37 protein-coding genes and 3 pseudogenes are annotated in these 48,188 nt (G+C 68.5%); 15 read left to right on the forward strand and 25 right to left on the reverse strand.

What is annotated here, in order from left to right:
• Window positions 1-137 precede the first annotated feature (137 nt).
• Window positions 138-440: pseudogene (locus tag CKO31_RS15995) on the forward strand (IS66 family transposase); the annotation flags it as partial.
• Window positions 441-644: 204 nt separating this feature from the next.
• Here the strand turns inward: CKO31_RS15995 and CKO31_RS16000 are convergent.
• The 13 genes and pseudogenes from CKO31_RS16000 to CKO31_RS16060 all read right to left on the reverse strand — a co-directional run bounded on the left by CKO31_RS16000 (window position 645) and on the right by CKO31_RS16060 (window position 13,377).
• Window positions 645-1,877: an McrC family protein gene (locus CKO31_RS16000; RefSeq protein WP_200239464.1), complete on the reverse strand. Its 1,233-nt coding sequence runs from the start codon at window positions 1,875-1,877 to the stop codon at window positions 645-647.
• Window positions 1,878-1,888: 11 nt separating this feature from the next.
• Window positions 1,889-2,110: a hypothetical protein gene (locus tag CKO31_RS27940; RefSeq protein WP_498370615.1), complete on the reverse strand. Its 222-nt coding sequence runs from the start codon at window positions 2,108-2,110 to the stop codon at window positions 1,889-1,891.
• Window positions 2,111-2,224: 114 nt separating this feature from the next.
• A pseudogene (locus CKO31_RS27410) lies at window positions 2,225-3,265 on the reverse strand (McrB family protein); the annotation flags it as partial.
• A 229-nt stretch (window positions 3,266-3,494) separates the two neighbouring features.
• A complete protein-coding gene (locus CKO31_RS16015) occupies window positions 3,495-3,842 on the reverse strand; it encodes an HVO_A0114 family putative DNA-binding protein (protein WP_200239470.1) in 348 nt (115 codons plus the stop codon).
• A 23-nt stretch (window positions 3,843-3,865) separates the two neighbouring features.
• Complete coding sequence (locus CKO31_RS16020) at window positions 3,866-4,168, reverse strand: type I restriction-modification system subunit M N-terminal domain-containing protein (RefSeq protein WP_200239472.1); 303 nt, start codon at window positions 4,166-4,168, stop codon at window positions 3,866-3,868.
• Window positions 4,165-4,587, reverse strand: coding sequence for a PIN domain-containing protein (locus tag CKO31_RS16025; RefSeq protein WP_200239474.1), 423 nt, complete (start codon window positions 4,585-4,587; stop codon window positions 4,165-4,167). Before CKO31_RS16025 ends, CKO31_RS16020 begins: the two co-directional genes overlap by 4 nt.
• A gap of 24 nt (window positions 4,588-4,611) precedes the next feature.
• Window positions 4,612-4,884 carry a type II toxin-antitoxin system Phd/YefM family antitoxin gene (locus CKO31_RS16030; protein WP_200239476.1) on the reverse strand — a complete coding sequence of 91 codons (273 nt, stop codon included), beginning with the start codon at window positions 4,882-4,884 and terminating at the stop codon, window positions 4,612-4,614.
• 177 nt (window positions 4,885-5,061) lie between these two features.
• Window positions 5,062-7,531: pseudogene (hsdR, locus tag CKO31_RS16035) on the reverse strand (EcoAI/FtnUII family type I restriction enzme subunit R).
• A gap of 189 nt (window positions 7,532-7,720) precedes the next feature.
• Window positions 7,721-7,987, reverse strand: a complete 267-nt coding sequence (locus tag CKO31_RS16040) for a YgiT-type zinc finger protein (RefSeq protein ID WP_200239478.1) — start codon at window positions 7,985-7,987, stop codon at window positions 7,721-7,723.
• Window positions 7,988-8,004: 17 nt separating this feature from the next.
• Entirely contained in the window at window positions 8,005-8,223 is a 219-nt protein-coding gene (locus CKO31_RS16045; protein WP_200239480.1) for a FitA-like ribbon-helix-helix domain-containing protein, read from the reverse strand.
• 83 nt (window positions 8,224-8,306) lie between these two features.
• Entirely contained in the window at window positions 8,307-9,671 is a 1,365-nt protein-coding gene (locus CKO31_RS16050) for an FtsW/RodA/SpoVE family cell cycle protein (RefSeq protein WP_200239482.1), read from the reverse strand.
• A gap of 413 nt (window positions 9,672-10,084) precedes the next feature.
• The gene (locus CKO31_RS16055; RefSeq protein ID WP_200239484.1) at window positions 10,085-11,686 is read right to left on the reverse strand and encodes a peptidoglycan D,D-transpeptidase FtsI family protein; all 1,602 of its coding nucleotides are present in this window, start codon (window positions 11,684-11,686) and stop codon (window positions 10,085-10,087) included.
• Between the two features lie 251 nt (window positions 11,687-11,937).
• Window positions 11,938-13,377, reverse strand: a complete 1,440-nt coding sequence (locus tag CKO31_RS16060) for a carotenoid oxygenase family protein (protein WP_200239486.1) — start codon at window positions 13,375-13,377, stop codon at window positions 11,938-11,940.
• Between the two features lie 340 nt (window positions 13,378-13,717).
• Here CKO31_RS16060 and CKO31_RS16065 point away from each other — a divergent pair, with 340 nt between their 5' ends.
• From CKO31_RS16065 to CKO31_RS16075, 3 genes are all read left to right on the forward strand, one after another.
• Window positions 13,718-14,149 (forward strand): YajD family HNH nuclease, encoded by a 432-nt coding sequence (locus tag CKO31_RS16065; RefSeq protein ID WP_200239489.1) that lies wholly within the window; start codon window positions 13,718-13,720, stop codon window positions 14,147-14,149.
• Window positions 14,150-14,447: 298 nt separating this feature from the next.
• Complete coding sequence (locus CKO31_RS16070) at window positions 14,448-15,950, forward strand: carotenoid oxygenase family protein (protein WP_200239491.1); 1,503 nt, start codon at window positions 14,448-14,450, stop codon at window positions 15,948-15,950.
• Between the two features lie 236 nt (window positions 15,951-16,186).
• Window positions 16,187-16,444: a hypothetical protein gene (locus CKO31_RS16075; RefSeq protein WP_200239493.1), complete on the forward strand. Its 258-nt coding sequence runs from the start codon at window positions 16,187-16,189 to the stop codon at window positions 16,442-16,444.
• 45 nt (window positions 16,445-16,489) lie between these two features.
• On the opposite strand, the gene CKO31_RS16080 is transcribed toward CKO31_RS16075, so the two are convergent.
• The 5 genes from CKO31_RS16080 to CKO31_RS16100 form a co-directional block, all read right to left on the reverse strand.
• On the reverse strand, window positions 16,490-17,110 hold the full coding sequence (locus tag CKO31_RS16080) for a GNAT family N-acetyltransferase (protein WP_200239495.1): 621 nt from the start codon (window positions 17,108-17,110) through the stop codon (window positions 16,490-16,492).
• Window positions 17,111-17,204: 94 nt separating this feature from the next.
• Window positions 17,205-18,314 (reverse strand): hypothetical protein, encoded by a 1,110-nt coding sequence (locus CKO31_RS16085; RefSeq protein ID WP_200239498.1) that lies wholly within the window; start codon window positions 18,312-18,314, stop codon window positions 17,205-17,207.
• A 26-nt stretch (window positions 18,315-18,340) separates the two neighbouring features.
• Window positions 18,341-18,733: a cupin domain-containing protein gene (locus tag CKO31_RS16090; protein WP_200239500.1), complete on the reverse strand. Its 393-nt coding sequence runs from the start codon at window positions 18,731-18,733 to the stop codon at window positions 18,341-18,343.
• 116 nt (window positions 18,734-18,849) lie between these two features.
• Complete coding sequence (gene rpsT / locus CKO31_RS16095; protein ID WP_200239502.1) at window positions 18,850-19,113, reverse strand: 30S ribosomal protein S20; 264 nt, start codon at window positions 19,111-19,113, stop codon at window positions 18,850-18,852.
• Window positions 19,114-19,403: 290 nt separating this feature from the next.
• Window positions 19,404-20,954 carry an ATP-binding protein gene (locus CKO31_RS16100; protein ID WP_200239504.1) on the reverse strand — a complete coding sequence of 517 codons (1,551 nt, stop codon included), beginning with the start codon at window positions 20,952-20,954 and terminating at the stop codon, window positions 19,404-19,406.
• 218 nt (window positions 20,955-21,172) lie between these two features.
• On the opposite strand from CKO31_RS16100, the gene CKO31_RS16105 reads away from it, so the two are divergent.
• The 4 genes from CKO31_RS16105 to CKO31_RS16120 all read left to right on the forward strand — a co-directional run bounded on the left by CKO31_RS16105 (window position 21,173) and on the right by CKO31_RS16120 (window position 24,435).
• On the forward strand, window positions 21,173-22,645 hold the full coding sequence (locus tag CKO31_RS16105) for a cytochrome ubiquinol oxidase subunit I (protein WP_200239506.1): 1,473 nt from the start codon (window positions 21,173-21,175) through the stop codon (window positions 22,643-22,645).
• A gap of 35 nt (window positions 22,646-22,680) precedes the next feature.
• Window positions 22,681-23,682, forward strand: coding sequence for a cytochrome d ubiquinol oxidase subunit II (gene cydB / locus CKO31_RS16110; RefSeq protein WP_200239508.1), 1,002 nt, complete (start codon window positions 22,681-22,683; stop codon window positions 23,680-23,682).
• 52 nt (window positions 23,683-23,734) lie between these two features.
• Window positions 23,735-23,911, forward strand: a complete 177-nt coding sequence (locus tag CKO31_RS16115) for a hypothetical protein (RefSeq protein WP_200239510.1) — start codon at window positions 23,735-23,737, stop codon at window positions 23,909-23,911.
• Window positions 23,912-24,048: 137 nt separating this feature from the next.
• The gene (locus CKO31_RS16120; RefSeq protein WP_200239512.1) at window positions 24,049-24,435 is read left to right on the forward strand and encodes a hypothetical protein; all 387 of its coding nucleotides are present in this window, start codon (window positions 24,049-24,051) and stop codon (window positions 24,433-24,435) included.
• Window positions 24,436-24,544: 109 nt separating this feature from the next.
• Here CKO31_RS16120 and CKO31_RS16125 read toward each other — a convergent pair whose 3' ends face one another.
• From CKO31_RS16125 to CKO31_RS16155, 7 genes are all read right to left on the reverse strand, one after another.
• Complete coding sequence (locus CKO31_RS16125) at window positions 24,545-26,476, reverse strand: propionyl-CoA synthetase (protein ID WP_200239539.1); 1,932 nt, start codon at window positions 26,474-26,476, stop codon at window positions 24,545-24,547.
• Between the two features lie 182 nt (window positions 26,477-26,658).
• A complete protein-coding gene (locus CKO31_RS16130) occupies window positions 26,659-28,827 on the reverse strand; it encodes a GAF domain-containing protein (protein ID WP_200239514.1) in 2,169 nt (722 codons plus the stop codon).
• Between the two features lie 290 nt (window positions 28,828-29,117).
• Entirely contained in the window at window positions 29,118-30,533 is a 1,416-nt protein-coding gene (gene ppsR / locus CKO31_RS16135; RefSeq protein WP_200239517.1) for a transcriptional regulator PpsR, read from the reverse strand.
• A 230-nt stretch (window positions 30,534-30,763) separates the two neighbouring features.
• Window positions 30,764-31,417 carry a DUF6064 family protein gene (locus CKO31_RS16140; RefSeq protein WP_200239519.1) on the reverse strand — a complete coding sequence of 218 codons (654 nt, stop codon included), beginning with the start codon at window positions 31,415-31,417 and terminating at the stop codon, window positions 30,764-30,766.
• Window positions 31,418-31,452: 35 nt separating this feature from the next.
• Window positions 31,453-32,400, reverse strand: coding sequence for an aldo/keto reductase (locus CKO31_RS16145; RefSeq protein WP_200239521.1), 948 nt, complete (start codon window positions 32,398-32,400; stop codon window positions 31,453-31,455).
• A gap of 159 nt (window positions 32,401-32,559) precedes the next feature.
• On the reverse strand, window positions 32,560-35,391 hold the full coding sequence (gene rapA / locus CKO31_RS16150; protein WP_200239523.1) for an RNA polymerase-associated protein RapA: 2,832 nt from the start codon (window positions 35,389-35,391) through the stop codon (window positions 32,560-32,562).
• A 120-nt stretch (window positions 35,392-35,511) separates the two neighbouring features.
• The gene (locus CKO31_RS16155) at window positions 35,512-36,123 is read right to left on the reverse strand and encodes a c-type cytochrome (RefSeq protein WP_200239525.1); all 612 of its coding nucleotides are present in this window, start codon (window positions 36,121-36,123) and stop codon (window positions 35,512-35,514) included.
• 575 nt (window positions 36,124-36,698) lie between these two features.
• Between CKO31_RS16155 and CKO31_RS16160 the strand changes: the two genes are divergently transcribed.
• The 7 genes from CKO31_RS16160 to CKO31_RS16190 all read left to right on the forward strand — a co-directional run bounded on the left by CKO31_RS16160 (window position 36,699) and on the right by CKO31_RS16190 (window position 48,061).
• Window positions 36,699-37,289: an SOUL family heme-binding protein gene (locus CKO31_RS16160; RefSeq protein ID WP_200239527.1), complete on the forward strand. Its 591-nt coding sequence runs from the start codon at window positions 36,699-36,701 to the stop codon at window positions 37,287-37,289.
• Between the two features lie 106 nt (window positions 37,290-37,395).
• Window positions 37,396-38,376: an alpha/beta fold hydrolase gene (locus tag CKO31_RS16165; protein WP_242475423.1), complete on the forward strand. Its 981-nt coding sequence runs from the start codon at window positions 37,396-37,398 to the stop codon at window positions 38,374-38,376.
• Between the two features lie 325 nt (window positions 38,377-38,701).
• A complete protein-coding gene (locus CKO31_RS16170; RefSeq protein ID WP_306341752.1) occupies window positions 38,702-40,111 on the forward strand; it encodes an isochorismate synthase in 1,410 nt (469 codons plus the stop codon).
• A gap of 51 nt (window positions 40,112-40,162) precedes the next feature.
• Window positions 40,163-41,896: a 2-succinyl-5-enolpyruvyl-6-hydroxy-3-cyclohexene-1-carboxylic-acid synthase gene (gene menD / locus CKO31_RS16175; protein WP_200239529.1), complete on the forward strand. Its 1,734-nt coding sequence runs from the start codon at window positions 40,163-40,165 to the stop codon at window positions 41,894-41,896.
• Between the two features lie 252 nt (window positions 41,897-42,148).
• Entirely contained in the window at window positions 42,149-42,934 is a 786-nt protein-coding gene (locus CKO31_RS16180) for a hypothetical protein (RefSeq protein ID WP_200239531.1), read from the forward strand.
• A gap of 327 nt (window positions 42,935-43,261) precedes the next feature.
• Window positions 43,262-45,283 carry a sodium-translocating pyrophosphatase gene (locus CKO31_RS16185; RefSeq protein ID WP_200239534.1) on the forward strand — a complete coding sequence of 674 codons (2,022 nt, stop codon included), beginning with the start codon at window positions 43,262-43,264 and terminating at the stop codon, window positions 45,281-45,283.
• 213 nt (window positions 45,284-45,496) lie between these two features.
• Complete coding sequence (locus CKO31_RS16190; protein WP_200239536.1) at window positions 45,497-48,061, forward strand: type IA DNA topoisomerase; 2,565 nt, start codon at window positions 45,497-45,499, stop codon at window positions 48,059-48,061.
• The last annotated feature ends 127 nt before the right edge of the window (window positions 48,062-48,188 follow it).

A 48,188-nucleotide genomic window follows, 5' to 3' on the forward strand; every position in this document is an offset into this window, starting at 1 on the left:
GTCGACGACGACATGCCCTTCTGAGCCTGCTCCTCGCAGCGAGCCTCGCAGCCAGTACCCCGTGCCCCTCGGGCGGGCGTCGCGGAACTGTTCACCGTTTATGCGCAGGTTCGCTCAGCCGCTAACAGTCCGCTCATGAACCGATGCGGGCGCTGGCGCGCGAGCTGCTCAACGACTGGAATACCTTCTGGGTCGTGCTCGACTACCCCGACTTCCCGCTCACCAACAACGAAGCGGAAAGAGCGCTGCGGCACTGGGTCATCGCACGACGCATCGGCATGGGTACCCGCACACCGCAGGGGACCCGTGCCTTCGCATTGCTTGCCAGCGTCATCGAGACCTGTCGCAAGCGTTCCGCTTCGCCTTGGTCCTATCTCGCCGACGCTGTCCGTGAACGACGCAAAGGCCTGGCGGCGCCGCCGCTACCGGCCGCTGCCTGAGCGCCCTTGGGGCATTTCATGCCCTGAAGTCATGGGGGGCTAAACGGTTACCCCTCGGGGGCTCTTGCCTTCGCGTTTTATTTCTCAAATCCGATAGTTGCGCCAGTCAAACACCAACCGCTACTAGCCATGTCCCAACGCCGCGATGCGCTCAGCATACTCCATAGTGCCCTTCCGCCGACTGTGATCCCCTTGAATCATTGCTTATGAACGCGACACGGTAGTAGCGATTGCCCGAATCTCATATGCAAGCACGTCCATCTTTGAAAGGATACGCTCAGGATTGCTTTCCAAGTCGATAACCCTCACCAAGATTCTTCGTGCCCGGCCGTCGATTGGGATTTCCACGGTCCTGTCCGATGGCTCTTCCGTACTCTTCGGATATATAAGCATACCCGTGTCGAGTTCGGTGCCGACCAAGTACGCAAGCATCTGATAGATGTCGGCGTTCGGCATGGAAGACGGCGCAAGCTTCTTGTACTTTACATCCCCAACGAAACGGAGCCGGCTTGCTTGTTTCCACAGCAGGTCGGGCTCTAGACTGACGCGCCGCCTGCTGTCGAGATAAAGATCCGCTCCGCTCGCAAAGCTCCTCGCCGACCCGAAACTGTTCCGGCTGAGCCCAAGCGCCTCGCGCAGTGCGGTGCGAACGAACTCCTCGAACACCCGGTTCATATCGAACAGGAATCCGCGCATCCGAACAAATCCTGCCTCTTGGTCGTCGAGCTCGAACGAGCTGCGGGACAGAATCAAGCGCGCCAGCTCGATTGCTCGCCTATAACGGGCACTCCTCGGACGATACGCGACTTCGGGGACATAATGTGTTGCGAATCTGACGGCAGAAACGTTCAGCAGTTCCTGGGCGCAACGAGACAGAATCTTCGCTGAACTGTGATCGACATCAAGAGATGCGCGGAGCATCCGTATCGCTTCCTTCAATAGCTGGTTCTCAATGATATCAGCGGTATATTCCTCATAGGTGCAGGCAACCTCAGGTCGTTGCCTAAGGGTATTGACCCACTGCTCAACCATGCGAATCCTGCCACGTACTGTGCGCTCGTTCTCTTCTTTTCGCTGATAGTCCTCCAAGAGCCCCGAGCGCATCTGTCTTTCCAACTCCAGACCAAAGGCATGTGCCAGCGCATTGATCAGGCCCGGCGCCTTTGGCAGCTCGACCTCCCGGTCCCGCCAGTGCTTTGGATCGAAGGCATAGGACCAAAGGAATAGGACTCTGGCGATGGGCAGCTTCGGCATGACACGCAGTTCGCCGAAGGTGAGTCGAACACTGCCGACATGGCAGCCCGGATTGACCGCATAGGCTCCGGGATCGACACCCGGCTCAATAACGACGCCGGGGATCAACTGCTTGATCTCGCTGATCTGATCGCAGGACAACCCATGCACTTGCGTTGCTCCCTGTTCCTTCAGGCTGTGCACATCTGTCGAGCTCATCCCGTGGTCGCTGCCAGCCCCTTGAGTCTGTCCAGGGCAAACTGCGCGAGTCGCCTCTCGTCGCCTGGATAGCGCTCTTCAAGCATGGGAATGATCGAGTAGTTCCAAGTCAATCGCACTTGTTCCTCGTCGACACCGGGCGACATGAAGTGGCTGGGTCCGATCAATGCATCCCGGAACCCGTGCTCCGCCAGCTTGGTATTCGCGGTGTCCAACACCTGCGGCAGCCATTCCGCGATGTCGGACCGACCGTGCTCATGAAGATAGCGTGACAGCAGCCCTTTGATGGGGGCTCTGTCCGGGTAGAGTGGGAAAAAGTGGAACCGTCGACGAAGCGCCGCATCGATCTGCGCAATGCCGCGATCCGCGGTGTTCATTGTTCCCAACAAAATCAGGTTTTTGGCGAGTCGAAACGGTTCGCCGTTTTGGTCATACTGGAGTTGAACGGCGTTTTCGCGGTACTCCAGACTGAAGAAAAGCTCACCAAAAACGCGCGGGAGATTTGCTCGGTTGATCTCGTCGATGAGCAGCACAACCTTCCGCTCGGGACATTTCTACGCTTGCTCCTGCGCCTGCAAAAGGTGCCCTGGGATCAGGTCGAAACCCGTATTGCCCTTGTCCGCTGGGCAAGGACGCCACCCCTGAACAAAGTCTTCATAGGCATAAGACGCATGGAACTGGACGAAGACCGGCTCCTCGCCGTCTGCAAGGTGTCGCGCCAGCGCTCGCGCAACATAAGTCTTGCCCGTCCCAGGCGGTCCGTAGAAGATGAGTTGAGGCTTGTCGTCGAGGAGTTTGGCCACGTGATCCATCCTCTCAGGTGGATCCCAAAAGAGGCGGTGGGCAAGCTTCTGCATATCAGTCAAAGGCATTGTCCTCCCCGCGTCAAGTTGGGTTAGATTCCCGTCTCGGTGGGACTCGAAGAAGTCCCTTGCACATGCTTTGTATTGGTCGTTTTGAAACCCAATTTGCCACTCTGTATTTTCGGGTATGGGCGGATGCTTAAGAAAGACTGCATGATCCGTTACGAAGTTAAAGGGTGGGGTGGATGGCCTAGTTTGCTCTGGCTGGGTTTGCCATTTTTCGAACTGCCGCCAAGCCCGGGTAAACTGTGAGATCGGATTCCACCTTCCTTTGCGTCTGTCTACGCCGTAAATGTCCAGTAATGGCTCGAAGGAAGCCTGGATGTCTGTTGAGCGTGAAAACTCTTCAGTTTGGGTGCTCAGATGGCGACAAATCAAAAAAAACGTGAATTCGAGAAACTCCCGGCTGGCCGTGGAGGCTCCCGCATACTGTTGAAGCCAGTCATTTCCTTCAGTCTCTAATCTTTCTTGTTGCTTTAAGAGTAGCTGCAACAACTGCTCACACGACATTGCTCAAATCCCCAAGGTTTTCGTATGTTCGGCCCCGTCGGCCTCGTTCTGTTTGCAGAGAATGAGTGGTGGATTTTGAATTCCCGGACGGGACCTTTATCGTGTTGGGTGCGCCGAGAACCCAAAGGGTGAGAGCCTGTGTCAAGAACCGCACGGCCCTGAGGAGGACGTCAACAGCTCTCCTTTGGAACAAAAATTAATGGCAGCCCAGTACCCCGGCCACCTGGTCTCAGGCGTCGGAGCGCCAACACAGTTCCAAAAGCACCCCAGTGTAAGGGAAGTGCAAATCGCAGCTCTCTGTCTTGTCGATCAGCCCGATTGCGCGTAAGCGCTCTGTGTCGGCTCGCACCTCGGCTCGGTCGCGTTGCATGCACCGAGCAAGCTCAGCAATGCTCATAGCGCCGGCACGGGAGAGGGCCTTTAGGATGGCAAAGCGGTTGCCTGAGAGTGTGTTGAGCAAGGCCTCATCGCTGTCGAAGAGGTAGCGCGGGGGTAGGGGCTGATTCGATTCAATCGCCGCGATGGCTTGGGCGAGGGCTTCCTGTTCGCTAGCGACCTCAATGGTCAGCGTCTGCATGAGCGGTACTTCGACGGCGAATATCACGGTCTAAATCGATGAGGAAAGACGGTGTCGTTGACGTGGGCAATGATATCGCCCGCGGGGGTCTGCGGCTTACGGTCCTTGTGGGCGGCCCAGTTGCGCCAGCGGCACTCTTCCGGCAGCGCGGAGCGGTAGCCGCGGCCCCGGTCTCGGGCGTCTTCTTCCCAGCCGTCCTCGGCCTGGTCGAAGACCTTGAGAAACAACATCCAGGAGAGCTGGCCGATGCGCTGGGCGTCGCCGTCGACGCCGTCGTCCTTGCGCATGATGTCCTGGATGGACTTGATAGTGGTGCTTAGGTTCATTGTGCCGTGGGGGGTTGGTCGAGGGGCAGGACAATAAGTCCGGGGACGCGGCGGAAGTCCTCCGCGTCCGTGGTCAACAGGGCTCGCCCACCGGCGAGGGCGGTGGCGGCGATGTAGGCATCGTTCGCGCCAAGGGTGAGTCCCTGCTGCCGCATCGCGGCGACCAGTTCGGCGTGCGCTCGCGCGACCTCCAGCGTGATGTCCAGGATCGGCAGGGCGGCGAGCATGGCCTCAACCGACGCCGAGCGACGAATGCGGCGGTGCTCCGGGATGGCACGATGCACGCCGACCAGCAACTCCGATGCGGTGACAACGCTGATCGCCGCATCGCCGAACCGGCTCCAGGGAGAGAAGTCCAGCGTTGCCTTGCCGCCGCGCTCAGCACGAATCAGGACCCCGGTATCGAGGAGCAAGCCCATGCGTCCCTTCCGATTGCCGGCGGATCAGTCGTCCCAGGGGTCGCCGTCCGGCACAAGGGTGGCTTGCGCGTCTGCAATATCGCGCTCGAAGGACTCGGCGTCATCCCCTAGGCTCGGGATGCCGTCGAAGATGCTGTTCAGCTCGGAGACCTCGACCCGCTTGGGCGGCCCCGCCGGGACCAGTCGTGCGATACGGCGCCCGCCCCGGGTCAACTCGAAGCTGGCGCCCTGGTAGGCGACGCGGTTCAGTAGGTCGGAGAAATGGCGGGCGGCTTGAGTGGCGTTGATTTCTTCCACGGTGCACCTCGCGGTGACGGCATCCAATAATCTGACAATCAGATTATGGTTCTTCTGCGTACTACTGTACAGGCGGTACGCTGGAACCTATCCATGCGCGCGCGGGATGAATGCTGGAGCTGGTCGCGAAGCTCGCTTGCTGTCATGGGGCTTTGGCTTGGGTTGCGCTTGTCTTGGTCAGGCGGACTCTTTGTAAAGTTGCCGCTCCAGCTCGGTCAAGGCTTCGGAGAACTCCTCCGGCCCGCCGAACACGTCGCGTCGGATCCGGCGCTTGCCGCCGAGCTTGTCGAAGGGCGGCAGCTCCAGCACCTGTGGGTCCTCGATGCCGCCGATGCCGTGGTCGGCGTACTTCTCCAGCAGCGCGTCCATCACCGCCTGGGCCTGGTCGCCGTACTTGCCGAAGTAGTTGCGCTTGCGCACCTGCTCCGCCCGCTCCCGACGACTGAGCGGGGGTTGGTCGAAGGCGACGTGGGCGATGAGATGAGGTCGAAGGCGTCTAGCGCCTCGCCGTTGGGCACGGCCTGGGCGAGCGCCGCCAGCGGAAGACCCTGGTCGCGCAGCGCCTCGATGATGGCCTGCTTGCGCTCGGAGGCCGTCCAGCGACGCAGAAAGTCGTCCAGGGAGCTGAACTGGCGGCGCAGCGTCTGGCGGATCTGGTCCTTGAGCAAGACGCGGTAGTCCTCTGTGACCAGCCTGCCGTGGGCGTCCAGGTACTGGGAGCGCTCGATGGCCGTGCGAACCTCGACATCGTCGATGGTGTAGCGGGCGCGACCCGCTGTCGGGTCCCGCGTGCCGCCGGGAGGATCATCCGGTTGCTGATCGTCGCCGCTGTCTGTCGGCGGGGCATCCTCGTCCGCTACGCGGTCGGGTCGCTCGTTCTCGCCGGACTGATCCCCTCGGGCGGCAGGACGGACTCGTCCGGGGCCGGCTCGTGCACGGTCACGGGCTCGCCGTCGAACTCCGGGTCCTGGAACAGCCGCGTGGCGCCCTTGAAGTCCATGATGGTGAAGTAGAGCTTGTTGTAGTCCTCCCGGATGCGGGTGCCGCGGCCCAGGATCTGCTTGAACTGGGTCATGGAGTTGATGGTCTGGTCCAGGACGATGAGCTTGCAGGTCTTGGCATCGACGCCGGTGGAGAGCAGGCGGGACGTGGTGGCGATGACCGGATAGGGCTCGTCGTTGTCGATGAAGTAGGCGAGCTGGGCCTTGCCGTCCTTGTCGTCGCCGGTGATGCGCACGACGTAGCGGCGGTTAGCGGCGGCCTCCGGGATCAGGTTGACCAGGGCCTGGCGCATGCGCTCCGCGTGTGGCTGGTCGTCGCAGAAGACGATGGTCTTGGCCATGGGGTCCGTGGCCTCGAGGTATTCCCAGACCCGGGCGGCCACCAGTTGGGTGCGCTTGGTCAGGACCATGGTCCGGTCGAAGTCCTTGGTGTTGTACTGGCGCTGCTCGACGACCTGGCCGTCTTTGTCGACCTTGTTGCGCTCCGGCGTATAGCCCAGGGCGTCGACATCGCTCACCACCCGGATGACCTTGTACGGGGCGAGGAAGCCGTCCTCGATGCCCTGCTTTAGGGAGTAGGTGTAGATGGGATTGCCGAAGTACTTGAGGTTGTACTCCGGGTCGGCGATGGTCGCTTGGCCGCGGGCGGGCCGCTTCTCCTTGGGCGTTGCCGTCAGGCCCAGGTGGATCGCCCCATGGTAGTAATCCAGCACCTCGCGCCAGGCGGAATCCTCGTTGGCGCTGCCACGGTGGCACTCGTCGATGACCACCAGGTCGAAGAAGTCCGCCGGGAACTGGCGGTAGATCTGCTTCCACTCCTCTGCGCCCGTCACCGCCTGATACAGGCAGAGATAGATCTCGTAGTTCTTCTTGGCCTCGCGGTTGGTGATCTTGTGCATCACTTCGCCGAAGGGCGCGAAGTCCTGCTGAATGGTCTGGTCGATGAGGATGTTGCGGTCGGCCAGGAACACGGCGCGCTTGACACGCTTGGCCTTCCACAAGCGCCAGATGATCTGGAAGGCGGTGTAGGTCTTGCCGGTGCCGGTGGCCATCACCAACAGCATGCGCCGCCGGCCGCGGGCGATGGCCTCGATGGTGCGGTTGATGGCGACGCGCTGGTAGTAGCGGGGCTCTTTGCCGCTGCCGTCGGTGTGATACGGCTGGGCGATCAGTGCGCGTTGGTCTGCTGACTCGATGCCCTTCCAGGGCAGGTAGATGGCCCAGAGCTCGTCGAGGCTGGGGAATTCGTCGAGGCCAAGCTCCCGCTCCACCGGCTCCGTGATGCCGCTTCGGTCATGCAGCAGGAAGCCGTCACCGTTGGAGCTGATGGCGAAGGGCACGTCGAGCCGCTCGGCGTAGTCGAGCGCCTGTGGCATGCCGTGTCCCAACGGGAAGACGTTGCGCTTGACCTCGATGATGGCGAGTGGCAAGCCGTTCTCGGCGTAAAGCACGTAATCTGCCCGCTTCGGACCGCCTTTGGCGCCTGGGTTCCTGACCCGGTAGGCGAGCTTGCCGCGCACGAGGACCCGCCCGTCCGTGAGCCAGACCTCTTCCCGGAACCAGGCCAGTTTCCAGCCTGCGCCGATCAGCGCTGGCGTGACGAGCTTGGTGCAGATATCGCGCTCGCTGAGACTCTTCTTGTCCATGACCCGCTGAACCGCCGCACACGATCCTGGAACGGGAACATACCACGGTTGGTCCGGGAAGCCAGCGGCAATGGCCGGGCAAGCCCCGATCTCGTATTCATGGGTTCCGCGCTGCCGCGCCGAGTGCCGGTAAGCGACGCTCAGTGCGTGGTTGCGGCATCGGGTGGCTTACGGCGACGTTAAGCGCCCTCATGGCAAGCCCAGATCTGCGAACCGAGCGCGTCGCGTTTGCGTGGTGTCGCGGTTGCGGTCGCGGTCACGGAAGGCGGTGTGCGCGGACTCGATCAGCTTCAGCGTCGCGATGTCGAGATACTCCTCCCCGCATTCGGGACAGCGCAGACAGGGCACGTCTTCCACGATCAGGGCATGGCCGCCGAGCCGATGCCGGTAGCGCACCAGCACGGCTTCGAGGCGCTGCGTTGCGCAGTTCGGGCAGTTGAGCGCTGGAGGAGGCATGTGACTTCGCCGACCGATCACGCCCGCCCCTCCTGCCTCGCCTGATCGAGCATGCTCCGTGTCAGGGACTTACGCAGCTCGACGGGCGCGGGCAGCGCTTGGACCGCGCGATTGTCGAGCGCAGCCTCGATGAGGGCAATCAGCTCCTGGTTGAAACTCCAATGATGCCGCCGGGCGCGACGCTTGAGCTGCCGGTGTACCTCGCTCGGGAGGTTCTTGATCAATACGGAGGCCATGTGCGGATCGGTCCGGTGGCGTTTCGATACCGCGATGTTACGGGATGCACGCCGTGTTTGGTCCTGGAGCGGCCGATTGCGGCTCAGGCAACTGCGCGGCGGCGACTCGGGCTTCGGGCCTGGCGCGCCGATGCCTTTTTCTTTTTCACGGGCTTCGGCTCCCCGTCGGAGATGGCCAGCACCAGCCCGAGCGACAGGCAGGTGACCAGCAGGCTGCTGCCGCCCTGGCTGATGAAGGGCAGGGTGACGCCGGTGATGGGGATGGCCTTGGTGACGCCGCCGACGTTGAGCAGGGTCTGCACCGTGAAGACGCCGGCGATGCCCGTGGCCGTGAGCATGCCGAAGGGGGACTTGGCGCGGGAGGCGATGAGGATCAGCCGCCAGCAGAGCAGCGCGAAGAGCACCAGCAGCAGGGCGCTGCCGATAAAGCCCAGCTCCTCGGCCACCACGGCATAGATGAAGTCCGACTCGGCGATGGGCGTATAGCGCGGGCGGGCCTGGCTGAAGCCCTCGCCCCAGAGCCCGCCGGCATACATGCCGGAGAGGCCCTGGAGCACCTGCCAGCCGGCGCCGGTGGGGTCGGCGAAGGGGTCCAACCAGCCGGCGACCCGCCGTTGGCCGTGGCTGAAGAGCTGGAGCACCGCAAAGCCGGCGGCACCGGCGGCGAGCGCACCATAGAACAGGTAGCCGACCCGCTTGGTGCCGGCGGCGAGCATCAGCAGCAGCGCGACCCCCAGGATGAGCACCAGCCCCAGGTCCCGCTGCACCAGCAGCAGGCCGAGCAGCAGGGCCGCGAACAGCGCCAGCGGCCACAGGGGCCGCAGGGGCGGAAACGGGATGGGCCCGCGCCACTTGGCGAGCGCCTTGGCATGGCGGTCGATGAAGGCCGCCGCGAAGACGATGGCCGTGAGCTTCAGCGCCTCCGTCGGCGTCATGAAGCCGGCGCCGTAGACGGCGCCGCGGAAGCGCTGCCCGGTCAGGAGCACGGCGGCGACGATGATCAGCGACAGCACCGCCCAGGGCCAGATGCCCGCCGCCAGCGCCCGGTAGCGCCCCTCCAGCAGCGCCACCGTCACCAGCGCCAGCACCACGACGCCCGCCGGCAGCAGCAGGTGCGCGAGCGCCAGCCCTTCGCCGGCGTAGACGCCCATGCGGAACTGCGCCAAGAGCCCGATGCCGGCGAGGAAGGCCACCAGCGCCAGCAGCAGCTGATCACCGCGGAAGCCGGCGGCGACGAAGACGAGATGGGCGCCGAAGAAGGCCAGCGCGAAGCCCACCGGCGGCACCAGGTCGGTCCAGCGCACGGCGATGCCGTCCTTGGGCAGCGCGCCCAAGACCATCAGGAAGCCGACGCCGATGGCGAAGATCACCCACAGCAGCAGCCGGCGCTCCGGCGCGCGGGCGGCCCAGCGGTCGCTGAGGGTCACGGGACGGGCGGGCTTGGCCATGGGGTACTGAGGGGAGGCTCAGGGGGAATGCTCAGGGGGTGCTCAGGGCCGGTGCCGGCCCGCATGCCGGCTCGTTTCGACGCGGCGCGCTGGATCGCGGGCGTCGGGGGGCGCAGTAACCGCCCTCGTGTGACACCGCTGCGGAGAACGGGCAAGGCTGTTCCGCTCGTCGGGCTGAGGCACGAAGCCCGACACTGCGCCGGCACGCTGGCTGTCGGGCCTCCTGGCGTCGGCCCGACCTACGTCGGGGCACGCGCGTGTGCAGTTGGCCGCGACGCGTGGGAGCGGCATCCCTGCCGCGACCGGCTTGCCGCGGCACTGGCAATCATTGCGGCCGGGAGGCCGCTCCCACAGGGGCGCTGCCCGATCCGAAATCGGGGCCGGCGGGGCCGGTGCTTCGTGTGCGGCGGGCCTCACGGCAGGTGCCCCCGCTCCTGTGCCAGCACCAGCAGGTCCCGCGCGATGGGCGCGGCGGCGGTGGAGCCGTAGCCGCCGTGCTCCACCAGCACGGCGAAGGCCAGCGCCGGGCGGTCCGCCGGTGCGAAGCCGAGGAACCAGCTGTGTGACGCGCCGAAGGGGTTCTCGGCAGTGCCAGTCTTGCCGGCGATGGCGAGGCCCGGGGTCTCGATGCCGCGGCCGGTGCCCGCGGCGACGGCTTGGCGCAGCATGATCTGGAGCTTGCGGGCGGTGGCGGACTGCATGAACCGGCCCACGGCGGCCGGCTCCTCGCCGGCCACGAGCCGCGGGCGCACGGCGACGCCGTCGTTGGCGACGGCGGCGGCGATGAGCGCCATCTGCGCCGGCGTCGCCAGCACCTTGCCCTGGCCGATGGACGCCTGCGCCAGCCCGTAGCGGTCCGAGTCCGCGATGCGCGGGATACGCCCGGTGCGCATGAACTGCCGGCGGGTGTCGCCGGCGCCGATGGTGATGCGGCTGTTGAACAGGAAGCGCTCCGTGGTGGCCCGGAAGGCGTCGTGGCCCAGATAGACGCCGAGCTGGGCGAAAAAGACATTGGACGACTCCACCAGCGCCGTGGTCAGCCCGATGCGGCCGTGCCCTCGCCAGGTGCGCCCGGCGCGCCGGGCCTCGTAGTACTCGTGATCGCGGATCTTGCGGTAGTGCCCGGCGGTGGTCCAGCCGTCCGCGGGGCACTCGATGAGGCCGCTGAAGCCCCGGTCCAGGGCATCGGCGGCGAGCACCACCTTGAACGTCGAGCCCGGCGGATAGAGTCCGGCGGTGGCTCGGTTCAGCAGCCGCGCCTGCGGGTCCGCCCGCAGAAAGAGGTCGGCATCGATGCGGTTCGGGTCGAAAGACGGGGTGCTGGCCAGCACCCGCACCGCGCCGTCCCCGGGGCGCAGCACCACCACGGCGCCCGCCCGCTCGCCCAGGCGCTCCACGGCCAGGCGCTGCAGGGCCGCGTCCAGGGTCAGGGTCAGGTCGTTGCCCTTGGGGCGCTTGCCCTGCGTCAGGATCTGCCGGCCGAGCTCGCCCCAGTCCTTCAGCGAGTCCGGCTTGCCGCCGTTCAGCCGGATGTTGGCAGCGGCCTCGATGCCGGAGGTGCCGAAGCGCGGGTCCGCATAGCCCACCACATGCGCGAAGTCCGGGCCGAAGGGGTAATAGCGCTCGGCCGTGGCGCCGGCGTCGGTCTGCACCACGCGGCTCTCGGCGAGCACGGTGCCGGCGGCATCCAGGATGCGCCCGCGCTCGATCCAATGCGCCGGGTTGAACTGGCGGCGGTCGTGCAGCTGCATGAAGGCGATGAACGCGGGGCGTGCCGTGCCCGAGAGCTGCCAGGTGGCCTGATACGCCAGCACGGCGGCGAAGCCGAGCACCATCAAAACGCCGGCGGCGGCGAAGCCCGCCCGCGGCTTGGCGAGGTGCTTCAAGCCGACCACGGCGCGCAGATCCAGCACCTGCTTCAGCACGAAGGCCGCCGCCAGCAGGAACACCATGTGGAGGCCGATGCGCAGCGGTCCCCAGGGGGCGGACTGGAACAGGGTGTTCAGGATGTCCATGTCGCGGCTGGGTTGACTGGTTGGCCTCTGGCGGCGCGCGGAGAAATCCTCGATGCGCGGGCTTTCGGTATGTCAGGGCTGAGGGCTGAGGGCTGGGGGACTTCGGCCCGCCGGGCTCAGCACCGTCGGCAGCAGGCGTAGCCGTAGGGTGGACAAGCGCAGCGCAGTCCACCGAGCGCGGCGGTGGTTTTCGCGTCGCTCATCGACCCTACCGCGGTACGCAGCAAGTTGGCATTGGCCATTGGCGGGTGTCACGAGGCCGGGCGCCAGCAGCCGTGGAAGCTGAGCGGCACCACATCCGGCAGGGCCAGGATACAGGCCGGTCCCGCTTCCAGGGCATCGGCGGCATAGACCCAGACCTCGCCGGCGTCGGCATTGCCGTCATAGACGACGCTGAGCAGCCAGTGCCGGGAGGGGTCGTCGGCGTCCGCCACCACCACGGGCTCGGAAGGATAGCGGCCGTCGCCGAGATCGGCGAGGGCCAGCCGGTCATGGGCATGATCGAAGCAGGCGAGGGTGTCGTAGCGCTCGGCGGTGGTGTCGGTGCGCGGGCGATGGGCGGCCATGTAGGTGCGCCGCCAAGGACTGCCCGTTTCGCCGTGCAACACCATCGGAAACTCCACCGAGCGCGGGCTCATCTGGGCATGCTCCTCCACCCTCGCCGTCTTCGGGTCCAGCGTCATGCGCCAGAGGGTGGCCTCGGCCGGGGTCGTGGTGCGCCCGGACGCCACTTCCCGCAGGTGCTGATTGGTGCTGAAATCCGGGTAGCGGGCGTGGTCCAGCACCACCCAGCCGCCCTCGGCGTAGGCGCCGTTGCCGAAGTGCCATTGGTAGAAGGGGTCCGTCTCGTCGCGGGCCACCAGCTCCAGGCTGTCGCGGTCGAACACCAGGATCTGGGTGCCGAGCTCCGGGCGCCAGCGCATGGCCCCGCTGTAGGACTTGAGCCCCAACAGCACCGGCAGCACCGAGACGCGCACCGGCGGCACCAGGAGCACCAGGTAGGGCCCGGCCATGACCCAGTCGTGGATCAGCGGCACGTCGTCCAGGTCCACGTGGCCCTTGGCCAGCAGCCGCCCGGCGCGGTCGCAGCGATAGAGCATGAGCCGGGCCTTGGGGCCGGGAATGGCCACGCCGAAATTGTAGATCTCGCCAGTCGCCGGGTCCTGCTTGGGATGCGCCGAGAAGGGCTCGCCGGATTGGAGCTTGCCGCCGGGGCCTGCCAGGTCCGCGAGCCCCCGGGTCGCCAGCGACTCCAGATCCAGCGCATGCGGGCCGCCGCCCTCCCACAGGGCCAGCAACCGGTCGGTGAGCGCGATCACCGAGGTGTTGGCCGCGTTCTTGAGCGGCCGGCGCCAATGGCGCCAGAGCGGGCCGGGCGCGGTCATGCCGTAGTTGCCGTAGAGCAGCTCGTCCTGCTCGGCCTCGTGGCGGAAGCCCTCAGACTGGACATAGCGATAGGTGGCCTCGGCGGCGCCGTCGTCGAAGCGCACCCGCAGCACCGCACCGTCGCCGTCGAACCAATGGCCGACCTGCATACCGCCGCGCTCCAAGCGCGCGGGGCCGTTGCGGTAGAGGGTGCCGCGCAGGCCGGCGGGCACCGCTCCCTGCGTCGCCTGCAGCCTGGTGGTGGCAAACTCCCGGGCCGGGCGCGCGACGGCGCCGGACCAGAGACGGGGTTGATCGGTGGTCATGCTGGGCTCTGCGGTGTCGGGGGGAAGACAGTTTGAAGTGAGAAGTTTGAAGTTTGAAGGTGGGCTGGGCGGGTTGCGCTCGGCGGACCCCGCATGCCCGGCGCTCACCGTACACCAAGCCAATGACATGGACCGGCCGGACTGCACGCCGGCCAAAGGAAGCCCTGGCCTTCCAGCTTCGGCCTCGGCCGAGCAGCCGCGCCTTTCAAACTTCTCACTTCGAACTTCAAACTTCCGCCTTGGCCGCGCCCCTTCACACTTCAAATTTCAAGCTTCACACTTCAAACTTCGACCGTGGCCAGTATTCTTATGCCCCTCGACATCACCGGGGACCAGCCGAATGAGCCAAAACGATCCACCCCGCCACGGCCGCACCGGCCGCACCATCGATTCCGACAAGCTCGACCGCATCGTCGCCTCCGCCCGCCGCGCCAGCGACGAGCGCGCCGCCGGCTACCGCGAGCAGGCGCTGAAGCTCTACCCCTGGGTGTGCGGGCGCTGCGGGCGCGGCTTCGAGCGCAGCAACCTGCGCGAGCTCACCGTCCACCACAAGGACATGGACCACGACAACAACCCGCCCGACGGCAGCAACTGGGAGCTGTTGTGCCTGTACTGCCACGACAACGAGCACCAGAAGTTCGAGGAGCGCATCGCCGCCATCGCCGCCGGCCGCGACCCGGAGGCGAACGGCGGCGGCGGCACGGGGTCCAAGGCCGCTGACGCTACGCATCGGCCCTTCGACGGCCTTGCGGGTCTCCTGAAGAAAGGCTGAGCCAACAGCCGCCGGCGGCGTCTCGCCATCGCCGGCTGCTTTGCAAGCCCCGCTTCGCGTCGCCGCGGGCCGCCCTGCCGGAACAGCAGGCGCAAGGGCTGTCGGGTGGACAAGCGAAGCGCAGTCCACCCAACGCCGAGCAGCGCGTGGTGGACTTCGCTGTCGCTCGTCCACCCAGTCGCCAGACACACCAAAGCCCCGGGGATGCGACGACCGGTGCCTTCCCGCCCGCAGGCAAATCGCTTGCCCACGCCCCCACTGCCGCCGCCGACATTCAGCCCCAAACGAGCGAGCCGTCATGCCCCAGGATTTTCCCAGCCCCATGGATCTCGCCAGCGCCGACATGCTGCGCGTGCTGGCGCAGGCCACCGCCACGGTGGAAACCGAATACACGGACGTGGCACTGTCGGTGGACGGCACGCTGCCGGCGGCCATCGACGGCCTGCTGTTCCGCAACGGTCCCGGGCGCTTCGAGCGCGGTGGTCGGCGCTATCGCCACCCCTTCGACGGCGACGGCCACATCACCAAGCTGGATATCCGGGACGGGCAGGCGCGCTACAGCAACCGCTTCGTGCGCACCCGCGAGTACCTGGAAGAAGCGCGCGCCGGGCGTATGCTGCACCGCGCCTTCGGCACCAATCTGCCGGGCGGACTCTTCGGCAACTTCTTCCAGATGCGCTTCAAGAATGCCGCCAACACCAGTGTGCGCTGGCACGGCGGCCGACTGCTGGCCCTCTGGGAGGGCGGGCCGCCGCATCGGCTGGACCCGGACACCCTCGCCACCCTCGGACCAGAGGACTTCGGCGGGCGCTTGGAGAATCCCTTCGGCGGCCTGTCCCGCCGGCTGGCGCCGCTGCTACCCTTCTCGGCCCATCCGCACCTCGACCACGGCACCGGGGATCTCTACAACTTCGGCCTGGTCTCCGGCTCGCCGAACCGGCTGATGCTCTATCGCATCCACCGGGACGGGCGTATGGACCCGCTGCGCGAGCACGGCCTCAAGCGCTTCAGCTTCGTGCACGATTTCGCCGTCACCCGCAAGTGGCTGTGCTTCCTGCTGCCGCAGGCGGACTTCGACGTGCCCAAGGCGGTATTCGGCCTGAAGACCGCCGTCGGCTCGCTCAAGATCGCAACAGAGCAGCCCATGCAGGCGCTGCTGCTGCCGCGGGAGCCGGGCGCCGGTCGGCCGGTGGTGCTGACGGGCCCGTCCGGCTTCGTCTTCCATGTCGCCCAGGCCTTCGACGAGGACGACGGCCGGCTGGTGCTGGACGTGATCCGCTATGGGCTCTATCCGGACTTCGATGACTTCACGGACCTGTTCCGCGCCCCGCCCGACGGCGCCATGCCGCGCCTGGAGCGACTGGTGCTGGACCCGGACAAGCACAGCTGCGAGCGCCTGAGCCCGGGCGCCGACGTGGACACCCATGCCTTCGAGCTGCCCATCAGCGCGCCGACCCCGCTGGGCGCGCCCCGGCGCATCCTCTACGGCGTCGGCGCGCCGCCCGAGCGTCGGGCGCCCTATCTCACGTCCATCCACCGCCTGGACACGGAGACCGGCCAGCTCACCACCCGCGACTTCGGCCTGGACCTCACCGGCGAGCCCATGCTGGTACCGGGCGACGGCGACGACGAGGGCTGGCTCTTGTCACTGGTGCTCCGCGCCGATCAGGGCCGCACGGACCTGGTGGTGCTGCGCGCCGCGGACCTGGAGATCGTGGCCACCGCAGCGCTGCCGCATGCGGTGCCCATCGGCTTTCATGGGTGTTGGGTGCCGCGTCGGGAGCTCGCGGGCGCCGGCTGACGGCCGTCGGCGGCCCCCGCCGCGCGGATACGCGTCACCTGATCTTGGGTCGACGGGTATTATGCAAGCCCTGAGCGCTGACCGCGACTTCGCAACACCCACAGCGCCGCGCAATGCAACGCCTTCGACCAGGCTTGAAGGCACGGGACCTAACTTGTCAACCTGCGGCGAACGGCGCAAGCTGAAAGCAGTGCACAATACCGCCCGAGGCAAAGCCAGCCGTTCCCCGACGAGCAATGACAGATAACGTCGACAACCTGATCCTCGAGCAGCTCCGCGGATTGCGCAATCAAGTCAGCGGACTACAAGGTGAGATGCGCTCCGAGTTTGCCGATGTGAAGTATCGGATCAACAGACTCGAAACGGCCGTGGCCGGCATGCGGCGCGACGAAGCGGGGCAAGCCGAGGATATCGCTCGGCAGCAGGCATTTCTGGACCGATTGATGGATCGGATTCAGCGCATCGAGCGCCGCCTGGAGCTGAGCGACGAATAGCGCAGGGAGCCGACGCGCCCCATGGTCCTGCCGGCTGGGCGCGGATCATACGCCCTTCAGCCAAAACACCATCGGCTTCGGCGACTCTGCAGTCTCGCCGATCTCCTGCCAGCTGAATGTGGTGCGAAGCTCCGGGTGCCGGGTGTAGCCGCGGTGCTGCCAGAAGCGCTCCAGCGGCTGGTAGCCGGGCGGGCGGCGAGGATCGTCCGCCGCGCGCTCCACGGCGCAGAAGCCGAGCCAGTCGAAGGGGCCGAAGCCGCTCGCCGGGTCCACGGCGAGGTCGCGGGCATGGGCCTCGCGCTCCTCGAAGAAGCGCACGCCGATGCCGCGGCCGCGGTACTCGGGCAAGAGCACGGATTCACCCAGGTAGAACACCCGCGCCGGGTCGTAGCCGCCGGCGGTGAAGGGCGCCTGCACTTCGTCGGTTTCCTCCACCAGCGGCAGGCCCGTGGAGGCGCCGACGATGCGCTCGCCGTCGCGCACCAGCACCACGACGCTGCCGCGGGCCTGCGCGTAGGTGGCGAGGTACTTCGCCTCGTAGTCCGCATCGCCGTCGTAGAGATACGGATACTCGCGAAAGACGCGGATGCGCAGCTGCGCGAGGTCCGGGATGGCGCGCTCGAGCGCCGGACCCGAGACGCGCGTGATCTGGATGTCGTCGGTCATGGGTCGAGTCCAATCATTGTGCGTCTGGAAACAATGGCCGTGCCGGCGGGCGCTGAACCTCCACCAGGCAGGCCCCTCACGACGGAGCGCCGCCTCAGCCGCGGCGCGACAGCCAAGGCCAGAGCAGCTCCACCGTCTCGTCGACACCCGTTGCGGGCACCGGCGCCACCGGCCCCGCCGCCAGCAGCTCGGCGAGCGGCTCCGCGATGCGCCCGGCGGCGAGCTCGGCGGGCGGAACGGTCTGAAACGGCACCTGTTGCGCGAGCCATGCCACCAAGGGCGGCTCCTCCGGCCAGTCGCCGCGCGGCACGGAGAGCACCGGCACGCCGTGGCAGGCGGCCTCTGCAAAGGTGCCGTAGCCGGGCTTGGTGATGACGGCGTCGCAGCCGGCGAGCACGTCCGCCACCGCCGGAGCGCCCTGTCCGGCGGCGGGACCGATCAGCACCGCCCCCGGGCGCTCGGCGAGCTGCGGCACCGGCGTGAGCAGCAGCGTCTTCGGCGGCAGGGGCAGGTCCGCAGGCGGTACCAGGGAGCCGGCGCCGCCGAACTGCATCAGCACCAGCCGGGTGTCCGCATCGATCCCGAGGCGTTTGCGCAATCCGGCCGGGTCCCGCGGGCGGACGTCGGCGATGGGGCCGATATCTTGCGCATTCGGCAGCCATGCCATGGGCATGGACGGTGCCGGGCGCAGGAAGCGCTCGGCATCGGCGTAGCCATCGTGCATGTGCTGCACCAGCGACGCCGGCAGCTTTCTGCCGATGGGGCTTTCGGTCAGGATGTCGAGCCAGCTCAGCGAGCAAAGCCCAACGGCCGGGATGCCGAGCGCGCGGGCGGCGGTCAGCGGCAGCCAGGGGATATCCGCCAGCACCACATCCGGGGCCGACTCCGCGAGCCAGGCGCGCTGGGCGGCGAGATGGGCCTGGTGATCGGCATCGAAGTCGGTGTACGCGGCCAGTCCCGCCTCCCACTCCACCTTGAGCGGTCCGTCCATCGGCAGGGGCACATCCAGCGCGAGGTCCAACAGGGTCGTGCCTGCGGGCATGCGCTCGCGGGCGAGCCCCTGGTCGACCCGGGCGGCGAGCGTGATTCGCACATGCGGGTCGCGGCGGCGCAGACCATGGGCCACCGCAGCGACCTGCGCGACATGGCCGTAGCCGTGCGCCGTGGCGGCGATGAGCAGATGCGCCGGGCCACTGCGGGACATGGAGCGACTCCGGCGGGCGCGGCGGGCTAGCCGGCGGACGAGCCGCTGGACTCGCCGTCGTTTTGGGCCGCGTCGGGCGCTGCTTGGAGATGCACGGCGAGCCAGACGCAGCGCGGCGTCTCGGACGTCGCCAGCACGCGATGCGGGCAGTGGGCCGGGATCAGCAGGTGGTCGCCGGCTGCGAGCTGCACTTCATCCCCGGCGAGGTCAAGGGTCGCCTGCCCCTGCAGCAGCAGGACCCACTCGTCGTGGGCTTGATCGTAGCCCACCGGCTCCGGCCGCGGGCTGCTGACGATGCGCTCGATGTGGACATCGCTGCGCCGGATCAGGGTGTCGAACTGCTCGCCAGTCTCCAGCAGCGGCAGCGCGTCGAAGAGGCTCGCCGGCAGGATGGATGCTCTCTGAGACGAGGCGACCATGGGACCCTGCTCAATCGATGCCGGTCATCGTTGCCCCGACCGACCGCCGGGAGGTACCGATGCGAGCCCGACGCCGGGCTCGGCGTAACCGACGCCCGTTGCCGAACGCAAGCGTGTCAGCCCAGGGCCTTGACGTGCGCGTTGAGCCGGCTCTTGTGGCGAGCGGCCTTGTTGGCGTGGATCAGGCCCTTGTTGGCGGCGCGGTCGATCACCGGCACGGCGGCCTTGTAGGCTTCGGTGGCGGCGGTCTTGTCACCGGCGCGAAGCGCCTTCAAGACCTTTTTCATCGCGGTGCGCAGGGTGCTGCGCTGAGCGGCGTTGCGCTGGCGGTGCTTCTCCGCCTGGCGGGCCCGCTTACGGGCTTGGGCGATATTGGCCATGGATGCTTCCTGAAGCTCCGTGTGTTCTGTCCGGGGTGAGGTCGGGGTGCGGGCCGCCGATGGGCAGCGTTGCCGGCGCGTACGATGGGCCGACGCTCGTCTGCCGAACGCACGCGACTAAACCGCGTAGGATGTCGCAAATGCGCTGCCTTGTCAACGCGCATGCGGCACCCGCGGCGATTCCCGCCGTGTATGCCCGGGGTCGCTCAGCCACTCCAGCGGCGCAACGGGTCTCGGGCCGCTCCAGCGGCCCGGGCCAAGGCATTGCGCGAGTCGGCATTCGGCATAGCTCACGGCATCACCGTCTCCACCTCAAAGCCCACCAGCGTGCGCTCATTGCGGCTGAATTCGATGCCGATGAGGTGCATCGGCAGCCCTTCGGCGCCGTACTTGTCAGCATAGCCCTTTTCTTTGATCTGCCGCAGGGCCGCGCCCTCGGGGGCCAGCTCCACCACTTTGAATTCGAACAGCCAGAGCCGGCCGTCGAAGCGCAGCCGCAGGTCCAGGCGGCCGTGGCTGCTCGCGTCCTCGGTCGCCAGGTCCAGGCCCAGCGCGGCCAGGTGGCTGTAGAAGACGCTGGCGTAGAAGCCCTCGTAACGGGCGATGGGGTTGCCGTCGTGCCATTGATGGGGGATGGCGGCGAACAGACTGGCGATGTGTTGGCGCAGGGCCTCCGCGTCGGCTGCGACCAGCACATCGTAGAGCCGGCTGACGGCGCGCTCGGCCTGGGTGGCATCGCCCATCAGGCCCTTGAGCAGGGCATCGTTGAGCGCCGATTCCACTTCGAGATTGGGATAGCCCAGGCTGTACTCGCGGCGCGCGCCGATCTGGCGCGAGCCGGTGAAGGTCAGATACCCCGTCTGCCACAGCAGTGCCTCGGGGGCAAGATGATCCACGTCGAAGGCCGAGAGCAACGCCTCCGAGGCCCGCACCCCGGCGAGGTCCGGCGCGAAATAGCCGCGCTCGGTGAGCACGTCCACCAGGAAGGTCGGTGTGCCGGTCTCGAACCACCAGGGCCGGAATTCGCGCGCATCGAACAACAGCAGCACATCGAAGGGGTTGTAGACGGCCTCGCCGAGCCAGTTGTAGCCGTTGTACCAGGCGCGGATCTGCTCGCGGTCCAGGCCTTCCAGCTCGGGCGCGAAGACCTGATCGAGATCCGCCTCGGTGTAGCCGCACAGCGCCGAATACCGGGCGTCGACGGTGATGTCCCTGAGGTTGTTCAGCCCGGAGAACAGGCTGACTTTGCTGAACCTGCTCACCCCGGTAAGGAAGGCGAAGCGGATGTGGGCGTCCGAGTCCTTGATCACTGAGTAGAGGTTGCGCAGCCCGTCGCGCATCTGCCGCGCCGTCTGCGGGTCACTGATGTTGTCCAGGATGGGCTTGTCGTACTCGTCCACCAGCACCACCACGCGCTCGCCGAAGTGCGCATGGACCGCACTGATCAGCCCGTGAAAGCGGCCGGCGAGACTCTTGTGCGCGCCGCGCACGCCGAGCCGGGCCTCGTTGTCCGCCAACAGCTCGGCAATTCTCTGGTCCAATTCCCGTCTGTCGCGCAGCACCCCATCGGCGAAGCTCAGCCGAATCACCGGAAAGCGCCGCGACCAGTCCCAGCCGCGCTCGGCCTCGAGCCCCTTGAACAGCGCCGCGTTGCCCTCGAACAGCTCAGCCAGGGTATCCAGGAACAGCGACTTGCCAAAGCGCCGGGGGCGCGAGAGGAAATAGGACTTGCCCTCCGCGATCAGGCGCAGTGCAAAGCCGGTCTTGTCCACATAGTAGTAATCCCCCTCGCGGATCTCCCGGAAGGTCTGGATACCGATGGGCAGGGCGCGTCGGGTCATGGTGGCGAGGTCGTTTTCACCGCAGAGATGGACGTGTCACGCAGGGCTACAGCATAGCGCTCTATCCCGTCGCCGCGGAGCCCGGCGCGGTGCAACCGGCGGCGAACGGCGGCTGACCCGGTCAATTCCGCCACCGGCGCGGTCTTGAGGCGGGCGCATAGCGCCTCAGTGTCGTGACAAGCGGCGACGGCGCCGTCACGACACACCACGGAGCACCCATGGACCTCGACCCGGTGACACTGTCGCGCATGCAGTTCGCGTTCACGGTGTCCTTCCACATCATCTTCCCGGCCTTCACCATCGGGCTGGCCGCCTGGCTGGCGACGCTGGAGGGCCTGCACCTAGCCACGGGCAATGCGCTCTACCGGCGGCTGTTCGCCTTCTGGCTCAAGGTGTTCGCGGTGGCCTTCGGCATGGGCGTGGTGTCCGGCATCGTCATGGCCTTCCAGTTCGGGACCAACTGGAGCGAGCTCGCCACCCGCACCGGGCCCATTCAGGGGCCGCTCTTGGCCTACGAGTCCTTCACTGCCTTTTTGCTGGAGGCGACCTTCTTCGGCGTGCTCATGTTCGGTCGCGACCGCGTGCCGCGCTGGGCCTATTTCGCGTCCACGCTGATGGTGGCCCTGGGGACGACCTTTTCCGCCTTCTGGATCATGGCCAACAACACCTGGATGCAGGTGCCTATGGCCTATGAGCTGACGGCGGCGGGCGACACCGTGCCCACGGACTGGGGCGAGATCCTGCTCAACGACATACTCTGGGTGCGCTTCCCGCACATGCTGCTGGGGGCCTATCTGACCACGGCCTTCTCGGTGGCGGCCACCGGCGCCTGGTACCTGCTGCGCCATCGCCACCGGCAGGCGGCGCGCACCATGCTGGCCATGGGGCTCGGGCTCGCCGCGGTGCTGACGCCGGCGCAGATCGTGGTCGGCCACTTCAACGGCGAGTACACCGCCGAGCACCAGCCCGCCAAGTTCACGGCCATGGAAGGACGCTGGCAGACCGAGCAGCCGGCGCGGCTGCTGCTGCTCGCCTGGCCGGACGTGGCAGCGGAGCGCAATGCCTGGGAGCTCGGCATCCCGTATCTCGGCAGCTTCGTGACTCAGGGCAGCTTCAGTGCCGCGGAGCCCGGCATCGTCACGGTGCCCGCGGACGAGCGCCCGCCGTTTCTGATCCCCTTCTACGGCTTCCGGGTCATGGTGGGGCTGGGGCTGGTCATGCTGGCGCTGTCCTGGGGCGGTGTCCGGCTCATGGCCAAGGGCCGCTTCCGCGACCCGGAGCGCCTGCCGCGCTGGTTCCTGTGGGCGGTCTTCCTGCACTTCCCGAGCGGGTTCATCGCGGTGTTGGCGGGCTGGTTTACAGCCGAGGTGGGCCGCCAGCCCTGGGTGGTGCAGGGGCTGCTGCGCACCGCCGATGCGGTGACGCCGAGCCTCTCCGGCGAGGCGGTGCTGGTGTCGCTGGTGGCCTATGTCACGGTGTATGCGCTGATCTTCTCCGCCGGCACCTTCTACATCTACCGTCTGCTGCGCGCCGGGCTCGATGAGACGGACCCGGACCCCGCTGATCCCCCGGCGGCGACGCTCGGGCCGACGCGGGAGCCGAGGGTCACGCCGAGCCGCCCCCTGGGCGCCGCCGGCAGCGGCGTCCGACCCGATGCGGCGCCTTCGGCACCGCGGCAAGACCCGGCCTAACCGCCCATCCGGCCTGCCACTGCGGAGACGACGCTATGCCCATGGACCTCGCGCATTTCTGGGGCGCCGTACTGGCGCTCTCCATCCTGATCTACGTGTTGCTGGACGGCTTCGACCTCGGCGTCGGCATCCTCTTCGGCCTGAACCGCGACGAGAGCCAGCGACGGGATATGATGGGCTCCATCGCCCCCGTCTGGGACGGCAACGAGACCTGGCTGATCGTCGTCGGCACCGTGCTCTTCGGCGCCTTCCCGGTGGTCTACTCGGTGTTCCTGTCCGCCTTCTATCTGCCGGTGGCGCTGCTGTTGGTGGCGCTGATCCTGCGCGGCGTGGCCTTCGAGTTCCGCTACAAGACTCAGCGCGCACGCTGGATCTGGGACTTCGGCTTCATCGCCGGCTCGGCGGTGGCGGCCTTCGTGCAGGGAGCGGCCATCGGCGCCATGGTGGCCGGGATCACCGTCGAGGGCCGCGACTTCGCCGGCGGGCCCTTCGACTGGATTGCCCCTTTCCCGCTGCTCTGCGGCATCGGGTTGGTGCTGGGTTATGCGCTGCTCGGCGCCGCCTGGCTGGTGCTGAAGACCGAAGGCGCGCTGCGCGACTGGGCCTACGGCTGGCTGCCGCGGCTCATGACCGGCGTCATCGCCTTCGTAGCCCTGGCGCTGGCGGGGACCCTGGTGGGCGATTTCCGCGTCGTCGACCGCTGGCTCGCGCAGCCCTGGCTCTTCCTGCTGCCGCTGGTGGCGAGCCTCGCAGCCTGGCAGCTCTATCGCGTCGCCGCCGAGCGGCGCTCGGAGTGGCAGCCCTACGCCCTGGCCTCGCTGTTATTCCTGACGGCCTACCTGATGCTCGCCGGGAGCTTCTGGCCCTGGCTGGTACCCTATCACCTGACGCTCGCAGAGGCCGCCGCGCCCGAGTCGTCACTGGCGTTCCTATTCTGGGGCGCCGGCGTCGTGGTGCTGCCGGTAATCCTGATCTACACCGGCGTCGTCTACTGGGTGTTCCGCGGCAAGGTGGACCCGGGACAGCAATATCATTGAGCTGGAGACGGAAGTCGTCGAAGGGCTCGTCGCCATCGCCGACTCCGTCAAGGTGCTGGCGGACAACGGCGGGCGCATGGAAGTCTGCACGGTGGCGACCGAGGGCTTCGACATCGACAACGTCGGCATCCTGCTGCGGATGGAGGTCGTCGACGACGCCCTCATCTCGCTGAGCGGCTTTCAGACCCCGGGGACAACCCGGTGCTTTTTTTTCAGGGCCGAGGGCTGAGGGCTTGAAGCCGAGGGCTGGGGGCTGAGCGCCGGGGCCAGCGTCGCCTTGGCCGCGCCCGGCTGCGAGCGACGCCGACGAGAACGGCGCGTCGGTATGCTGGACGCGTCGCGGAACACGACACGGGGGCAATCGAGATGTCGAGAGAAATGGCCGTGCTGCTGGACAACATCGCGCAAATCGAATTCGACCGCGGCAAGCAGCTGCCGGGCTACCAGGGGGCCTACCTGGAGAAGATGGACAGGCGCATGGACGAGGATGGCATCGACCTGGACGGGGAGCATGTGACGGCGCCCACGCAGGCCCAGAAGGCGCAGTTCGTGGCCGCCAATCTGGCGCATGCCATCGTCTCCGACAACGAGAGCCAGGCGGCCGCCTTCACCACCTACCTGGCCGTGCGCCTGCCGGAGCTGAAGCAGGTCAAGATCCGCCGAGAAGGCGAGGACGGCTTCGCCATCGAGCTCGACTTCGAAGAAGACTACATCAAGCAGCAGCCGGTGCAGTTCATGCCGTTCAAATCGTAACGGCCGCACCGCGCCGAGCCTCGGGTCCTGATTGTCCAGCCTGGCCGCGAACCAAGCCACCAGGCTCCCTGGCGGCCATCGTCGCGCTTGCAGCCAACGATCCGCTCGGTCAATCGCTAGCGCCGTACCCGGCCGCAGCCAAGGTCCCCTGGATCTCCTCCAGGATGGCCGGGTCGTCGATGGTGGCCGGCATGCGGTAGTCGGTGCCCTCGGCGATGTGCTTCATGGTGCCGCGCAGGATCTTGCCGGAGCGGGTCTTGGGCAATCTCGGCACCACCAGTACGCTCTTGAAGGCGGCGACGGGGCCGATCTCCTCTCGCACCTTGGCCACCAGCTCGGCGGCAATCTCGGCCTCGGCTCGGTCCACGTCGCACTTGATCACCACCAGCCCCAGGGGCAGCTCGCCCTTGAGCGGATCGGCGACGCCGATGACGGCGCACTCGGCGACGTCCGGGTGACTGGCCAGCACCGCCTCCATGCCGCCGGTGGAGAGCCGATGGCCCGCGACATTGATGATGTCGTCAATGCGGCTCATGACAAAGACATAGCCGTCGTCGTCCAGGAAGCCTGCATCGCCGCTGAGATAGAATCCGGGCTCTGCCGACAGGTAAGAGGCCCGGTAGCGCTCGTCGTTGCCCCAAAGCGTCGGCAGACAGCCCGGGGGCAGCGGCAGCTTGATCATGATCCGCCCGATGCTGCCGGCGGCCACGGGTAGGCCATCGTCTCCCAGCACCTGCACGTCATAGCCCGGCACGGGCTTGGTGGGGGAGCCGGATTTGATGGGCAATTGCTCGAGCCCTAAGCAATTGGCCGCAATGGCCCAGCCGGTCTCGGTCTGCCACCAATGGTCCACCACCGGCACACCGAGGATCTCCCCGGCCCAGTCCAGGGTGTTCGGGTCGCAGCGCTCGCCGGCCAGAAACAGCGCCCGCAAGGTCGAGGTGTCGTAGCGCCCCAGGTGCTCCGCATGCGGATCATCGCGCTTGATGGCGCGGAAGGCGGTGGGGGCCGTGAACAACACCGCGACCTTGTGCTGCTCGATGACACGCCAGAAGGCCCCGGCATCCGGCGTGCCCACGGGCTTGCCCTCGTACAACACCGTCGTGCAGCCGTGCAGCAGCGGCGCATAGACGATGTAGGAATGCCCGACGACCCAACCTACGTCGGACGCCGACCAGAACACCTCGCCGGGCTCGACGCCATAGACATGGCGCATGGACCAGGTCATGGCCACCGCATGGCCGCCGTTGTCGCGCACCACGCCCTTCGGCTGGCCGGTGGTGCCGGAGGTGTAGAGGATGTACAGCGGGTCGGTGGCGGCTACAGGTACGCAGTCGGCAGGCTCGGCGGCGGCTGCGATCTGCGCCCAATCCAGGTCGCGGCCGGGGATCAGATCGGCCGGCAGCTGCTCGCGCTGGAAGATGACGCAGCGCTCGGGCTTATGCGCGGCCTGCGCGATGGCGTCGTCCAACAGCGGCTTGTAGGGCACCACCCGGTTCGGCTCGATGCCGCAGGAGCCGGCGACGATGACCTTGGGCTTCGCATCGTCGATGCGCGTCGCCAGCTCCCGCGCCGAGAAGCCGCCGAACACCACCGAGTGCACGGCGCCGATGCGCGCGCAGGCGAGCATGGCGATGGCCGCCTCCGGCACCATGGGCATGTAGACGATGACCCGGTCGCCCTTGTCGACGCCGAGCTCGCGCAGTGCACCCGCAAGACGCGCGACCCGCCCCTGCAGCTCGGCATAGGTGATGCTGGTGACGCTACCGGTCACGGGGCTGTCGTGGATGATCGCCGGCTGCTCGCCCCGGCCGCCGGCTACGTGCCTGTCCACCGCGTTGTAGCAGGTATTGAGCTCGGCCCCCGCGAACCAGCGATAGAAAGGCGGATTGCTGTCGTCGAGCACGCGCGTCCAGGGCTTGTGCCAGTCGATGGCCGCCGCCGCCTCGCCCCAAAAGGCTTCCGGCTCGGCCAGCGAGCGCGCGTGTGCCGCCTGCCAAGCGCCTTCGCGCAGGTCCGCCCGGGCTTCAGGATTGCCCATCATGGCCCCTCCTCTCTCAGTGGTTGTCGCTGTTATGGCGCACCTCGCGGGGAGGTCGCCCCTGGTTATGAGCGGACGTTAACCCAGGCTCGGGCCTGCGACAAATACCGCTGCCCGACGGCGGACGACCGGTTGGCGGGTGTCGAGCACGCGATCGCACAGCCCGGCGGCGACTGGCGCTGTCACCCTTGGTGTGGCCCAATGTGGTTGGCGTACCACTTCAGATGCTCCAGCAGCTCGGTGGTGCGCGACACCGATGACTGCACGCTCTCCAGCATCTCCGGCACGCGGGCCATATCCAAATTCTCGGTGATCTCCAGCGCCGCGAGCTGCGCATTGCCCAAGAGACTGTTGAGCAGGTCGCGGTACCTGAGGTCCTGCGCCGTATCCAGCGGCAGGCTCAGCATGCGGTGGCGCCCGAGCACTTCCACCTGGAAGCGCTGGCGCGCCTCATCCGCCGCCTTGCGCTCGCGCAGGTCGTTGAAGAGAAACACAAAGCCCAACAGCTGATTGGGTGTGGAGAGCACGGGGTCGGCGCGGATCCGAAAGGGGCGACGATCCTCGTCGGCGGTATCCAGCAGTACCTCCCCGCGCCAGGGACGACCTTGCTCACGCAGCGCCTCGATCTGCCGCCCGGCCTCGGCAGGGTCGGAGAAGAGTCCGAGCATGTCGGTGATGGTCGCCGCCGCCCGATCCTGCGGCACCAGGCCATCGAAGGCCGCGTTGGTCTGGAGGATCTCACCGGCGGCGGTAACAATGACCACCGGCTGATCGCAGTGGCGCACGGCGGCCTTGATCTGCTCCAGCTGCTGCTTGGCGATGAGCACGCGCACCGACCGGAACTGCTGAATGACATCCGCCACCGACTCGCCGATGAGCCGCGCGGTGGATTTGTCGCAGTCGCTCCAGGGATCGCAAGTACCCTCCACCACTTGGTACCACTTGGCGAAGGACTGCCGCGGCGAGAGCTGGCTCGGGTCGTCGCCGATCTCCACGGCCTTGAACGGATTGCCGCCCCAGGTCAGCGTGCGCACCCGCTCGGGACGGAACCAGATCAGATACTCGCCGGGGGCGGCGGAAATCGGGGCGGCGATCAGCCCCGCCGCGACTTCCGTCAGCGCCGCGAATTTCGGATCCTCGCTCGGCAGCGATGCGGTCGCGTGCACCGGCGCCCGGGGCTGCGCGTCGAGCCAGGCGGCGATCTCGCGCAATTGCTGGGTGCCCGGGACTTCGCCCGCGGTCACGGCCTCGCCGTCGCGCAGCAGCGCGATTCCACCCGCTTTCAGCGACTGCATGGCCTGGGTATCGTCGAACAGCGCCCCCTCCCAGTCGCCGTTGGTGGAGACGGCCTCCACCATCCGCTGCTCGAGCCGCCGCACCGAGAGCTCCGCATAGGACTGGGCGAAGCTCTCCAAGGCGGCGATGCGGGTGGAGACGGCCTCGGCGAGCAGCTCGCAGGCCACCCGGGTCTGGTAGGGACTCTGCCGCGCGCTGTAGTGGTGGCAGGCGATCAGTCCCCAAAGCCTCCCGCCAACCAGCAGCGAGGCTACCAGGGTCGCGGACACGCCCATGTTCTTGAGGTACTGGATGTGGATCGGCGACATGCTGCGCAGGCAGCACAGGGACATATCGAGCTCCGCGCCGCTGATGGGCGAGAGGGCGGGCGTCAATGGCACCGGTGCATAGGCGACGTCCACCAGCACCCGCACACGGTTGCGCATATACAGCCGGCGGGCCATTTGCGGGATATCGCTGGCGGGATAGCGGTTGCCCAGATAGGCTTCCAGGTGAGCCTCCCGACGCTCGGCGAGCACCTCGCCGTGACCGTCCTCATCGAAGCGATAGACCATGACCCGGTCATAGCCGGCAAGCTCCTTGAAGATCGCGGCCGCCTCTCCACACAGCGCGTCCAGCGAGTTGCTGGCCGAGATCCTGCTGAGTGCATCGCAGACCGGTCCGGAGAGGTCGCTGGCGGGGCCGGCGATCTCCAGCTCCAGAATGAGACCGCCGCCGGCGGGTCGATGCAGGGTGCCGTCGAGCGCCGCATCCAGCCCGTCTACGCGACAGCGCACGGCCGCCGGGATGGCGTCCAGCCGCTCATGAGCATGGGACCTGACCAGAGGCTCGAGGTCGCCGCCCAGGTCCGCCAGCGACGCGCCGATCACGCCGTCCCGACAGCCCAGAAAGGACCCGGCGTTGGCACTGGACTGGACGACGACGAGATCGGGCTCGCGCAGCAGAAGCAGGGCGCCGTTGGGCTGGATGGAGCCTGCGAGGTGGATCTGCTCGCGCTCGCAATTGGACAGATCGGCCCGGCCAAAGGCCGGATTCGCGGCGGCATGGTCTGACATGGCGGCTGGCGTCTACGGCAAGTGCAGCCCGGGCGATTGACCGAGGCCATTCGTGGTCGTTGTCGTAATCCTGGTCTTAATCGTGTCGATCATCCAGCAGAACGTCGACAACGGCCGCGGACGGTCTCGCCATTTCCAGACTGCGGCACCGGTGGAGGACGGCGTCTAGCCCGAGACCGCGCACGCCTCCGGGTCTAGGTTGTCGCTCGCGGCCGCGACAATGCTCCCGGACATGCGCTGGCTTCGGAACAGGACCGACGGCGTCTGCGCACGGGCACTCGCCCTGCGGCTCAGGCACCCTGCTCCGGCTTATCATCCACTGCCAGCCCGTAGCGGGCGAGCTTCACGTAGAGACTCTGGCGGCTCAGGCCGATGAGCTCGGCGGCAGCACGCCTGTTGCCGCCGGTGAGCTTGAGGGCCGCCTGGATGTACTGCTTCTCCAACACCCGAACCCTATCCTCTACATATTGGCGCAGGCTGGTCTTGCCGATGCGGCCACTCAGCGCATCGACCAGCGCCGCATCCGCCTCGTCGGCGGCCGCCGGTGGATCGGCCTCATTGCCAGCGTCCCGGCGCGTGAGTCGGCGCCCGACGTCGCGGACGAAGACGCCGATGAACTGCGGCGCCTCCAGCGTGCTGCCGCAGGCGGAGACCTCCACTTCGCTCTCGATGCCCAATTCGCCGCGTACCGTGGTCGTGAGAAGTCGCACCGCCCCCAACCGCGCCACATTGGCCAGCAGCACGTGAACGTCCGCCCCCGGGCGCCCGAGCCAGCGGCCCAGTGACTCGCCGATCAGCGCCGACTCCGAGCCGACCTGCACCAAGTCGAGAAAAGACAGGTTGGCGCGCAGTATGCTCCCCGCCGGATCGACGGCGACGAATCCATCCGGCGCTCGCTCCAACAGGCTCTCCACGGGCACGCCCTCGCGGCGCTCAGGCACCACACCGTCGCGACCCGAGGGCCAGAACTGCACCAGAAAGACATCGTTCGGCAAGGCCTCGTTGGGTGCGGCGGCGATGAGCGAGGCACGGACCATCCAGGCCTGCCGTCCCGGCCCGAGGCGCATCAGCATGCCTGGAGCCTTGCCCTGCTCGCGGACCTGGCGCAGCAATCGCTCGAAGCCGCCTCGCTCTTCCGGCGGCAGCCAGTCCGAGAGCTTGCGCGCACCGGCGGAGCGCGCGGCCGATGCCGGCAGCCCCAGGGCCGCCGCCGCAGCCGGGTTACGCTCGCGAATGGACAAATCCTTGGCATCCACCAGCATCACGGCGTCGCGGGACGACGTAAAAAGCAGCCGATAACGAGTCTCGATTTCACGCCGCTTCCAGTAGTCGCGCTCCATCGTCTGCTGCGCGTCTGCGATGCGATTCTGCAGCTCGCTGATGACGTTGAGATTCTTGCCGATGGCAATGAGGCTGCTGCCCGCGCCGAGCCGCACCGTCGTGTATTCGATGGGGACTTCGCGCCCGCTGCTGGGCAAGCGCTGGACCACTTGGCTGAACGCCGAGACCCCGCGGTGCCGAGCATCTTCCACCATACGCCGGAGGTGCTCGCCGTCGGCACTGCGCACCGTCTCCATCCAGGGTGTACCGATCCAGGCATCGGGGTGCTCGCCCTCGAACGCCGGGGACAAGGTCGCCTCCCTGATCACGCCTTGCAGGTCGAGGATCAGCTTGACGTCGGGGGCTGCGGCGTTATCAAGGGCCATAGGCAGATGGATCACCGGTGCTCGACCGGACTCGGACAGTGTTGGGCAAGGTCAAGGTCGGCACCCGCGCTCTGGCCCGCGCTGCATCCGAAAGTCAATCGCAAATACTTTAGTATACAAGGTTTTTGCTCAACCACTGAGGCTTGATGCGCAATTCGGCGGCGCAAGCACGCGGCAGTGACGCAAGGGCGGACTCGCCGAGACCGCATACCATCGGCCGTGATCGGGGCCTAGCGCCCCCCGCGCCACCGCAGCCAGAGCGCAAGGGCCGCGGCGAGCAGCGGCAGGGGCCACAGCGGGTCTGCGAAGACGTGCAGCATGGCCGCGGCCAGCGCGCACCAGAGCAAGGGCACCGGCAGGAGCAGCCAGGCGACGCGCCCCGGCAGCAGGGTCAGCACACCGAGTGTGCCAATGGCCGTGGCGTCCGGTGCACTGCCGAACCAGCCAACGGCGAGCCAGCCGCGCCCGCCGGCCCAAGCCAACACCGGCAGCAGCAGCACCGCCGCCGCGAGCAGCCACCAGCCGGGCGCCCGCCAGGCCGGCGCGGTGGCGGGCCCGGACGCCAGTATCGGCGCGGCGAGCGCCAATAGCAGGCCCTGTGCCGCGAAGGCCCACGCGAGCCAGTCGGCCGCCCACAGCAGCGCACCCAGCTCCCGATGCAAGAAGGCCCAGGCGACCCAGAGCCAGCACAGGCCGAGCAAGGCGAGCGCCGCACGCAGCCGCCCGGGGCGCCCGCCCACCGTGAGCCACAACACCAGCACACCGATGCCGACACCCGCGGCCACCGCCGGCAGCTGCTGGCGATTGTAGGCGGCGATGAGTGCCAGCCAGGTGTCCCGCGCGAAGGGCACCAGATCGGCGAGCCCGTAGCTGAGCCATTCCATGCGCGGTCGCCACCGCCCGCTCCGGCGCGCCGAGCCTAGAGCTTCGCAAAGTCCGCCGCCATGCGCCGGCGCAGCGCCGCATCCGGCAGCGGGCCGCGGGCGGCGGCCATGTTCTCGCGCATGTGATCCACGCGGCTGGTGGCCGGGATGGCGCAGGTGACGGCGGGATGGGAGACGATGAAGGTCAGCAGCGCCTGCGGCCAGGTGTCGCAGCCGATGTCCTTGCCCCAGCCCGGCAGCGGCTTGCCGGCGGCGCGCTCCGGCAGTGCGCCGCGGCGATAGGGCCGGTTGGCGATGACGGCAATGCCCCGCTCTTCTGCCAGCGGCAGCAGGCGTGCTTCGGCCTCGCGGTCGACGATATTGTAGGTGAGCTGGACGAAGTCGATGGGCTCGCCCTGCATCACCCGCTCGAGCTCGCGGTGGCGGCGGCCGTGGGACGTGGTCATACCGATATAGCGCACCTGCCCGTTCGCGCGCATGGCTTTGAGCGTCTCCAAGTGGGCCCGCCAGGCCAGCAGGTTGTGCACCTGGAGCAGGTCGAAGCGCGGCAACTGCCAGAGCCCGCGGGACTGCTCGATCTCGGCGCGACCCGCATCACCGTCGCTGGTCCAGACCTTGGTGGCGGAGAACAGCCCGCGCCGCTCGGCGTCCGCGGGCAGGGTGTTGCCCAGCACCGCCTCGGCGGAGCCATACATGGGGGAGGAGTCGATCATGCCGCCGCCGGCGGCGAAGAAGGCGTCGAGAATGTCCCGGCGCGTGGCCAGTGCCGACGCGTTGTCACCGACGTTGAAGGTGATCCAGGTGCCCATGCCGATGGCGGGCAGCGGCTCGCCAGAGGCCGGAATGGGCTTGGTCAGGGCCGACGCGGCGCTCGGCCCGGCGCCGGCGGTTGCGCCCAAGGCGAGGCCGGGCAAGGCGCCGGCGGCGAGGAGGCCGGATGCGGCGTGGAGCAGTCGGCGGCGGGAGGGATCGAAGCCTGACATGGGCAGGGCTCTGGCTGGGGCGGATTGCGCTAGGACGTTCGACAGGGGCTTGGGGGCTCCTGTTCCGAGCCGCCAGCACCATAAGGGCTGCGACATCGGGCTTCGCCGGCGCTCAGCCCGACCGACGCACCTCTGCCTTCACCCTTCAAACTTCAAACTTCATCCATGGGCAACGAGCCGCAGCGCATCCAGCCGGAGATGGGCGCGGGAGAGCACCTGCCCGAGCCGCTCCCGGCGCAGTTGGAGCTGGCCGATCTCCTCGTCCCGAATGCTGGGGTTGACCTTGGCCAGCGCCATCAGGCGCTCGATCTCGGTGTCGAGCATCTGCTGCATGCGTGCCACCGCCGCTTCGCGCATATCGGTGACGGCAGTCTCGGCGCGCTCTTCGCCCGCGGCGAACATGCGCTCCAGCGCCGGGGTCTTGGCGGTGATCAGCGCCGTGGCGAGCTTGCGGTTGCCGGTGAGGCATTTACCGCTCAGGGTCTCGGTGGCGATGGCCTCGGCATGGTCACGGCCGCGCTCGTCGAGCAGCAGCCGCAGCCCGAGCCGCGGCAGGAAGCGCTGCACCTGCAGCGCCGGCGGCGCCGGGCATTCGGCGACGTAGAGCATCTCCAGCAGCAGGGCCCCGGCGCTGAAGCCCGGATTGCGGGTCAGCATCACGGCGGCGCTGCCGAGATCCGAGCCCGTGAGCTGGTCCATGGCCGCCAGGGTCAGCGGGTGCTCCCAGCTGAGAAAGGCGCGGTCCTCGTGGGCGAGCGCGTCGTTGCGGTCGAAGGTGACGGTCAGGCCGTCCTCCGGCAGCCCCGGGAACTGCTCCTGGAGCATGTGTCGGCCCGGGTGCAGCACCAGGGAGCCGCCGGGTCCGGGCTCCTGGTCCACGCCGAAGGCGTCCCAGAAGGCATTCAGGTACTCGAACAGCGCGCGATCGCGGTCCACGTCCTCCAGGCGCTGTACCAGCTCCGCAGAGACCTCCGGCCGATGGGAGCCGAGCTCCAGCAGGCGGTCGCGGCCGGCGGCCAGCTCAGCGTTGAGCGTCTCGCGCAGCGCAGCGGCATCCTGCACCAGCGCGGTGACGTCCGACCCCGCGGGGTCCGCCCCTGCGCCCAGGGCTCCCTGAAGCCGCTCGCCGAGGCGCTCGTACACCGCCGCCGCGGAGGGGCAGTGCCGGGCCAAGGCATCCAGTCCTTCGGCATACCAGCGGTACAGGATCTCCATGCCGGTGCCGGACAAATAGGGCACGTGGATCTCCACCGCGCTGCTCTGGCCGATGCGGTCGAGCCGGCCGATGCGCTGCTCCAGCAGCTCCGGGTCCAGCGGCAGGTCGAACAGCACCAGGTGGTGGGCGAACTGGAAGTTGCGCCCTTCGCTGCCGATCTCCGAGCACAGCAGCAGTCGCGTGCCCTCCTCGGGGTCTGCGAAGTAGGCCGCCGCGCGGTCGCGCTCGACGATTTCCATGCCCTCGTGGAAGACGGCGGCATGCACGCCGTGGCGCTCGTGCAGGTGGGCGCGCAGCGCCAGCACCGTCTCGGCGCGGGCGGCGATGAGCAGGATCTTCGCCGGCTGCTGTTCCTTCAGCAGCTCCAGGAGCCAGGGCACGCGCGGGTCCTGCTCCGGCCAATCGACACCGGCGCCGACTTCCGGGTGGATGGGCTCCAGGGGCTCGGACTCCGTTTCTGCGGGGGGCGCGGCCGGCGGGGTGCCGTAACCACCCGCGGGGGTCAGTGGGTAGGCGTGCGGGCGGCGCTCCGGAAAGCCGTCCACCGCGGCGCGGGTGTTGCGAAACAGCAGGCGCGAGGTGCCGTGGCGGTCCAGCAGGCGCTCGACGACGGTCTCGGTGTCCAGGTCGCTGGCGTCACCCAAGAGCTCCGTCAGCCGGTCCTGCTGCGCGGCGTCGAGGTCGGCGCCTGCCAGCAGCCGCGCGGCGATGTCGGCGATGGCGGCGTACTCGTCTTCCTCGGCCGCGAAGGCGTCGTAGTCCGAGAAGCGCTCCGGGTCCAACAGGCGCAACCGCCCGAAGTGGCCCATGCGCCCTAGCTGCTCGGGGGTCGCCGTCAGCAGCAGCACCCCCGGCGTTTGGTCGGCCAGGGCCTCTACGATGTCATAGTCGAGTCCGCTGTCCTCCGGCGTCCAGGCCAGGTGGTGGGCCTCGTCGACGATGAGCAGGTCCCAGTCGGCGCCGAGCACCGCGGCGGCGTGCGCCGGCGTCTCTGTCAGAAGATCCAGGGAGCACAGCACGCGCTGCTCGGTCTCGAAGGCGTTGGCGGCGCCGCGGGCGGCGAGCCGCTCGCGGTCGAACAGCGCGAAGTGCAGGTTGAACCGCCGCAGCAGCTCCACCAGCCATTGGTGCAGCAAGGGCTCCGGCACCAGCACCAGCACCCGCTTGGCGCGGCCGTCCAGCAGCATCCGGTGCAGGATCAGTCCCGCCTCGATGGTCTTGCCAAGGCCCACCTCGTCCGCCAGCAGCACCCGGGGCGCAAAGCGCTCGGCGACTTCAGCGGCGATATAGAGCTGGTGCGGTATCGGGGCGATGCGCGCGCCCACCAGGCCGCGCACAGGCTCCGTCGGCCAGACGCCGCGGTGATGCCAGGTGCGCTGGCGCAGCCGAAACCAGGCATCGCGGTCCAGCCGGCCGGCGAGGAGCTTCTGCTGCGGGCGGTTCAGATGCAGGTCCGCAGCCAGCAGCTGCTCCGGCACCTTGTGGGTCGCGCCGTCGACATCCTCGCCATTGTAGACAAGCAGCTGCGACTGCTCTTCCACGGCCACCACCGTGACCTCGAGCCCGTCGATGTCGCGGATGACGTCGCCGACCCCGAACACCGCCCGCCATAGCGGCGCGGTGCGACGGGCATAGAGGCGTTGCTCGCCGGTGGCGGGGAAGCGCATGGTGACGGTGCGCTCGTCACTGGCCTCGACGATGCCGAGGCCGAGCTCCGCCTGGGTCTCGGACAGCCAACGCTGACCGGGTCTGAACTCGGGAGGGGCTTCGGGCATGAGGACTCGCGGTTGCGGTTGGGGACGGGTCCGGGCGACGCCGGACCGGCTGTGCGTTATCTGCCGACGGCGCCGGCTGTGATCACTCAAGAGGCGAGCGGCGACAGCGGCGGCGCGGCATCATTTGCCGATCTCCACGATGTGCGAGATCACCGCCTCTGCCTGCGCCGGCGTGACCTCGCCGCAGCTCCCGTCCGCCGGCATCTTGCGCTCGCCGCGGGCAAAATCGCCGATCTGCTTCTTGAGATACGCCGGATACTGGAGCACCAGCGGCGGCACCTTGCCGCTGTCGTCGCCGGCGGCATCTGGTCCGTGGCACCCGGCGCAGGTCTCGCTGTAGAGCTCGCCGCCGGCGGTCTCGAAGGCGGCCTTGTCGTCGAAGGCCGCCAGGGCCTCCGGCGTCGGCTCATAGGGCCAGAGGCTGAGCCGCGGCGGCGTGAAGTCTGCGACATGGCCGGCCACCAAATCGATGATCTCGGCGTCGAAGCGTTGGTGCTTGAAAATGGGCACCATGGGCTTGTTGACTCGCGCCTGGGACTTGAACGCGTGCAGCTGGCGGTCGATGTAGGGCTGCGGCAGGCCGGCGATGCGTGGATAGGTCCCGCCTTGGCCGCCCTCGCCACGCTTTCCGTGGCAATCCACGCAGTAGGCGTACACCTGCTCGGCGGTGACCTCCGCAGCGTCGGCGGCCGCTGCCAGCGCCGGTGCCGCCAGCAGGGCGCCCGCTATCAATAACAGCCCGAGCCGCGAGCCCTGCTGATTTGCTTGGACGCGCGTGGTTGCGCCTTTTGGGCCAGCTGCGTGCCCGGGTAAGCTCGGGGCGGCGGCCGTCGGGGAGTCGGTCGGTGCATTGCGAGATGACTGCATGGAATTCTGCCCGATAGAACGGTTGCTGGCGGCCGCGATACGGCGCAGGGCGCCGACAGGCGATGCATCCCCATGATAGCGGCCCGGGGCCGCTTCTGCCCGGCGCGTCTATGACCGCGCCACTCAACGCCGGAGTGAAACCGCGTCGGTTGGTTAGCGCGCACGCCAGAGCCAGCCCGCCGCAGGGAGCATGGAGGCAGATGCGGCGATCTCACCCTGGCTTGCCCGGCCACGGCTCGATCCGCCGACCCTGTACCGGCGTCCCGCGCAGCAGCGCCAGCGCCGTTCGTCCCAATGCGGGGCCACAGGCACCAGGGGGCTCCGGGGGGGCACCAGGGGGGGGCACCAAGGCTGACTTGACTTCCGACAACGCCTCCAGCGGCAGCCGGTGTTTCAATGATGGGTCGTGCGCAGCCCAAGTTCCAACCCGAGGCCGAGCTATGCCGCTTTTCAAGCTCAAATACTGGATCCTCGCCGGCATGCTGCTGCCGGTGGTGCTGCTCTTGCTCGCCCTGGTACGCCCGGATGGTCCGGACTACGCCGTCCTGGAGCGCGGCGACGGCTTCGAGCTGCGCGCGTACGACCCGGTGCGGGTGGCGGAAACGGCAGTGGACGGCGCCTTCGCCGACGCCGATGACCTGGCCTACCCGCGCCTTTTGGATTACATCCGCGGCGAAAACAGCAGCGGCCGCAAGGTGCCCATGCTGGCGCCTGCAATGCAGCAGCGCGCCGGCGACGACGCCTGGCTGATGCAGCTGGTCATGGCCAAAGAGTATCCGCTGGCCATGCTGCCGCGGCCGACGAATCCGCAGGTAGACTTGCGCGAGCTGCCGCAGCGCCTGGTGGCGGCGCGGCGCTCCGGCGGCGGCTGGGACGAGGCAGCCTGGCAGCAAGAGGCGGAGCAGCTCATGGACGCCGTCGCGCGGGCGGGCCTAGAGCCGGTCGGTGAGCCGGTCTTCGCGCGCTACAATGCGGCCTTCGTCCCCGGGTTTCTGCGCCGCAACGAGGTGCTGCTTCCCGTCGAGCGCTGAGCGCCCGCGAGGGAGACACCGAGTCATCGGCCTGTCCCTGGCGCCTCGGCCCAGGCCCCGGCAACCGAGAACCAGGCGATCCCATCGCCGGCAACAGGAGCGCCAGATGTCCATGCAAGCACCCATAATATCGAGTGTCCCGCATCCCGGGCCCGCTGTCACAGCGCCCGGCGCCGGACGCCAGCACAACGAGCAGGTGCCGCTGCCGCCGGCGGTGGACGCCCCGCGGGAGGTCTACGCGACCCCATCGCTGAAAGAGATCAGCTGGTATGCCGACGGCCCCGAGGGCACCCGCCCGCTGGTGCTGCTGCACAGCATCAACGCCGCCCCCAGCGTGTTCGAGATGAAGCCGCTGTTCGAGCACTATCGCGCCGAGCGGCGGGTGTTCGCACCGGACCTGCCTGGCTTCGGCTTCTCGGACAGAAGCGACCGACCCTACTCGCCGGAGCTCTACGCCGAGGCCATCAACGCCTTTCTCACCGACGTGGTCAAGGAGCCCGCGGACATCGTCGCCTTCTCGCTCACGTCGGAATTCGCCGCCCGCGCCTACCTGGCGGCGCCGGAACGGTTCGAGACCCTGGCGCTGCTCTCCCCCACCGGCTTCAGCGACCGCCGCCTGCCCTCGGGCGGTGTCGGCAAGGCGCTGCACCGGGTGTTCACGCTGCCGGGCCTCGGCTCCGGGCTCTACAGCCTGCTCACCAAGCGCGGCGGGATTCGCTTCTTCCTGCGCCAGAGCTATGTCGGCGAGCCGCCGGACGAGCTCATCGACTATGCCTATGCCACCTCGCACCAGCCGGGCGCCATGCACGCGCCCTATCGGTTCCTATCCGGGCAGCTGTTCACCCGCAACGCCGTCGAGACCCTATATAACAAGCTGAAGCTGCCGGTGCTGGTGATCTACGACAAAGACGCCAATGTCACCTTCGACCTGCTGCCCGGGGTGGTGGAGTCACACGCCAACTGGCGGGCCACCAAGGTCGAGCCCACCCTGGGCATCCCGCAGTGGGAGCGCCCGACCCGCACTATTGCGGCCCTGGACGAGTTCTGGCGCACGGCCGACGCCACGACAGCGGCGCAAGAGCGCTGACGTCGCGGCTGGCCGCCGGCGGCCCGGCCCCAGCTCGGCTTGGGGGTCAATTGGGGCTCAGGCCGGGCCCAACGGGCGCTTCTGAGCCCGGGCCGGCGCCGCCGCACGGAGCTCGCGGCGGCAAGCCCCCTCGGATTATCCTGACAGGGCGCGTAGGCTGTCGCCGCCGGCGCGCCGGAGCGACGGGCGCCGCATCGAGGCCCCTGAATCCGACCTGAATCCCAGGTCAAATGCCGCTGCCACTGCGCGCAGCCTAGCGCATCGAGCCCACCCGCCGTCGTTGCCAGCGTCCTTGCCGCCCAAGATGTCCGTCCCGTCGTCTGCCATGGACATGCTCGCCCCCCTCGCCATCCTGGAGCACCTGGAGGCGCGCTTGGCCGAGGCGGTGGCGGAGCTGCCGCTGACCACCACCAGTGGTCTGCAATCCGTGCTTCTGGCCCTGCCGCGCGCGCCGGCGGCAGCCCCGCAGCTGGCCGGGCGCCAGTTTCAGTTCCGCCACGCCCAGCGCGGTGAGCTGCACGCGGGCTATGGCGAGGCTGCGGCCTGGCAGGCTGCGGGTCCGGAGCGCCTGAGCAGCCTGTCCACGGCCCTGGCCAGCCCGCAGTGGCGGCGTACGGACCCGGACGCCACCGGCTTCGATGCCTTCGCGATGCTCGGCTTCGCCGCCGCCGATGCACCGGCGCAGCCCCTCGCACCAGGGCCCGGCGGCGATACAGCCGTCCCCCTGCCCAATGCCTTGCTCTGGGTGCCCGAGATCGGCCTCGTCTGTCAGGACCATGCGGCGGCACTGGTGTTCTCGACGCCGCTGCCGGCGGCGCCCGAGCAGCTGCTGGCACGCTGGCGGCACCTGCTGCGCGACCTGGTCCCGGCGCTCTACGAGCCATCCCCGGGCCCGCGGCCCACCGCACGCTTGCAGCGCACCGGCGAGGAGCCGGACGCCACCGGCTGGCGCCGTCTGGTGCGCGATGCGCTGGCGCAGATCGCCGCCGGCCCCGTGGCCAAGGTGGTGCTCTCGCGCCGGCTCATGGTCCGGGGACCTCGGGAATTCGATGTCGCCCGGCTGCTGGACGCCCTGGGCTGCTTGTTCCCTTCCTGTCAGACCGTGAGCCTGCGCCGCAACGGGCACAGCTTTGTCGCGGCGACGCCGGAGCGCCTGCTCGGTCTGCGCGCCGGGCGCTTGCAGGTGGACGCCATCGCCGGCACCGCAGGCCGCGGCGAGTCGGTGGCCGAAGATGCCCGTCTGCGCGCCGGACTGCTCGGCTGCGAGAAGAATCTGCGCGAGCACCGCTTCGTCATCGACGCCGTGCGAACGGCGCTGGCCGACTGCTGCGCGGGCTTCCGGGTGCCGGCGACACCGCAGGTGCTGGCGCTCAGCAACGCGCAGCACCTGTGGAGCCCCATCGATGCCCGCCCGCGGTCAGGCTGCAGCCTGTTCGACCTCGCCGCTCGGCTGCATCCCACACCCGCCACCAACGGCCAACCGCGGGCGGAGGCCCAGGCCTGGCTGCGCGACACAGAGCCCTTTCCGCGGGGTTGGTACACGGGCGCCGCCGGCATCCTGCGCCCGAACGGCGACGGCGAGCTCTGGGTGCTGCTGCGCTGCGCCCAGGTCAGCGGCGCCGAGGCGGAGCTCTTCGCCGGTGCCGGTATCGTTGCCGGCTCGGACCCCGACGCCGAATGGAGCGAGACCGAGGCCAAGCTCGCCGCCATGCTGTCGGCGCTGCGCTATGCCTGAGCATGAGCCCCTCGCGCGCGACGGCCATCCACCACCCGTCTCCACTCGTCCATGACTGAGTCGGACACCGGCTGTCTCAACCTGCGCTGGGCAGCGGCACTGCTGGCGGGCCTCACCGCCGGCGGCGTAAGCTCCCTGGTGCTATCGCCCGGGTCTCGCTCCACGCCCCTGGTCATCGCGGCTCAACGCTCGACGGGGTTGGCGCTGATCCCCATCCTGGACGAGCGCAGCGCCGGTTTTTTCGCACTGGGTGCCGCCCGCGCCGCGAATCGGCCGGTGGCCCTGCTCGCCACCTCCGGCTCGGCGCCGGCGCACTGGTATCCCGCCGTCGTCGAGGCCAGCGAGAGCGGCGTGCCCCTGGTGCTGCTCTCCGCCGACCGCCCACCGACGCTGCGCGGCTTCGGCGCCAACCAGACCATCGATCAGACCCGGCTGTTCGGCGCCTTCGCCCGCGAGGCCCATGATCCCGGGCTGCCGCGGGTGGACCAGGCCGCGCTGGCCGCCATCGCCGCCCTCGGCCGCCGCGCTGCTGCAGTCGCGGCGGGGCCGAGACCGGGGCCGGTACAGATCAACCTGCCCTTCGAAGAGCCGCTGGTTCCCGCAGGGGATTGCACGGAGGCCGTGCCCGCGGGGGTGACGGCCTCCGCCATACCTCGGGGCTGGGCCGAGGACGGGGCCGCCGGGTCCAGCCTGACACCGATTGCTTTGCCGCCCGGACGCGGGCTGGTGGTGGTGGGGCCCGGGCGCTTCGGGGCCGAGCTTCCCGCCGCACTGCGACACGCCGCACACCGGCTGGCACTGCCGGTGCTGGCGGACCCGCTGTCGGGGCTGCGCTTCGGTCCCGCCGCCGACGCGGTGCTCTGCAACTATGACGCCCTGCTGCGCAACGCCGATGCCGCCCGTGCACTGCGCCCGGACTGGGTGCTGCGCTTCGGCGGCGCGCCGGTGTCCAAGGTCCTGGGTCAGTGGCTGGCCGGCATCCCGGCACTGCTGGTGGACCCAGCCGGGGGCTGGCGGGACCCGGAGCACGGCGTGCTGCGGCGCCTGGTCGCCGAGCCCGCAAGCGTGTGCGCGGCGCTCAGCCCCGGCGGGGCGCCGGACACCGCCTGGGCCACCCGCTGGCGGCAAGCCGACCAAAAGGTGGGCGCGCTCGCCGAGACGCACCTGAACGCGGCCCCCTGGTGCGAGGCCCAGGTCATCCGGACCCTGCTCGCGCACCTCCCCGCCGGCGAGGCCCTGCTCTGCGCCAACTCGCTGCCCATCCGCCAGCTGGATGCCTGGTCCGGCACCCGCACCGAGCCATTGCGGCTGCACGGCAACCGCGGGGCCAGCGGTATCGATGGCCAGCTATCCACGCTGGCCGGGCTCAATCACGCCGCGCGAGCAGGCGAAGGCCCGCCCTGCTGGGCCCTGCTCGGCGACCTCTCCGCGGTGCACGACCTGAGCGGCTGGCTGTTGGCGGAGCACCTGCGTCGGCCGGTGGTGGTCATCAACAACGCCGGCGGGCGGATCTTCGACTACCTGCCCCAACACGGCCTACCGGACTTCGCCCGGCTATGGCGCACGCCGGTGGCTCCGGACTTCGGCCGCCTGGCGGGGACCTTCGGCTTCGTCCATCGCCGCATATCCGGGGCCGATGCGCTGGCACAGGCCCTGGACGCAGCCACCGCTGCAGAGACGAGCTCGCCGGCCCGCCGACCGCTGTTGGAGGTCTGCATCGACGCCCATGCCTCCCGCAGCGTCCATCGCGGGCTCTGGGACGCGGTTGCAGCAATGTCCCTTTGAGCCGCGCGGCGACGTCCCGCCGCGGCACGCCACGACCGACCGCCGAGCCCGACCCCCAGGCTCGCGGCACACCCCAATGATCTTAATCAGTGCATAAGGGGTTTCATGGGCGCCCCGACACTGCATAATGCGGCGCTTTCCCGCGGCGGCCCCGCGGGATGGCTAGCGGGGCCCCTGTGCCCCGGCACATTCGCATCGGTGGCGCAATCGACGGCGTCGTCGACGCCGCAAAGCCAACCCTGGGAGTTGAGCATGCAATACGACAGTCACCTGTACCAGATTCTGGCCCCGAACCCGGCGTTGGTGGCCTCACAGTTGGAGCCGGAGGACTTCGCCAAGCACTACACTTCCGGCTCCGTGCGCTACTACGCCGGCAAGGTGGTATTCGCGGAGATCGACCTGAGCTACCGCCATCCCTACTTCAAGATCGACGAGGCCCTGGCCACCCTGAAGCCGCATGACGACGGCCGCCCCAAGGCGACCAAGTTCATCTCCACCTACCGGGTGCTGGAGCATATCGACCTGGAGGCGATCCAGCGGGTGATCCTGGGCACGCCGGAGGGCTATGCGCTGGAGCTCCAGGCCGCGCCCTACGACAAGACCCACGAGGAGGGATTTCTGCGCATCTACGCCGAGATCGCGCCGCTGCGCATGCTGGTGATGTCGCGGCTGGATTTCCCGGCCTTCGGCAAGTACGTCACCGACCCGGCGTTTCCGAAAGGGGCGCCGAAGCAGTTCTACACCCAGATCGAGCTGGACATCGAGCATTTCCTGAAGGAGTTCGAGCAGCGCCCCACCATGCACCCGCCCATTCCCGGGCTGCATCCGTCGAACCTGCGCGCCGCGATTACGGAGCTGCGCGACAACCCGGGCAAGGACACCAAGGGGCTGCGCCTCGACAGCGGCTTCGACAACATCCCGTACAAGCTGATTCGCCACGGGTTCATGTTCGCCTCGCAGGAGACGACTCGCTTCTTTCCGATGCCGTCGCACACGGAGATCGAAGCGACCAACTACCACTTCTGGCGCGCCATGTGACCGCGGCCGTCACGGCCCACGGCCGGCACCGGCGGCACTGCGGCCGGTCCCGGCACTGCCGCGGCCACCACCCATTGCATGCACCCGCCCACAGCCACGCGTCCATGCTCGCGCAGCGGGCACCGCACAGCGAGCACCCGGGTGCCCCGCCCCGTCGCGGTTTTGGGCGGTTTTCGCAGAACGGCATCGCCGGCCGCTGCCGCATACACATTTGGCCGCCGACGCGGCGGGGCATCCTGCATTCTTGAGAAGAGTCGGGAACCGCCGAGAACGCGGCTTCCCTAGGACAACAACGCTGATTCGAGCCACACGGGGAGTCATCCACCCATGAGCCTGAATGCTCTCATCCCCCTGTTCTTCGGGGTCCTCGGCCTGGCGACGGCCTATGTCGTCTATCAAAACGTCAAGGCCTATCCCAAGGGCGAGGCGAAGGTCGCCGCCATCGGCGACGCCATCCATCTCGGCGCCATGGTCTTCATGCGCCGGGAATACACCATGCTCGGCCTCTTCGCGGCCGTGCTGCTGGTAGTGCTGTACGTCTTTCTCGGCTGGAAGACCGCGCTGGCCTTCCTGGTGGGCGCCGTCGCCTCGGCCCTGGCGGGCTTCATCGGCATGAGCACGGCGACCCGGGCCAATGTGCGCACCACGGTGGCGGCCCATACCAAGGGACCGGCCGAGGCGCTGACGGTGGCCTTCTTCGGGGGCTCCATCATGGGCTTGGCGGTGGCCTCCCTGGGCCTGCTCGGCCTGGGCACCCTGTATCTGCTGTTCGGCGGCGACCCGGAGACCGCCCATGCGATTCACGGCTTCGGCATGGGCGCGTCCAGCGTGGCGCTCTTTTCCCGCGTCGGCGGCGGCATCTACACCAAAAGCGCCGACGTGGGCGCGGACCTGGTGGGCAAGGTGGAGGCCGGCATCCCCGAGGACGACCCGCGCAACCCGGGCGTCATCGCCGACAACGTGGGCGACAACGTTGGCGACGTCGCCGGCATGGGCTCGGATATCTTCGAGTCCTACTGCGGCTCCATCATCGCCACCATCGCCATCGCCTCCACGCTGGCGGCGGACGTCATGGACCCGCTGGGCGAGCGCCAAGCGCTGATGTTCCTGCCGCTTGGCCTGGCCTCCGCTGGCCTGCTCTGCTCCATCGCCGGCATCTGGCTGGTGCGGCGCTTCTCGACCCAAACCCCGGAGCGGGCGCTTCGCATCGGCACCATCGGCGCGAGCGTGCTGTTCATGCTCATCGCCTTCCTGGTCATCATCGCCACCGGCGTCACCAGCGCCGTCTGGGGCGCGGTGCTCATCGGCGCCTTGGGCGGCATCGTCATCGGACTTGTGACCGAGTACTACACCTCGGGCAAGCCGGTGCGGCACATCGCCATGGCGGGCGAGACCGGCGCCGCCACGGTCATCATCACGGGCTTTGCGGTGGGCATGCGCTCGGTGATCATCCCGCTGCTCACCATCAGCGTCATCATTTTCGTCGCCAACTGGCTGGCGGGCCTCTATGGGGTCGGCATCGCCGCCGTGGGCATGCTGGCCACCGTCGGCATCACCATGGCCATCGACGCCTACGGCCCGGTGGCGGACAACGCGGGCGGCATTGCGGAGATGGCGGGTCTCGGCGTGGAGACCCGGCGCATCACCGATTCCCTCGACGAGCTCGGCAACACCACCGCCGCCATCGGCAAGGGCTTTGCCATCGGTGCCGCCGCCTTGGCGGCGCTGGCCATCATCACCGCCTACATCGAGAGCGTCGCGCTGCACGTGCCGGACTTCGAGCTGCTGCTGAGCGACCCGCTGGTGATCATCGGCATGTTCGTCGGCGGCATCCTGCCTTTCGCCATCGCCTCCATCACCATGACCGCGGTGGGTGATGCCGCCTTTGCGATGATCAACGAGATCCGCCGCCAGTTCCGGGAGATCAAGGGCCTGCTGGAGGGTGAGGCCGAGCCGGACACGGCGCGCTGCGTGGACATTGCCACCACCGCGGCACTGAAGAAGATGATCCTGCCGGGCGTCATCGCCATCGCCGCGCCCTGGGTGGTGGGCTTCGGCCTCGGTCCCGCCGCCCTCGGCGGCATGCTCGGCGGCGCGCTGCTCGGCTGCGTGCTGCTGGCGCTGACCATGGCCAATGCCGGCGGCGCCTGGGACAACGCCAAGAAGTACGTCGAGCAGGGCAACCACGGCGGCAAGGGCTCGGACACCCACAAGGCCACGGTGGTCGGCGATACCGTCGGCGATCCCTTCAAGGACACCTCCGGCCCGTCCATGAACATCCTCATCAATGTCATGGCCATCGTCAGCCTGGTGATCGCGCCGCTGCTCGGCAACAGCCTGCTGGGCTGAGGGCTGAGGGCCGGGGGCGCCGAGCTTCACTCCGCCCATCGCCGGCGCGGCTCGATGCCGCGGCGGCGATGGCCGCCCTCGCGAGTCGGTCAGCCCGTCGGGCTGCGCGGGCTTCCTGATCGCAGCCCTGATCCCCTTGTATCGCCGAGTACAACTCGGCGGTCCCAGCTCCGTCCCAGCGCGGCCCTGCGCCATCTCGGCTAAGCTCCCGGCATGACCACGGTCGTCGTCGCCGAAAAGCCGAGCGTCGCCCGCGACATCGCCGCGGTGCTGGGCGCGTCCGCCCGCGCCGAGGGCTGCCTGCGCGGCAACGGCTGGTGCATCACCTGGGCCCTGGGGCACTTGGTGCACTTCGCCGAGCCGGACGACTACGGCCCGGACTGGGCCGGGCGTTGGTCCCCGAGCCAGCTGCCGATGATTCCGGAGCGCTGGCGGCTGCGCACGGACAAGAAGACCGTTGATCAATTCCGCATCGTCAAGGGCCTGCTCACGGCCGAGGACACCGAGCGCGTGGTCTGTGCCACGGACGCCGGCCGCGAGGGCGAGCTCATCTTCCGCCTCATTGTCGAGCACGCCCGCAGCCGCAAGCCCATCGAGCGGCTCTGGATCTCCAGCCTGACACCGGAGGCCATCCGCGCCGGCTTCGATACCCTGCGCCCCGCCGCCGACTATGCACCGCTGGCCGCCGCCGCCCGCGCCCGGGCGCAGGCGGACTGGCTGGTGGGCATGAACCTGACCCGTGCCTACACGGTGCATAACCGGGTGCTGTGCACCATCGGTCGGGTGCAGACGCCGACCCTGGCGATGATCGTCGCCCGCGATGCGGCCATCGCAAACTTCACCAAGGCCTACTTCTACGAGCTGGTGGCGCGCCTGGCGGAGGGCTTCGAGGCCAAGTACAGCAAGGACGGCGAGACCCGCATCGAGCGGAAAGAGCACGCCGAGCGGCTGCAACGGCAGATCAGCGCCGCCATCGAGCCGCACCGCACCGGCACCGTCACCGCCGTCGACAAGAAGGTCCGCCATAACCGCCCGCCGCCGCTCTACGACCTCACCACGCTGCAGCGCGATGCCAACCGCCGCTTCGGCTTCACGGCGGCCAAGGTGTTGGAGCTGGCGCAGACCCTGTACGAGACCCACAAGCTCATCAGCTATCCGCGCACCGAGAGCCGCCACATCGGCGAGGACATGCTGCCTGAGCTGCCGGGGATTCTGGAGCAGATGGACCATCCGCTGGCCGCCGAGGCTCGTGCCCGCCTGGACGCCGGCCACCGCCTCGGCAAGGCCTATGTGGACAAGACCAAGCTCACCGACCACCACGCCATCCTGCCCACCGCCCGGTGCCCGCCGGCCAACCTGCCGGAGCCGCTGCGCAAGATCTACGACCTGGTGGCGGCGCGCTTCGTCGCCGTGTTCCTGCCGGATCAGCGCGTGGAGGAGACCCGGGCGACGCTCGACATCGGCGGCGAGACCTTCGTCGCCAAGGGCTCCCGGGAGCTGGAGCCGGGCTGGAAGCGGGTGGAGCCGCGGCGGCGGGCCGCTGCCGAGCAGGCGGGCGGGACTGGTGACGCGGGGGAGCCGCCGGGCGCCGACGGCAAGCACGCCCGGGCCGACTCTGCCGCGTCGGAGCACCGCCCCCTGCCGCCGCTGGAGAAAGGCCAAACGGTGCACGTGGACGCACTGGACGTGGTGGAGCGCGAGACCAAGCCGCCGCGGCCCTTCGACGACGCGACCCTGCTCAACGCCATGAAGCACGCGGGCCGCGAGATCGACGACGACGCCCTGGCGGCGGCCATGAAGTCGTCGGGGCTCGGCACCCCCGCCACCCGCGCCGAGATCATCGAAAAGCTGCTGCGCACCGGCTATATCGAGCGCCGGCGCAAGCAGCTGCGCGCCACCGACAAGGGCAAGGCGCTCATCGCGCTGGTGGCCGAGCCCCTGCGCAGCGTCGAGCTCACCGCCGCCTGGGAGCAGCGCCTCAAGGACATCGAGCAGGGCGCCGCCGACGCCGACGCCTTCTACCGCGACATCTGCGAGCAGGTTCGGGCGCTGCTCCCGCAGGTGGCCAGCGGTCCCGCGATGACGGCGGAGCAGGTGGCCGCGGCACGGGCCGCGGCGCCGCAGCGCGGCGGGGGCAAAGGGCGCGGCGGCAAGCGTGGAAGCGGCAGCGCCGCCGGACAACGCCGAACAGGCCGCAGCCGCTCCGGCGGCGACCGAGGCACGGGGGCCGGGAATGCCGGCGAGCCCAAGTCCGCCGACCTCGGCACCTGCCCCGTATGCAAGCAGGGCGAGATCATCGAGAACACCAAGGCCTACGGCTGCGCGCGCTGGCGGGACGGCTGCGGCTTCACCATCTGGAAGACCGTCGCCGGCCACCGGCTCTCTACGGCGGAGATTAGCCAACTGATCGAGCAGGGCCGCACGGAGCAAGTCGACGACTTCAAATCCAAGGCCGGCAAGGCCTTCTCGGCCCGGCTGCGGCTGGACGACGCCGGCAAGGTGCGCCTCGACTTCGACAAGCCGGCGCCGACCGACGACAAGCCCCGCAGCCGTGACGAGGCCGACCCGCCGGCCGAGGACGCGGACAAGCCGCCCATTGCAGAATCGCTGCAGCGCAACCCGCTCACCTGCCCCCAATGCGGCCGAGGCCGCATCATCGAGGGCCGCCACGCCTTCGGCTGCAACCGCTGGCGCGAGGGCTGCGACTATCGAGTCCCGAAAGAGACCGACGGCCGCAGACTCACCGAAGCCGAGCTGAGGACTCTGGCCGCGCTCTAAAAAAAGGGGTCAGAGCCGAATGGCACTAACTTAAGCGGCGTCTTCATAAAAACAGTCACTTAGCGAAGCGCTTGGCCTGCAACCCGAACAGCTCCAGGCCGTCCGACATGCGAAGACCGCCCGCTTG

The sequence above is a fragment of the Thiohalocapsa halophila genome (genome assembly GCF_016583825.1).
Lineage (GTDB): Bacteria > Pseudomonadota > Gammaproteobacteria > Chromatiales > Chromatiaceae > Thiohalocapsa > Thiohalocapsa halophila.

Bases quoted from the DNA above. Each gene is read 5' to 3' on its own strand.
- CKO31_RS16015 (WP_200239470.1), bottom strand. From the start codon at position 3,842: ATGCAGACGCTGACCATTGAGGTCGCTAGCGAACAGGAAGCCCTCGCC.
- CKO31_RS16020 (WP_200239472.1), bottom strand. From the start codon at position 4,168: ATGAACCTAAGCACCACTATCAAGTCCATCCAGGACATCATGCGCAAG.
- CKO31_RS16025 (WP_200239474.1), bottom strand. From the start codon at position 4,587: ATGGGCTTGCTCCTCGATACCGGGGTCCTGATTCGTGCTGAGCGCGGC.
- CKO31_RS16040 (WP_200239478.1), bottom strand. From the start codon at position 7,987: ATGCCTCCTCCAGCGCTCAACTGCCCGAACTGCGCAACGCAGCGCCTC.
- CKO31_RS16045 (WP_200239480.1), bottom strand. From the start codon at position 8,223: ATGGCCTCCGTATTGATCAAGAACCTCCCGAGCGAGGTACACCGGCAG.
- CKO31_RS16050 (WP_200239482.1), bottom strand. From the start codon at position 9,671: ATGGCCAAGCCCGCCCGTCCCGTGACCCTCAGCGACCGCTGGGCCGCC.
- CKO31_RS16055 (WP_200239484.1), bottom strand. From the start codon at position 11,686: ATGGACATCCTGAACACCCTGTTCCAGTCCGCCCCCTGGGGACCGCTG.
- CKO31_RS16060 (WP_200239486.1), bottom strand. From the start codon at position 13,377: ATGACCACCGATCAACCCCGTCTCTGGTCCGGCGCCGTCGCGCGCCCG.
- CKO31_RS16065 (WP_200239489.1), top strand. From the start codon at position 13,718: ATGAGCCAAAACGATCCACCCCGCCACGGCCGCACCGGCCGCACCATC.
- CKO31_RS16070 (WP_200239491.1), top strand. From the start codon at position 14,448: ATGCCCCAGGATTTTCCCAGCCCCATGGATCTCGCCAGCGCCGACATG.
- CKO31_RS16075 (WP_200239493.1), top strand. From the start codon at position 16,187: ATGACAGATAACGTCGACAACCTGATCCTCGAGCAGCTCCGCGGATTG.
- CKO31_RS16080 (WP_200239495.1), bottom strand. From the start codon at position 17,110: ATGACCGACGACATCCAGATCACGCGCGTCTCGGGTCCGGCGCTCGAG.
- CKO31_RS16085 (WP_200239498.1), bottom strand. From the start codon at position 18,314: ATGTCCCGCAGTGGCCCGGCGCATCTGCTCATCGCCGCCACGGCGCAC.
- CKO31_RS16090 (WP_200239500.1), bottom strand. From the start codon at position 18,733: ATGGTCGCCTCGTCTCAGAGAGCATCCATCCTGCCGGCGAGCCTCTTC.
- rpsT (WP_200239502.1), bottom strand. From the start codon at position 19,113: ATGGCCAATATCGCCCAAGCCCGTAAGCGGGCCCGCCAGGCGGAGAAG.
- CKO31_RS16100 (WP_200239504.1), bottom strand. From the start codon at position 20,954: ATGACCCGACGCGCCCTGCCCATCGGTATCCAGACCTTCCGGGAGATC.
- CKO31_RS16105 (WP_200239506.1), top strand. From the start codon at position 21,173: ATGGACCTCGACCCGGTGACACTGTCGCGCATGCAGTTCGCGTTCACG.
- cydB (WP_200239508.1), top strand. From the start codon at position 22,681: ATGCCCATGGACCTCGCGCATTTCTGGGGCGCCGTACTGGCGCTCTCC.
- CKO31_RS16120 (WP_200239512.1), top strand. From the start codon at position 24,049: ATGTCGAGAGAAATGGCCGTGCTGCTGGACAACATCGCGCAAATCGAA.
- CKO31_RS16125 (WP_200239539.1), bottom strand. From the start codon at position 26,476: ATGGGCAATCCTGAAGCCCGGGCGGACCTGCGCGAAGGCGCTTGGCAG.
- CKO31_RS16130 (WP_200239514.1), bottom strand. From the start codon at position 28,827: ATGTCAGACCATGCCGCCGCGAATCCGGCCTTTGGCCGGGCCGATCTG.
- ppsR (WP_200239517.1), bottom strand. From the start codon at position 30,533: ATGGCCCTTGATAACGCCGCAGCCCCCGACGTCAAGCTGATCCTCGAC.
- CKO31_RS16140 (WP_200239519.1), bottom strand. From the start codon at position 31,417: ATGGAATGGCTCAGCTACGGGCTCGCCGATCTGGTGCCCTTCGCGCGG.
- CKO31_RS16145 (WP_200239521.1), bottom strand. From the start codon at position 32,400: ATGTCAGGCTTCGATCCCTCCCGCCGCCGACTGCTCCACGCCGCATCC.
- rapA (WP_200239523.1), bottom strand. From the start codon at position 35,391: ATGCCCGAAGCCCCTCCCGAGTTCAGACCCGGTCAGCGTTGGCTGTCC.
- CKO31_RS16160 (WP_200239527.1), top strand. From the start codon at position 36,699: ATGCCGCTTTTCAAGCTCAAATACTGGATCCTCGCCGGCATGCTGCTG.
- CKO31_RS16165 (WP_242475423.1), top strand. From the start codon at position 37,396: ATGTCCATGCAAGCACCCATAATATCGAGTGTCCCGCATCCCGGGCCC.
- CKO31_RS16170 (WP_306341752.1), top strand. From the start codon at position 38,702: ATGGACATGCTCGCCCCCCTCGCCATCCTGGAGCACCTGGAGGCGCGC.
- menD (WP_200239529.1), top strand. From the start codon at position 40,163: ATGACTGAGTCGGACACCGGCTGTCTCAACCTGCGCTGGGCAGCGGCA.
- CKO31_RS16180 (WP_200239531.1), top strand. From the start codon at position 42,149: ATGCAATACGACAGTCACCTGTACCAGATTCTGGCCCCGAACCCGGCG.
- CKO31_RS16185 (WP_200239534.1), top strand. From the start codon at position 43,262: ATGAGCCTGAATGCTCTCATCCCCCTGTTCTTCGGGGTCCTCGGCCTG.
- CKO31_RS16190 (WP_200239536.1), top strand. From the start codon at position 45,497: ATGACCACGGTCGTCGTCGCCGAAAAGCCGAGCGTCGCCCGCGACATC.